The organism is Streptomyces sp. ISL-43, from assembly GCF_018614195.1.
Lineage (GTDB): Bacteria > Actinomycetota > Actinomycetes > Streptomycetales > Streptomycetaceae > Streptomyces.
In genome coordinates this window covers 1-56,387 of the sequence record NZ_JAGGOT010000075.1, presented here as the reverse complement: position 1 = coordinate 56,387, position 56,387 = coordinate 1, and the positions used below count along the sequence as shown (strand labels likewise).

The 56,387-nt window shown below is 72.6% G+C and carries 54 protein-coding genes (1 of these 54 running past the window's edge); 24 read left to right on the top strand and 30 right to left on the bottom strand.

The window, feature by feature from the left end:
- The 6 genes from J7F03_RS35520 to J7F03_RS35495 all read right to left on the bottom strand — a co-directional run.
- On the bottom strand, positions 1–225 hold the beginning of the coding sequence (locus J7F03_RS35520; protein ID WP_214956894.1) for a helix-turn-helix domain-containing protein. 1,065 nt of this gene lie to the left of the window's left edge; the window shows 225 of its 1,290 coding nt (coding positions 1–225); the start codon lies at positions 223–225; the stop codon falls past the left edge of the window.
- Positions 226–307: 82 nt separating this feature from the next.
- Complete coding sequence (locus J7F03_RS35515) at positions 308–946, bottom strand: GAF domain-containing protein (protein ID WP_251072981.1); 639 nt, start codon at positions 944–946, stop codon at positions 308–310.
- Complete coding sequence (locus tag J7F03_RS35510; RefSeq protein WP_214956892.1) at positions 943–1,758, bottom strand: S8 family serine peptidase; 816 nt, start codon at positions 1,756–1,758, stop codon at positions 943–945. The genes J7F03_RS35515 and J7F03_RS35510 overlap by 4 nt, the downstream gene beginning before the upstream one ends.
- 44 nt (positions 1,759–1,802) lie before the next feature.
- Entirely contained in the window at positions 1,803–4,754 is a 2,952-nt protein-coding gene (locus J7F03_RS35505) for an AAA family ATPase (protein ID WP_214956891.1), read from the bottom strand.
- A gap of 81 nt (positions 4,755–4,835) precedes the next feature.
- Positions 4,836–5,285: an aroma-sacti cluster domain-containing protein gene (locus J7F03_RS35500; RefSeq protein WP_214956888.1), complete on the bottom strand. Its 450-nt coding sequence runs from the start codon at positions 5,283–5,285 to the stop codon at positions 4,836–4,838.
- 13 nt (positions 5,286–5,298) lie between these two features.
- Positions 5,299–6,153 (bottom strand): hypothetical protein, encoded by an 855-nt coding sequence (locus J7F03_RS35495; protein ID WP_214956886.1) that lies wholly within the window; start codon positions 6,151–6,153, stop codon positions 5,299–5,301.
- A 298-nt stretch (positions 6,154–6,451) separates the two neighbouring features.
- On the opposite strand from J7F03_RS35495, the gene J7F03_RS35490 reads away from it, so the two are divergent.
- From J7F03_RS35490 to J7F03_RS35475, 4 genes are read left to right on the top strand one after another with little or no spacing between them, the layout of a single operon-like run.
- Positions 6,452–7,393 (top strand): ABC transporter ATP-binding protein, encoded by a 942-nt coding sequence (locus tag J7F03_RS35490; RefSeq protein ID WP_214956884.1) that lies wholly within the window; start codon positions 6,452–6,454, stop codon positions 7,391–7,393.
- A gap of 4 nt (positions 7,394–7,397) precedes the next feature.
- The gene (locus J7F03_RS35485) at positions 7,398–8,207 is read left to right on the top strand and encodes an ABC transporter permease (RefSeq protein WP_214956882.1); all 810 of its coding nucleotides are present in this window, start codon (positions 7,398–7,400) and stop codon (positions 8,205–8,207) included.
- Positions 8,117–9,403 (top strand): YcaO-like family protein, encoded by a 1,287-nt coding sequence (locus J7F03_RS35480; RefSeq protein ID WP_308380096.1) that lies wholly within the window; start codon positions 8,117–8,119, stop codon positions 9,401–9,403. Before J7F03_RS35485 ends, J7F03_RS35480 begins: the two co-directional genes overlap by 91 nt.
- Positions 9,403–10,734, top strand: coding sequence for a TfuA-like protein (locus J7F03_RS35475; RefSeq protein ID WP_214956878.1), 1,332 nt, complete (start codon positions 9,403–9,405; stop codon positions 10,732–10,734). The genes J7F03_RS35480 and J7F03_RS35475 overlap by 1 nt, the downstream gene beginning before the upstream one ends.
- A 91-nt stretch (positions 10,735–10,825) precedes the next feature.
- Here J7F03_RS35475 and J7F03_RS35470 read toward each other — a convergent pair whose 3' ends face one another.
- The 9 genes from J7F03_RS35470 to J7F03_RS35430 form a co-directional block, all read right to left on the bottom strand.
- The gene (locus tag J7F03_RS35470) at positions 10,826–12,094 is read right to left on the bottom strand and encodes a cupin domain-containing protein (RefSeq protein WP_214956876.1); all 1,269 of its coding nucleotides are present in this window, start codon (positions 12,092–12,094) and stop codon (positions 10,826–10,828) included.
- A gap of 53 nt (positions 12,095–12,147) precedes the next feature.
- Positions 12,148–13,209, bottom strand: a complete 1,062-nt coding sequence (locus J7F03_RS35465) for a PrpF domain-containing protein (RefSeq protein ID WP_214956874.1) — start codon at positions 13,207–13,209, stop codon at positions 12,148–12,150.
- Positions 13,209–13,967, bottom strand: a complete 759-nt coding sequence (locus J7F03_RS35460) for a nitroreductase family protein (protein WP_214956873.1) — start codon at positions 13,965–13,967, stop codon at positions 13,209–13,211. Before J7F03_RS35460 ends, J7F03_RS35465 begins: the two co-directional genes overlap by 1 nt.
- A gap of 179 nt (positions 13,968–14,146) precedes the next feature.
- Positions 14,147–15,391 (bottom strand): MFS transporter, encoded by a 1,245-nt coding sequence (locus J7F03_RS35455; RefSeq protein ID WP_214956872.1) that lies wholly within the window; start codon positions 15,389–15,391, stop codon positions 14,147–14,149.
- A gap of 151 nt (positions 15,392–15,542) precedes the next feature.
- Positions 15,543–15,770 carry a hypothetical protein gene (locus tag J7F03_RS35450; protein WP_214956871.1) on the bottom strand — a complete coding sequence of 76 codons (228 nt, stop codon included), beginning with the start codon at positions 15,768–15,770 and terminating at the stop codon, positions 15,543–15,545.
- Between the two features lie 16 nt (positions 15,771–15,786).
- A complete protein-coding gene (locus J7F03_RS35445) occupies positions 15,787–16,638 on the bottom strand; it encodes a hypothetical protein (protein ID WP_214956870.1) in 852 nt (283 codons plus the stop codon).
- Positions 16,635–17,534, bottom strand: coding sequence for a DUF692 family multinuclear iron-containing protein (locus tag J7F03_RS35440; protein ID WP_214956869.1), 900 nt, complete (start codon positions 17,532–17,534; stop codon positions 16,635–16,637). Before J7F03_RS35440 ends, J7F03_RS35445 begins: the two co-directional genes overlap by 4 nt.
- Positions 17,521–18,732, bottom strand: a complete 1,212-nt coding sequence (locus J7F03_RS35435) for an acyl-CoA dehydrogenase family protein (protein ID WP_214956867.1) — start codon at positions 18,730–18,732, stop codon at positions 17,521–17,523. Before J7F03_RS35435 ends, J7F03_RS35440 begins: the two co-directional genes overlap by 14 nt.
- A gap of 568 nt (positions 18,733–19,300) precedes the next feature.
- Positions 19,301–19,609 (bottom strand): hypothetical protein, encoded by a 309-nt coding sequence (locus J7F03_RS35430; RefSeq protein WP_214956865.1) that lies wholly within the window; start codon positions 19,607–19,609, stop codon positions 19,301–19,303.
- Between J7F03_RS35430 and J7F03_RS41605 the strand changes: the two genes are divergently transcribed.
- Positions 19,541–19,933 (top strand): HEAT repeat domain-containing protein, encoded by a 393-nt coding sequence (locus tag J7F03_RS41605; protein WP_214956932.1) that lies wholly within the window; start codon positions 19,541–19,543, stop codon positions 19,931–19,933. The two genes, J7F03_RS35430 and J7F03_RS41605, sit on opposite strands and share 69 nt — an antisense overlap.
- Before the next feature lie 36 nt (positions 19,934–19,969).
- Here the strand turns inward: J7F03_RS41605 and J7F03_RS42455 are convergent, their stop codons facing one another.
- Positions 19,970–21,019 carry an NUDIX hydrolase gene (locus tag J7F03_RS42455; RefSeq protein WP_214956864.1) on the bottom strand — a complete coding sequence of 350 codons (1,050 nt, stop codon included), beginning with the start codon at positions 21,017–21,019 and terminating at the stop codon, positions 19,970–19,972.
- Between the two features lie 264 nt (positions 21,020–21,283).
- Between J7F03_RS42455 and J7F03_RS35415 the strand changes: the two genes are divergently transcribed.
- Both J7F03_RS35415 and J7F03_RS35410 read left to right on the top strand, forming a co-directional pair.
- On the top strand, positions 21,284–21,436 hold the full coding sequence (locus J7F03_RS35415; protein ID WP_214956863.1) for a hypothetical protein: 153 nt from the start codon (positions 21,284–21,286) through the stop codon (positions 21,434–21,436).
- Positions 21,433–21,966 carry a universal stress protein gene (locus J7F03_RS35410; protein WP_251072980.1) on the top strand — a complete coding sequence of 178 codons (534 nt, stop codon included), beginning with the start codon at positions 21,433–21,435 and terminating at the stop codon, positions 21,964–21,966. Before J7F03_RS35415 ends, J7F03_RS35410 begins: the two co-directional genes overlap by 4 nt.
- Here the strand turns inward: J7F03_RS35410 and J7F03_RS35405 are convergent.
- Positions 21,932–22,585 carry a LysE/ArgO family amino acid transporter gene (locus J7F03_RS35405; RefSeq protein WP_214956861.1) on the bottom strand — a complete coding sequence of 218 codons (654 nt, stop codon included), beginning with the start codon at positions 22,583–22,585 and terminating at the stop codon, positions 21,932–21,934. The two genes, J7F03_RS35410 and J7F03_RS35405, sit on opposite strands and share 35 nt — an antisense overlap.
- A 70-nt stretch (positions 22,586–22,655) precedes the next feature.
- Between J7F03_RS35405 and J7F03_RS35400 the strand changes: the two genes are divergently transcribed.
- Positions 22,656–23,552 carry a LysR family transcriptional regulator ArgP gene (locus tag J7F03_RS35400; RefSeq protein WP_214956860.1) on the top strand — a complete coding sequence of 299 codons (897 nt, stop codon included), beginning with the start codon at positions 22,656–22,658 and terminating at the stop codon, positions 23,550–23,552.
- Positions 23,553–23,719: 167 nt separating this feature from the next.
- A complete protein-coding gene (locus tag J7F03_RS35395) occupies positions 23,720–24,112 on the top strand; it encodes a molybdopterin-binding protein (protein ID WP_214956857.1) in 393 nt (130 codons plus the stop codon).
- 91 nt (positions 24,113–24,203) lie between these two features.
- Here J7F03_RS35395 and J7F03_RS35390 read toward each other — a convergent pair whose 3' ends face one another.
- Positions 24,204–24,797, bottom strand: coding sequence for a hypothetical protein (locus tag J7F03_RS35390; protein WP_214956855.1), 594 nt, complete (start codon positions 24,795–24,797; stop codon positions 24,204–24,206).
- A gap of 173 nt (positions 24,798–24,970) precedes the next feature.
- Between J7F03_RS35390 and corA the strand changes: the two genes are divergently transcribed.
- Positions 24,971–26,059, top strand: coding sequence for a magnesium/cobalt transporter CorA (gene corA / locus J7F03_RS35385; RefSeq protein WP_214956853.1), 1,089 nt, complete (start codon positions 24,971–24,973; stop codon positions 26,057–26,059).
- 70 nt (positions 26,060–26,129) lie between these two features.
- Here corA and J7F03_RS35380 read toward each other — a convergent pair whose 3' ends face one another.
- From J7F03_RS35380 to J7F03_RS35370, 3 genes are read right to left on the bottom strand one after another with little or no spacing between them, the layout of a single operon-like run.
- Positions 26,130–27,422, bottom strand: coding sequence for an ABC transporter substrate-binding protein (locus tag J7F03_RS35380; protein WP_214956850.1), 1,293 nt, complete (start codon positions 27,420–27,422; stop codon positions 26,130–26,132).
- Positions 27,419–30,316 carry a branched-chain amino acid ABC transporter permease/ATP-binding protein gene (locus J7F03_RS35375; RefSeq protein WP_214956848.1) on the bottom strand — a complete coding sequence of 966 codons (2,898 nt, stop codon included), beginning with the start codon at positions 30,314–30,316 and terminating at the stop codon, positions 27,419–27,421. The genes J7F03_RS35380 and J7F03_RS35375 overlap by 4 nt, the downstream gene beginning before the upstream one ends.
- Positions 30,313–32,664, bottom strand: coding sequence for an MFS transporter (locus J7F03_RS35370; RefSeq protein WP_214956846.1), 2,352 nt, complete (start codon positions 32,662–32,664; stop codon positions 30,313–30,315). Before J7F03_RS35370 ends, J7F03_RS35375 begins: the two co-directional genes overlap by 4 nt.
- A 70-nt stretch (positions 32,665–32,734) precedes the next feature.
- On the opposite strand from J7F03_RS35370, the gene J7F03_RS35365 reads away from it, so the two are divergent.
- The 3 genes from J7F03_RS35365 to J7F03_RS35355 all read left to right on the top strand — a co-directional run bounded on the left by J7F03_RS35365 (position 32,735) and on the right by J7F03_RS35355 (position 36,325).
- Complete coding sequence (locus J7F03_RS35365; protein ID WP_214956844.1) at positions 32,735–33,328, top strand: TetR/AcrR family transcriptional regulator; 594 nt, start codon at positions 32,735–32,737, stop codon at positions 33,326–33,328.
- Between the two features lie 69 nt (positions 33,329–33,397).
- Entirely contained in the window at positions 33,398–34,081 is a 684-nt protein-coding gene (locus J7F03_RS35360; RefSeq protein WP_214956841.1) for a GNAT family N-acetyltransferase, read from the top strand.
- Between the two features lie 1,401 nt (positions 34,082–35,482).
- Positions 35,483–36,325: a chitosanase gene (locus J7F03_RS35355; protein WP_214956839.1), complete on the top strand. Its 843-nt coding sequence runs from the start codon at positions 35,483–35,485 to the stop codon at positions 36,323–36,325.
- On the opposite strand, the gene J7F03_RS35350 is transcribed toward J7F03_RS35355, so the two are convergent.
- Complete coding sequence (locus J7F03_RS35350) at positions 36,298–37,725, bottom strand: glycosyltransferase family 87 protein (protein WP_214956837.1); 1,428 nt, start codon at positions 37,723–37,725, stop codon at positions 36,298–36,300. The two genes, J7F03_RS35355 and J7F03_RS35350, sit on opposite strands and share 28 nt — an antisense overlap.
- 114 nt (positions 37,726–37,839) lie before the next feature.
- Between J7F03_RS35350 and J7F03_RS35345 the strand changes: the two genes are divergently transcribed.
- Positions 37,840–39,045 carry a molybdopterin-dependent oxidoreductase gene (locus J7F03_RS35345; protein ID WP_214956835.1) on the top strand — a complete coding sequence of 402 codons (1,206 nt, stop codon included), beginning with the start codon at positions 37,840–37,842 and terminating at the stop codon, positions 39,043–39,045.
- Complete coding sequence (locus tag J7F03_RS35340) at positions 39,042–39,485, top strand: hypothetical protein (RefSeq protein WP_214956833.1); 444 nt, start codon at positions 39,042–39,044, stop codon at positions 39,483–39,485. Before J7F03_RS35345 ends, J7F03_RS35340 begins: the two co-directional genes overlap by 4 nt.
- On the opposite strand, the gene J7F03_RS35335 is transcribed toward J7F03_RS35340, so the two are convergent.
- Entirely contained in the window at positions 39,477–40,061 is a 585-nt protein-coding gene (locus J7F03_RS35335) for a helix-turn-helix domain-containing protein (protein ID WP_214956832.1), read from the bottom strand. The genes J7F03_RS35340 and J7F03_RS35335 overlap by 9 nt on opposite strands.
- A gap of 47 nt (positions 40,062–40,108) precedes the next feature.
- On the opposite strand from J7F03_RS35335, the gene J7F03_RS35330 reads away from it, so the two are divergent.
- Positions 40,109–41,080, top strand: coding sequence for a trans-aconitate 2-methyltransferase (locus J7F03_RS35330; protein ID WP_214956831.1), 972 nt, complete (start codon positions 40,109–40,111; stop codon positions 41,078–41,080).
- Positions 41,081–41,107: 27 nt separating this feature from the next.
- On the opposite strand, the gene J7F03_RS35325 is transcribed toward J7F03_RS35330, so the two are convergent.
- Genes J7F03_RS35325 through J7F03_RS35315 form a run of 3 tightly spaced genes read right to left on the bottom strand, consistent with a single transcriptional unit; the run spans position 41,108 to position 43,271 of the window.
- Positions 41,108–41,842 carry a bifunctional 2-polyprenyl-6-hydroxyphenol methylase/3-demethylubiquinol 3-O-methyltransferase UbiG gene (locus J7F03_RS35325; RefSeq protein ID WP_214956830.1) on the bottom strand — a complete coding sequence of 245 codons (735 nt, stop codon included), beginning with the start codon at positions 41,840–41,842 and terminating at the stop codon, positions 41,108–41,110.
- Positions 41,839–42,480: a DUF2064 domain-containing protein gene (locus J7F03_RS35320; protein WP_214956829.1), complete on the bottom strand. Its 642-nt coding sequence runs from the start codon at positions 42,478–42,480 to the stop codon at positions 41,839–41,841. Before J7F03_RS35320 ends, J7F03_RS35325 begins: the two co-directional genes overlap by 4 nt.
- Positions 42,477–43,271, bottom strand: coding sequence for a glycosyltransferase family 2 protein (locus J7F03_RS35315; RefSeq protein ID WP_214956828.1), 795 nt, complete (start codon positions 43,269–43,271; stop codon positions 42,477–42,479). The genes J7F03_RS35320 and J7F03_RS35315 overlap by 4 nt, the downstream gene beginning before the upstream one ends.
- Positions 43,272–43,394: 123 nt before the next feature.
- On the opposite strand from J7F03_RS35315, the gene J7F03_RS35310 reads away from it, so the two are divergent.
- Positions 43,395–44,141, top strand: coding sequence for a response regulator transcription factor (locus tag J7F03_RS35310; protein WP_214956827.1), 747 nt, complete (start codon positions 43,395–43,397; stop codon positions 44,139–44,141).
- Entirely contained in the window at positions 44,138–45,271 is a 1,134-nt protein-coding gene (locus J7F03_RS35305; protein ID WP_214956826.1) for a sensor histidine kinase KdpD, read from the top strand. Before J7F03_RS35310 ends, J7F03_RS35305 begins: the two co-directional genes overlap by 4 nt.
- A 29-nt stretch (positions 45,272–45,300) precedes the next feature.
- Here the strand turns inward: J7F03_RS35305 and J7F03_RS35300 are convergent, their stop codons facing one another.
- Positions 45,301–46,374: an NAD(P)-dependent oxidoreductase gene (locus J7F03_RS35300; protein ID WP_214956825.1), complete on the bottom strand. Its 1,074-nt coding sequence runs from the start codon at positions 46,372–46,374 to the stop codon at positions 45,301–45,303.
- A 270-nt stretch (positions 46,375–46,644) separates the two neighbouring features.
- Between J7F03_RS35300 and J7F03_RS35295 the strand changes: the two genes are divergently transcribed.
- From J7F03_RS35295 to J7F03_RS35285, 3 genes are all read left to right on the top strand, one after another.
- Positions 46,645–46,998, top strand: a complete 354-nt coding sequence (locus J7F03_RS35295; RefSeq protein ID WP_214956824.1) for a DUF805 domain-containing protein — start codon at positions 46,645–46,647, stop codon at positions 46,996–46,998.
- A gap of 223 nt (positions 46,999–47,221) precedes the next feature.
- Positions 47,222–49,441 (top strand): NADP-dependent isocitrate dehydrogenase, encoded by a 2,220-nt coding sequence (locus J7F03_RS35290; RefSeq protein ID WP_214956822.1) that lies wholly within the window; start codon positions 47,222–47,224, stop codon positions 49,439–49,441.
- A 146-nt stretch (positions 49,442–49,587) separates the two neighbouring features.
- Positions 49,588–50,121, top strand: a complete 534-nt coding sequence (locus tag J7F03_RS35285) for a GNAT family N-acetyltransferase (protein ID WP_214956820.1) — start codon at positions 49,588–49,590, stop codon at positions 50,119–50,121.
- Positions 50,122–50,134: 13 nt separating this feature from the next.
- Here the strand turns inward: J7F03_RS35285 and J7F03_RS35280 are convergent, their stop codons facing one another.
- On the bottom strand, positions 50,135–50,605 hold the full coding sequence (locus J7F03_RS35280) for a hypothetical protein (protein WP_214956817.1): 471 nt from the start codon (positions 50,603–50,605) through the stop codon (positions 50,135–50,137).
- A gap of 383 nt (positions 50,606–50,988) precedes the next feature.
- On the opposite strand from J7F03_RS35280, the gene J7F03_RS35275 reads away from it, so the two are divergent.
- Positions 50,989–52,647, top strand: coding sequence for an endo-1,3-alpha-glucanase family glycosylhydrolase (locus J7F03_RS35275; RefSeq protein WP_308380094.1), 1,659 nt, complete (start codon positions 50,989–50,991; stop codon positions 52,645–52,647).
- A gap of 5 nt (positions 52,648–52,652) precedes the next feature.
- On the opposite strand, the gene J7F03_RS35270 is transcribed toward J7F03_RS35275, so the two are convergent.
- Complete coding sequence (locus tag J7F03_RS35270) at positions 52,653–53,021, bottom strand: nuclear transport factor 2 family protein (protein WP_214956815.1); 369 nt, start codon at positions 53,019–53,021, stop codon at positions 52,653–52,655.
- A 141-nt stretch (positions 53,022–53,162) separates the two neighbouring features.
- On the opposite strand from J7F03_RS35270, the gene J7F03_RS35265 reads away from it, so the two are divergent.
- Positions 53,163–54,083 carry a LysR family transcriptional regulator gene (locus tag J7F03_RS35265; RefSeq protein WP_214956814.1) on the top strand — a complete coding sequence of 307 codons (921 nt, stop codon included), beginning with the start codon at positions 53,163–53,165 and terminating at the stop codon, positions 54,081–54,083.
- A 44-nt stretch (positions 54,084–54,127) separates the two neighbouring features.
- Entirely contained in the window at positions 54,128–55,351 is a 1,224-nt protein-coding gene (locus J7F03_RS35260) for an aminotransferase class V-fold PLP-dependent enzyme (RefSeq protein ID WP_214956813.1), read from the top strand.
- Positions 55,352–55,409: 58 nt separating this feature from the next.
- On the opposite strand, the gene J7F03_RS35255 is transcribed toward J7F03_RS35260, so the two are convergent.
- Positions 55,410–56,387 (bottom strand): transposase (locus J7F03_RS35255; RefSeq protein ID WP_214956812.1); only part of this gene is annotated, 978 nt, incomplete at its 5' end.

Here is a 56,387-nt window from a genome sequence, read left to right as displayed (position 1 = left end):
CTTGACGAAGAGCTCCCGGGGCAGGCCCTCGAGACGCAAGGCGTCCGCGAGCAGGCGAAGGGTCTGGATCCGGGCGTTCGCCCGGCCCGACTCCAGGGCGCGGATCGTCCGCGGACTGATCGTCGACAAGTCGGCGAGCGTCCGCTGGGTGAGCCCGGCCTGAACGCGCTTGAAGCGCAGCAGCTCGGGAAACGACGACGTCTCGGCCTCGGCACTGTGGACCATGGGCCAGGAGCGTAGGCGGGGCCCGTTCCGCCCGCGTCTCCGGTTCGTCGCCCGCACGTCTGCGATCCGTCTCCGTCGGCCGTCAGCCCGCCTTCGAACTGGGGTGCGCACTGCGGTCCAGCAGGTTCAGCGAGATGCTCAGCAGCGAGAGGGCCAGCGGGTCGCAGGAGTCCATGACCGCGTGCTCCGACAGCCGTGCCACCAGATCGCCCATGCGCGGCACCGCACTCGCGGACTGCTCGCTGCGCCGCAGCAGGGCGAGGCTCAGCGCGGCCTGCGTGGCGAGCAGGCCCAGCAGTTCGATGTCGTCCAGCTCCCGGCCGGGGGCGTCCGAGTCGCGGGTATGGCGGTCCAGCACCTCGATCACGCCGATGCACTCCCCGTCCGCGATGAGCGGGGCGGCCATGATGCTCGCCGGTACGTACCCGGTCGAGGCCGCGGCGTCGCGGGCGAACCGGTCGGTCCCGGCCACGTTGTCCGTGATCAGGGGCTGGCCGCTGGCCGCCACCCAGCCGGCGATGCCCGTGCCGGGCTCGAAGCGCTTGCCCACCAGGCCCTGCTCGCCTTCGCCCGCGACCGCCGCGAAGATCAGCTCACCGGTGTCGGGACTCACCATGAACACCGACGACGCGGCGGCTCCGTAGATGTAGCGGGCCACCGAGACGACGGACTGCAGCAGTTGACGTTCGGTGGCCATGAGATCTTGTGGCCAGGGCTTCATGCTCCGCCTCCTTGGACCGATATGTTCGCGGCGCAGTGATACAGGACGCTCTTCAGCTGGAACGGCGTGAGCCACGGATGCTTGCTCAGGACGAGTGCCGCGATCCCGGCCATGTGCGGCGCCGCGAAGCTGTTCCCGGTGTTGCGGACCGTGCCGCCGCCCGGGCTCGCCACCGGTACGCGCACCCCCCGGGCGCGGAACTCGACCGGCGGTGCGGCGTTGTAGTAGAAGCGCATGCCGTCCGGCTCGGCGTGGCTGGCGACCGAGATCACCGACGCGAAGTTCCACGGGAAGCTCTCGATCGGCATGTTGTGCGCCGCCGCCACCACGACCGTCCGGCGGAAGTAGGCGCGGTCGCACAGCTCGCCCAGCCGGTCGCGGAACTCGATCCTGTTCGTCGACAGGCTCATGCTGACGACGTCGAACCCTTCCTCGATCGCGAAGGCGAGGCCGGCGATCAGCGCGGAGGCGCTGCCGGACCTCCCGTCGCCGAGGACCTTGAGCGAACTGAGCGAGACCCGCGGCGCGATCCCCCGAATGATCCCCGCGCAGGCGGTCCCGTGCCCGGCGCCGTCGAGCGGCTCGCACTCCTCCACGCGCGGAGCCCGGCCCTCGGCCGTCACCACCTGCCAGGCACGCTCGACCGGCCCGACCAGCGGATGGTTCGCTTCGACCCCGCTGTCGAGCACACAGACGCGGACGCCCTCGCCCGTCGCGCCCTCCCAGGCCCAGCGGGAGTCGATCCCGTCGAACAGGGCAGTCGGCAGGGGCTCGCCGGGACCACCGTCGGCCGGCATGCTCCAGGCGGGCATCCCGGAAGCGTGCGGCAGCCGTTCGCGCCGCCAGGGCGCGCCGCTCACATCCATTCCCGTACCGTCCCCAGGGGCTTCGTCGCGCCGACGGCGGCGTAGGCGTCGATGGCCAGCCCGGCCATGACGAGGGCACCGGACCGCTCGCCCAGGCAGCGGTGGGCCCGGGCCAGATCGAAAGAGACCTCGCCGCGCAGACACGGGTCGTCGATGTCCTCGAGCAGGGTCAGGACCTCGGCGCGCATCGGGTCGCGGCGGCCCTGCCCGGCGGCGGTCAGCACGGCGGCCGACATGCACAGGACCCGCCCCCGGACGTCCATCTCGTCGCGCCGTCCGAGGAGCTCCGCGATCCGGCCGGCGGCTTCGCCCGCCCGGCTCCGCCGCGCGCATTCGCGGGCCGCCTGCACCCGCATGGTGAGCGCGACCGGCACGTAGCCGGCCTGTTCGAGAGCGTCGGCCGCGCCGCGGAAGCGCCGTTCGGCCTCGCCGTGCTCACCGTCCAGCGAGGCCGCCAGGGCGGCCACCTGATCGACCAGGACACGGCCCAGGGTCAGCCGGAGCTGCTCCACGACGGATTCGGCCTCGGCCAGTGCCGAGCGCGCGCCGGCCCGGTCCCCGATCAGCGCCAGACAGCGCGCGCGGGCGGCCAGCGCGGGCAGCGCCAGGAACCGGTCGGCGGCGAACCGTTCGAGGAGCTCCGCGCAGCCCGACAGCTTCTCCCGCACCGGAGTCGGCGACCACTGACGGATCTCGCACAGAGCCACGAGGAGCCGGTCCTCCTCGTACGCGTCACCGATGGCCCGGGCGTGCTCGAGTGCTGCGCCCGCCGCTTCCTCGGCCGCCCCGAAGCGGCCCTGGTCCAGGTGGAGCAGCATCCGCAGCTGCTCGAACCGGCACCAGGCGAACCGGTCGGGCTCGTCGCCTTCGAGCTCGGACCGCAGCTCCTCCATGTCGGCCACGGTGACCTTGCCGAGTCGTGCCGCCAGCAGGGACCGCTGAACCTGGACCAGGCACGGCCGCCGCCTGACAGTGCCGGCGCCGGCGTCGGGGCCGTTCCACGCGCCGTCCGCGACCACCTCCAGCGCCCGCCGGGTGTCCCCGGAGAGCATGAGGGCGTCGCTGAGGCGGACGGCCGCGACCGACCGGCACTGGTCAGGCCTGCTCCGCGCCAGTACGAGCGCTCGTCCGAGCAGTCCGATCGCCGTCGGCACGTCACGCTGACGGAGCGCCACGGTGCCCTCGCCCAGCAGTGCCTCGGCCGCCTGCCGCGCCAACCGCGGCAGCTCCGTGTCGTCCGGGCGGAGACCGCTGAGGAGCCGGGTCGCGGCCTCGAGGTGGAAACCGGGACTGAAGCCGCCCTCGGCCAGGCGCCGGTGCCACGCGATGCGCTGCTCCTTCTCCAGCCGGCCGTAGGCCACCTCGTGCACCGGCTGCTGGACGAAGCGGTATCCGCCTTCCTCCCCCGTGAAGTGGAACAGCCGCTGCTCCGAGAGCGCGTCGACGCCGGCCGCCGGCGCCGCCTCGCCCAGCAGCGCGAGCTGCTCCAGGGTGAACGAAGGACCGATCACGGATGCGGCGCCCAGCAGCCGCCGGGCGGGCGCGGGCAGCCGGTCGATCATCGCGCCCACCATGGCCGTGATGGTCGGTGGCACCTCGTCGACGGTTCGTCCGTCCCGCAGCCAGTCCATCATCAGCCGGATGTACAGCGGATTGCCCGCGCTGTACAGCGCGACCCGGTCGACCAGGTCGAGGTCGTGCAGTTCCACCTCCGCGCCGCTGCCGTGCCCTGCCAGCGAGACCGCCAGCCGCGCGCTGTCGATCGGGACCAGCGCGCCGACGTCGATCACATCGTCCGGGAGCCAGGGGCCTTCGAGCCCCGCGAGCTCCGGTCTGGACACGCAGACCATCAGGAGCGGGATGTCCCGGAGGCTGTCCATCAGCTCACCGATGAGTCCCAGGAGCGACTGCCCCGCCCACGCGAGGTTGTCCCACACCACGACGAGCGGGCGGGAGGCCGCAGCGGTGAGCAGTTCGCGCGTCGCCCACGAGACCTCCTCCACGCCCGGTCCCGGGACGGAATCGGCGAGGCGGGAGAGCGAGGCGTCGCGCAGGCTGGTGAGCACCCCGGCGATGCGCTCGTCCGCGCGCAGCAACTCCGCGCTGGGCGGGGCCTGTCGGGTCAGGGCTTCCAGCACTTCGACGAGCGCCGCGTAGTTCCCGTTCGTTCCGTAGGACTGGCAGCTGCCGAACACGGCGATGGGCTTCGCCCCGGCCGCGACCAGGTCGTCCACGGTCTCCCTGACCAACCGGGTCTTGCCGATGCCCGGTGGTCCGAGCACGGTCACCAGTTCCGGCCGCCGGTCGCGGGCCACCCGGTGGTAGATCCCGCGCAGCCGCCGGCGTTCGGCGCTGCGGTCCACCATGGGTGAACCGTCGCCCGCCCGGTCGGCGGCGGCCTCGCCGGTCACCAGCAGGACGGGAACGGGTTCCGCCTTGCCCTTCAGCATCACCGGCGGCACCGCGGCCATGAGGTAGTGCGGGCGGGCCAGGTGCGCCACGGTCTCGTTGACGATGATCTCCCCGGCGACGGCCAACGACTGCAGGCGCGCGGCCAGGTTGACCACGTCGCCGACGACCCGGATGCCGGCTCGGGCCGAACGCGTCACCAGGGCCTCGCCGGCCGCGATACCGCAATGGACCTCGACCGGCGCCGCGTCGGCGGCCGGTGTGCGCAGTTCGCGTACTTCGGCCCGGATGCGCGTGGCCGCCCGCAGCGCCCGCAGCGCGTCGTCCTCCTGGGAGGTGTCCGCGCCGAAGACCGCCATGACGGCGTCCCCGATGAACTTCTCCACCACGCCGCCGTGTTCCTCCACCGCGGTCGAGCAGATCTCGTAGTACTGATCGAGGAGTTGCTGCAGCGCCTCCGGATCGACGCGCTCGGCGAGCCGCGTCCATCCGACGAGGTCGAGGAAGAGGACGACCACCAGTCTGCGGCTCATACGTGGTCCTCCTCCAAGGGCATCTGCCGTCCAGCGGGCGGCCGGCAGGGATCAGAGCAGCAGGGATCAGAGCAGCAGGGATCAGAGCAGCTTGAGGTCGTGGGCCCACACCTCGGCATCGGACCCGGCATCCGCCTGGACCAACCGGTGTTGGACCGATACGACGACCGCGGTCTCCTCCTCGGTCAGGTGCGCCAGCACGTCGCGCTGCGCGGCGCTCAGCTGGTCGACCGGAAGTCCCGCTTCGCGCAGACTGGTCAGAGGGTCGAACACGTCATCCACCCCTTTCACGGGGCCGCACGGCGGCGGCCAGATACCGATCGGCAAGATCCGGTTGACGTAGCAGTAGGCCACCAGCTCTGCCCTGTTCCTGCAGTTGAACCGGTCGAGGAGACCGCTGATCTCCTCGCCCACCGTGTGTCTGCTCAGGCGCAGCGCGCGGGCCACGCGGTCGGTCGTGTGACCCCGCGCCACCATGGCCACGAGCACCAGGCCCCGGGTGGAGATCTCAGCACCCCGTATCGCCGTCATCAGCGCGATCTCCTCACGACGTACTCCGTACGAACAACTCACGGACCATGACGGCGGCCATGAACGAGACGCCGTGCCAGCGCGCCTTGCGTTCGAACCAGAGCCAGTCGCCGTCCGGGTTGGCCTCCAGGAACACCGGTTCCCCGGTGTCGGACACGAGCAGGTCGAACGCCCCGTAGCGCAGGTTCCACGCGGCGCACAGGGTGCGCACCGCGTCCGCCGCGGGCTGCGGGCAGTCGACGCGTTTCACCGCGACACTCTCGGGATCCGTCATCAGGCTCGACGGTTCGGGCTTGCGGACCTCGAAGGCGCAGATCCCGCCGTCGAGGTGGTAGACGCGCAGCTCACGGGTGTGAGCCACGTACTCCTGGACGACGACCGGCCGCCCATCGGCCGCCGCGGTGGCCGCTCCGGGGTCCCCTGCCACCGCCTCACAGCCCACGACCGAGGGCAGGCACGCCTTCCACTTCCCCCGATCCGGCTCGAACAGCCGGAAATCCGGCGTCTTGACCACGAGGGTCCGCGCTCCCACGTCGCGCGCACCCGCCCGGACGTCGTTGGTGACGACCGTCCGCGGCGTCTTCACGCCCAGCCGGTGAGCCTCCACCAGCTGGCCCGGTCCGACGACCGTGCCGCCGGGCAGAGCGGCGGTCGCCGCAGATGCCACCTGCCCGAGGAACCCGGACCACGACTGCGCCTGCAACGGTGTCATCGAGCCCGCCGGCCGAGCCTGCGCCAGCAGCGCGCAAGCCGACGCGTGGCGCACCCAGACGACGGCCGGCCTGACCCGGCGCCCGGCGACGTCCAACAGGCCGGTGTCCACGTCGAGCGCCAGGGGCGTCGAGGAGAGTTCGTCCTGCCGGATCAATATCGTCGGTGTTTCCAGCGGTCCCGTCAATGCGTCGCGAACGACCTCCAATTCACGGCCGCCCGCGCAATTCACAAGAACCACGACGGCTTTTCCGTCACGGTCTTCGGTATGTCCTGAACGGCTCATGCTGCGAATGCTAGCCAACGGGACGGTGGTCGAGGCGGCAGAACAGAGGCAGTTCCAAGGCAGCTTGGGCAACAGCCGCTTCCGCACCGGTCGATAGGCGTAACCTCCAGCCCCAGCTACTCGATCGGCAATCCTGAAGAAACATCAATCACATTGTGGAGGGCGGACCGTGGCGAATGGTGTGGTGAACGCCGAAGAGCTGACCAAGCGTTACCGCGGGAAAGAGACGCCGGCCGTCGATCGGATCTCATTCGACATCGCCAAAGGCGAGACCATCGGGCTGCTGGGACCCAACGGTGCCGGCAAGACGACCCTGATGAAGATGATCTGCGGCGTCACCCCTCCCACCACCGGGAACATCCGGGTGTTCGGCGTGGACCCGGCCCGCGACCCGGTCGCCGCCAAGAGCGGCATCGGTGCGATGCACCAGTCCGCCCCCTACGACGAGATGCTGTCGGCCCTGGACAACCTGCTCATCGCCACGCGATTCAGGGGCCTGTCATGGCGCACCACCCGGCCCTGGGCGCTGGAGGTGGCCGAGTACCTCGGCCTGAAGGACCACCTGTCGCAGCTCGTCTTCCAGCTGTCCGGGGGACAGCGTCAGCGCCTGCAGCTCGTACGGGCGCTCCTGACCATCCCCGAACTCCTGATCCTCGACGAGCCCTCGGCCGGGCTGGACGTGGCCGGCCGGCACCAGATCGAACGGTTCGTACGTTGGCTCCGCGAGGAGAACGGCATGACCGTGATCTGGACCAGCCACATCATCGAAGAGCTGGAGCGCAACGCGCAGCGCGTCCTGGTCATCAACAAGGGCAAGGTGGTCCGCTTCGCCCAGCCGAGCGAGCTCGTAAGGGAGTTCGGCGGCGCGCACCTGATGGTGACCGTGGACGACGCGGTCGCGGCCAAGGTCGTCAAGGAGTGGGCCGCCGCGGCCGGACTGACCGCGACCGCCCAGGACACCGAGGTGCGCATCGAGAACGCGCAAGTCCGAGACGTGCTGCCACAACTGTCCAGGCACTGCCACGACTCCGGCGTCGCGATCTCGGGAATCTCCACCGTCACCGACTCGCTGGAGCAGGTCTTCCTGCGCATGACCGGGAACGAGGGCTGACCCCGTGGCCGACCTGGGATTCAAGACCACCGCACCCGTCGCGACGGGGAAACCGGCCGACTTCACCGCCGTCTTCTACCGCGAGTACGCGCTCCTCGCCCGCAACAGGGTCAACCTCATCCTCGGCCTGACGCCCATGCTCGTCTACCTGTTGCTGGTGAACACCTCGCTCGGCAACGTCGTCGGCGACATCACCTACCGGGGCGAAACGCTTCCGTTCTCGGTCTTCCTCCTCCCCATGGTGCTGGCGATGTCGGTCGTCAGCGCGTCGGGGACGACGGGCATGGCGATGTTCCAGGAGGAGATGAGCGGCGTCTCGACCCAGCTGTGGAGCTGGCCGCTGCGCCGATCGCGCTTCCTGGCCGGCAAGCTGCTGGCCGGAGTCACCCTCGTACTGGCCCAGAGTCTGCTGGCCCTGGTCGTCGCCGCGCTCATCTTCGACTACCCGTTCCAAGCGGCCCACTGGATCTGGCTGCTGCTGGCGCTGGTGCTCTCGTCCGTCGCGTTCAACGGGATCTACCTCGCCGCGGCGGTCCTCATCACCGACTACCGCACCTTCATGGTGCTCACCAGCGTGTCGGTGCCCGTCCTCGTCTTCGCCGCGCCGTCCCTGTCGACGGCGCAGCAGCTCCCCACCGTGCTGCAGTGGATCTCGACGGTGAACCCGGTGTCGTACGCGGTCACCGGGATGCGCGACGCCGCGATCTTCGGCCTGGAGAAGGCGTGGCCCTCCCTGGCGGTGCTGGCCGCCGTCGCCCTCGTCGCCAACTTCGTCGCGGGCCGCGCGCTGTTGCGGCGTACCCGGAACCTCTGACCCGCAGGGAGTCCCTCACAGTGCGGAACGAAGACTCGCCCCTGTCCTGGCTCGCCTCTCGGCAAGATCGCTCCGTGCTCTGCCTGCCGGGGACGAACAGGGCCCAACCGCCTTCGGAGACATGGGAGATGGCGACCCGCGCGGCGGCCAAGGTCGGCGTCACCCGGGTCGCCGACATCACCCGGCTCGACAGCATCGGCATCCCGACCTTCCAGGCCATCCGGCCGTTGTCCAGGACACTAGCCGTCTCCCAGGGCAAGGGGATGACGGCCGAACTGGCGAAGCTGTCGGCGGTGATGGAGTCGGTGGAGACCTGGCACGTGGAACAACCGGCGCCGCCCGCCCTGACGGCCGCTCCCCGCGACATCGGCGTGGAACTGGGCTACGAGGTCTCCGCCCTGGCGCCCTGCGTACCGAGCCTGCTGCACGACAGGCTGCCGTTGGACTGGGTGGCGGCCAGGTCGCTGGCCGACGGCGCGCGGACGTACGTCCCCGTGAACGTCGTCCGGCTGACGCTGGAGGAGCACACCGACTGGAACCCGCCGGTGTTCTTCGAGTCGACGAACGGTCTGGCCAGCGGGAACACCCGGGTGGAAGCCGCGCTCCACGCGCTCTGCGAAGTCATCGAGCGGGACGCCATGACCGCGGCGGTCGCCGCGGGCGGAGAGATGGGCGTACGCGTCGACCCGCGGACCTCGGGGTCGCCGGAGGCCGCGGAGCTGTGCGCCCTGATCGAGCGGGCGGACGTCACCCTCGAGGTCCGCTTCGTGCCGTCACCCACCGGTCTGCCGTGCTTCCTGGCCTGGGTCGCCAGCCATGAGTACCCGGCTCCGATGTTCGGGTTCGGATGTCATCTCAGCCCCGACATCGCACTCACCCGCGCCGTCTCCGAAGCGGCTCAGGCCAGGCTCGCGTACATATCGGGGGCGAGGGACGACCTCCGGGACGACTTCGGCCCCGTGGACGTCGGCCGGCTGGGGAGCGCGCCGTCCGGCTCGGGAGCCGACATCAGGGACCTGGTCGCGGAGCCCGCCCGGCACGACAGCCTGCTCGGCGATCTCGAGTACGTGGTCCGCCAGGCGGCCGCCGCCTTTTCCAACCCGCCCCTCGTCGTCGACCTGACGCGGGAGGAGATCGGGGTACCGGTCGTCAAGGTCGTGGCGCCGGGGAGTCGCGTGTGTCCGGAGGTGCTGTAGTGAGCGAGTCCAGGGTCGTTGTCTACGCGGGCCCGACGATATCCGCGGCCGATGTCCGCGCCGTGCTCCCCGAGGCGGAAGTACGCCCGCCCGCGGGCCGGGGCGATCTGCTGGCGGAGCGATGGAGTCCGGGAGACGTCGTCGTCGTCATCGACGGATACTTCCGGGAACGTCGGTCCGTCGGCCACAAGGAGATCCTCCAGGTGCTCACCGAAGGCGCGGACGTCGTCGGCGCCGCGAGCATGGGCGCGCTGCGCGCCGCGGAACTGGTCCCGTGCGGCATGCGGGGCCTCGGCGCCGTCTACGAGATGTACGCCTCGGGCGAGATCGACGGGGACGACGAGGTGGGCGTTCTGCACGGTCCGGCCGAGATGGGGTACCCGGCGCAGACCGTGGCGCTGGTGAACCTCCGCTACGGCTGCAAGGAAGGAGCCGAGACGGAGCTCGTTCCGGCGGAGGCCGGGCAGCGGATCGTGGCGGCGGCCGCGGCTCTGCCCTTCACCCACCGGGGCTGGAAGGACATCGAGCGGGCGCTGGACGATCAAGACCACGACGCCCTGCGGACGTTGGAGGAGATGATCGGCTCGGGCGTCTGGGACATCAAGCGGCTCGACGCCATGTCGGCGCTCGGTGCGGTCGCGAGCCGCGGCGCCGTGGCGCCCGGTTCCGGCACGAGCGGTGTGCCCTTCACCGGGATCAGCCGCACCCAGTCCCTGGTCCGCCGGACCCGGCGCGAGTACTCTCCCGGCCAGTGGATGTCGGACCTCGACGTCCTGGACGCGGCGCGGCTGTTCGACGAGGACTACCCCGCGCTGCACGAGGACGTGCTGACCGGGCTGCTGGAAGACCTCGCCGGCGCCAGGGGCATGACGATCGAGGCGTACGCGCAGGCCAAGCTCGGGCTCGACGACCGCTCGCCGCTGCCGGACGCCTTCGCCCGCTGGTTCACGGAGCCGGAGCTGGAGCAGCTCACCGCCGCCGACCGGATCCGGGTCCTCATGGTGCGTGTGTGGCCGGTATGGCAGTCGGTCGACTGGCGGCCGGCGGTCCTGGCCCGGCTGCGGGAATCCGAGCGCTGGGACGGGTGGTGCGACGTCGTCGCCCGCGCGGACGAGGCCGCGGAGGAGACCCGGCCCAGGCTCGTGGTCCCGCCGCCGGCGATGTGCGCGAAGCTCTTCCTGCGCCATTGGCAACGGCGGGGCACGTCACCGGATGTCGAAATGGCCCGACGCGGCTTCTCCGGCCTGGACGGACTGGGCGGGGCGGTCAAGAGGTTCTTCGCCTTCGACGTCCGGCGCGGCCGAGAACGCGGGAACGCCGCCGCACGGTGAGAGCCGGGTTCGCAGGCCGTGCCGGATCGATCCGGCACGGCCTGCGACTCGTTCGGGGGACCGGCGGGGCCGGGTGGTCCGGGGCCGTCCGTCAGTGCGCGGCGGGCGCCTGGCGGGACGTACCGGTGACCAGGCCCCGGTGGAGCAGGTCCGCGAGGAAGAGTTCGACGCGCGGCCAGGACTCCTCCGAAACGGCCTCGCGGACCTCCTCCACGGTGTGCCAAGCCCCGTCCCACAAGGTCTCCAGGGCGACACGGCGGGCCTTGCCGACCTCCCACCGGTATCCGGCCGCGGTGAACACCGGCCGCTCGTCGGTGCCGCCCTCGACGATCCGGCCCCGCGCGTACGAAAGCCGCACCGCGGCGGGCAGCCCGACGGGCTCGGCGGCCGGGACGGCCGGGGCGGAGGCCGGCGGCGCGGTGACCGCGGCGGGCAGGTTGGTGTAGATCCGGCGGTTGTCGCGCGAGGCGAGCGAGTCGAGGAAGCGGTCCGTGAGGCCGGGCCGGGCGAGCATCTCCGACAGGACGTCCTTCATCCGCCGCACGTGGGCGTCCTTGTCCGCCGCCGTGCCGCGCAGCGGCAGGTCGACCCGGAAGCACTCCTCGGCGGGCAGCGAGCGGATGAACCACCGGAAGAAGTCGACGCCGGTCGTGGGGATGACGGAGTACGTCAGGTGCAGCGAAGGAGTGCCCTCGCTCGCCGACGCGCCGTGCCACCAGCCGCGGGGGAGGTACAGTACGTCGCCCTCCTCCAGCACGACGTCGGCGTAGGGCTCACTGGTGGGACGCGGCGGGCGCACCACGTCGTGCAGCAGCGCGGCGGTGCGCGTCGGAGGGTAGTAGCGCCACCGCTTGCGCCCCGACAGCTGGACGACGATGACCTCCTGGTCGTCGAAGTGCAGCCCGAAGCCCTGGGTTTCGGTCCAGCTCCCGTACAGGTTGGTCAGTACGGTCGAGTGCAGCATGCGCTCCAGGTCGGCGGCCGTGCGCTCGGTGTCCTCGTGCAGTTCGTCGACCGAGTTCAGCACGAGGGTGGCGCCCCCGGCGAGCTGCTCGTGGAGCGCCTCGGGCACGACGTTCCTGAGGTTCTGGGAACTGGCCCGCTGGGTGGTGTAGGTCTCGTGCGGGATGGTCCCGCGGTCCTTGGCCAGTGTCAGGCGGGAGGGCTCCAACGGATGGCGGGACAGCAGGTTGTTGAGGTCGTCCCAGCCGAACAGCGCGGGCGAGGTCGCGAGGCCGCGCCAGATCCGCGGCCTGCTCTCGTCGATCTGGGCCAGCAGCTCCTCGCGCCCGATGGCATCGAGCAGGTCCGCCGTGCGTTCCGTGGCGTCCGACGTGGCCTGCGACGTGGCGTCTGACATTGGCTCTTCTCCTTGCTGATCCGTGGGACCGGTCGTCATTTCTCGTTGCTCGCTCAGAGGCCGGACGCCGCCGCCGCGACGAACCGCAGGGGCCCGAGGTAGCTGACGGTCGTGCCCCGGACGCCGACCTCGGTCAGGGCCGGCTCGGCACCGGTGGCACCGGTGGCACCGGCGATGGGTGCCGCGGTCGCGACGGGTGCGGTACGGGCGGTCACCGACGCCCAGCGTCCCGGCGTGCGGACGTGCAGCGGCTCCCCGCCGTCTACGCCGTCCCCGCCGGCCAGTCGATGGGGCAGGGAGCCGGGGACACGGGCCGCGGCAGCCAGGCAGACCGCGCCGGTCAGGGCCAGCGTGGGATGCCAGGACGGCACCGAGATGGCCCGCACGGCCAGCCGCCCGGGCGCCAGCGGCAGCAGGGCGGCGATCTTCGGGAAGACCCCGCCGGCCCAGCCGAGCGCTGCCTGCGCGGTGCGCCTGACCTCGGAGAGCGCCGCGAACAGGGCCTCGTCGGCGGCGAACAGCTCGTCGGCCCCGCGCACCCCGAAATCGGCCGCGCGGACGAAGACGTACGGGTTCCCCATGGAGGCACCCGTCACCTCGACGGTCCCGCCGCGGAAGGGCAGTTCGGTCACCGGGGAGCCGAACAGCAGCAGGTCGCGCAGCGGGATGGCCGGACTGAGCAGGAAGGACGCGCTGAGGCGCTCCCGGTCGGTGCCGGTCTCCTCCACCGAGCACTCCACGCTGTCACCGTTGTTGAGGACGTTCACCCGGATCCGCTGCCCGGCGCGGAGCGGCGGGAGCGCCCCGGACCGGCCCGCCACCGAGCAGGCGGCGAGGATGGAGTGGCCGCAGCTGCCGCGGAGTTCGAAGCCCGGTTCGGCCCCCGGCAGGATCTGTACGAAGCGGTAGTCCAGCTGGTGGCCGGGGCGTGACGAGGGACCGATCAGAGCGATCTTGGTGATCTCCCCGAGCCCGGCCCGCAGCAGGTCCTCCCGTACCAGGCCGAGCTCGGCGAGCAGCCGCTCGGGGTCCCGGGCGCCGTCGGCGAAGTCCTCGGCCGGCAGCACCAGCGTCCTGCTCGGACTGCCGTGCGCGACGGCGAGATGGCCCGTCATCACGCCGCCGGAACGGGGTCCGCGGCAGGCGACCGCCAGGCCGGGGCCCGCAGGCGGCCCAGGCTGCGCCTGCCCTTGTCGATCTGGGCCTGCCACTCCACCCGGTCGTCGGCGGTGACCTCACCGGCGGGGCTGATCAGCCCCGTTGCCGCGGGCCGGGGCGGCAGCGCGCCCGACCGGGCGTCGTAGCGGTCCCGGTGCACGACCAGCTCGGTGCGCAGCCGCGGCCGCGGGGCCGCGGGGCCGGTCGCCGGCCGGCCCAGGCACAGGCCGAACACCGGGAACACGCCGGGCGGCATGCCGAGCAGCTCGGCGGTGGCGGAGGGGTTGTTGCGGATGCCGCCCACCATCACCGTCCCCAGACCGAGGGACTCCGCCGCCAGCGTCGCGCACATCCCCGCGAGGGAGGTGTCGATGACCGAGCTGAGCAGCGCGTCCGGGTGTTCGCCGGAGACCAGCTGCTGTCCCGGCAGTTCGCACAGCTCCTCGATGCGGCCGATGTCCGCGCAGAGGACGACGAACACTGGAGCGCCGACGACGTGGCGCTGGCCGCCGGCGATCCGGGACAGGGCGGCGCGCACCTCGGGGTCGCGGACGACGACGAAGGAGTACGGCTGGAAGTTGAAGGCGGTGGGCGCGCGGACGGCGGCGCTCAGCACCTCGTCGACGAGTGAGTCCTCGAGCTGCTCGTCGGTGAAGTCACGGCAGCTGGCTCGCTCCGCCAGGAGCCGCAGGACGGTGTCGGTGCGGGTGGTCACTACCCCTCCCAGGGCTGGAAATGGACATGGGTGTGCACGGCACGGCGCGGGTGCGGCCGGACCCGGTCAGGTGTGGTCGTGCGGTCGGGTGCGGTCGGACGCGTGGGTGCCGGAGCGGGACGCCGTTGCCGGCGGTGGCGGGGGCCGGCCGGTGCTGGGATGCCGGGCGGTGGCGAGGGTCAGGCGGTGGCGGGTTCCTGCTCCTCGGCCACGGCTGCCGGGTAGAGGCGCTCGGCCTCGCGGTCCCGGCGCCACCACCAGATGCCGCCGAGCACCACCGAGGCGACGCCGGTGCAGAAACCGACGGTGCGTACGTCGGACACGACGAGCAGGCCGCCGAAGAGCGCGAGCGAGATGCGGGCCATCGCGCTGTAGGTGGTCATGTGCACGCTGGAGACCCGCCCGCGCACGGAGGCGGGCACGGTGGCCAGGAGGACGGTGGTGTCCAGCGCGATGATGATGCCGCTGGCCAGCCGCATCACGCCCAGCAGCGCGATGGCGACGACCGCGTGCCCCACGAGGAAGAAGGACCCCCAGGCGAGCCCCTGGAATATGTAGGCCGCGGCGTAGGCGGACAGGTGGTGGCGCAACGCGATCCGGGCGGCCAGGACGGTGCCGAGGATCACGGCCACGCCGTCCATGACGTACAGCGCGCCCAGGACGGTGCCGTTGCCGTCGAGGTAGCCGGTGGCGTAGGCGGCGAGCAGGATGTCGTACGCCCCGCCTATGCAGCCCCAGGCGATGCCGATCCAGACGACGGAGCGCGCCAGCGGCAGGTCGCGCAGCACGCGCAGTCCGGCGGTCAGCTCCTTGCGCAGGGGCTCCGGGGTGACGGCCTCGCGGACGGGCTCCGCGTACGCGAGGGGCTCCTTGGCCTGCAGGAGCAGCGGTACGACCGCCAGCACCTGCAGGGCGCCGGCGACGGCCATGGCGCCGGTCGGGCTCCAGCTGGACAGCACGCCACCGAGCGAGGCGCCGACGACCGTCATCGTTCCCGAGACGGAACCGAGCCTGGCGTTGGCGGTGGGCCTGCCCTCCGGCGGCACCACCCCGTACAGCCACTGCTGCCTGGCCGGCGGCCAGAGGGTGTTGCTCAGGCCCTGGAGGCCGTAGAACGCGGCGGTGATCCAGATCCCGTTGTCCAGGAAGAGCACCATGCCCAGGACGCAGACCGCCTGCGCGGCCATGGAGCCGATGGCGAGGCGACGTACGTCGAACCGGTCGGCGAGGGTTCCGGCCACCATCATGAAGGCCAGCGCGGGCACGGTGCCGATGAGCTCCACCGCCGCGAGCGCGGCGGGGGAGGAGTCACGGAGCACCTGGATGAACAGGCTGATCTGCATGACCCAGGTCGATCCGGAGGACAGCGCGCTCGCTGTCCAGAGCCTGGCGATGCTGCGATGGGGGACGGAAGGCGAGGTCACGCTGGCTCCAGGTGCGCCGCTGCGCTGCACGGCGGGGTGTGTCGCGGTTGCGGGAAAGGTGAGGGTCGGCCGGCCCGGGGGGCGCCCCCCGGGCCGGCCGAATGTGCCGGCCGCGGCCCTACTGGTGTGGGTGCCGACGGCTGACCGGGAACTACGCGGCGGCCAGTTCCGACGTCAGGAGCATCTCGAAGTCGTCGTCGGCGAAGTTGGCCTTGTTCTTGGCGACGACGGTGCTGGGGCCGAAGTCGTCGTCGGCGAAGTTGGCCTTGTTCTTGGCGACGACGGTGCTGGGGCCGAAGTCGTCGTCGGCGAAGTTGGCCTTGTTCTTGGCGACGACGGTGCTCGGGCCGAAGCCGAACTCTGAACCGATGGTGCTCATCGCATACTCCTCATAGTCATGATTCTTCCGGTTCCCCCGCCGGGCTCGCGAGGCTGTACCCCACGAGCTCGGCGGGAAGCATCAGGTGCACGATCTGGCGGTCGTGCAGGCTCTCCACGAGTTCCTTGACGAACCCGTGGGAGAGCCGGGGCAGCAGCCCGCCGGCGTCCAGCACCGTGCGGGGGCCCCTGGTCAGCTCCGCGAGGAGCGGGTGCTCGCTCAGGTCGAAGGCCCGGGAGCGCTTGGGCTGGCGCCAGTCCCGCTGGAGCAGCAGCGTGGTCGGCCGAGGCCGCGGGTCGACGCCGTAGTCGTCGTCCTCCTTCGCCAGCCGCAGCATGTCGTAGCGGAACTCGACGACGGAGTAGGGCTTGCGCAGCACCAGCGTGCTGCTGCTGCTGCGCAGCGGACCCTCCGGCCCCCGCGGAAACTCCTTCGGCGTCTCCGCGAGCTCGCAGACGTAGCTGCAGAACCGCAGGATGTCCACCAGGTGCTCCGGGAGCGACCTGTCGACGATGTAGTCGAAGGCGAAGTCGCAAAAGCGCCGGACCTCTTCCATCCGGCCGAACTGGCCGACGGACACCGTCTGGTGGTACGCCTCGAAGAAGCGGCCCCGGGGCGTGTAGCGGAACAGGGCGTTGAGGAAGAGCGCGAACTCCGCCTCCCGTCGGACGATCCGCTGCTTGATGACGAGGGTGGCGACGCCTTCGAGGTAGTCGGGCTGGATGGCCGCGAACTGCGCCTTCTCCTCATCGGTCAGGCCGAGTTCGGCGGCCGCCCGGTCCAGACCTTCCGGCCGCGTGACGGCGCGGCGGTACTCGGTGTCGCGCACCGAGCGGGTCAACAGCTGCTGCAGTCCGGCCAGACTCATCGAGCCGCCTCCTCTGTTTGCAGACGGGATCCCATCAGGTCCCGGACCCAGTCGAGGCGCTCCTTGGTGCGCTCGGGTTCCGGACGGGAAGGGGTGCCGCTGGCCTCGACTTCGAGAATGACGACCGCGGGCTGGAAGTCCTTCTCCTTGAAAAGGTTCTCCAGGGTCGAGAAATGCCACTTCTCGTTCTCCCGGAACCGGGAGTATTCCGGTTCCTTGAGTTCCTTCTCGTTGGGGATCGGTATGTGTACCTGCCAGACGCGGTCCAGCGGAATGTGCGCCAGTTCGCTGTCCCAGTCGACGGCGTGGTAATCGTCCGAGATCACGAGATTGGAGAGGCTGAGCAGAATGCCGGCGTCCGCGCCCTCCGCGATGTCGGCGACCTGCTGGCACACCGTTCGCGGGCCGATCTGGTTGAACAGCATGGGCTGGTTCTCGATGATCAGCGGGTAGGGGGACTCCTCGTTCGCCGCCCGCAGGTTGTCGATGAACACCTGCGTCTGCTCATCGGTGCCCATCGGCTGCATGAACGTTCCCGCGTACGTGTCCCGCGTGCCGACCATGCCGACGTGCTCGCCGATCCACAGGCAGTTGGACACGTCTGCCATCTGCTGCAGCCGCCCGATCGTCTCCGCCAGCGCCGATTCCACCGATCCGAGCATGTACTCGTAGCTGTGCAGCGTCGACGGGAGGCCCGCCGTACCGGCGTTGATCTCGCCGAGGAAGCCGGGGTCGGAGGCGAAGTGCGCCGCCAGGTACTCGACCATGTCGACGCGCGCGCCGATCTCCAACAGCCGCTCGAAGTACTTCTGGTGGGCCGGAACGCAGTGGTGCAGGTAGCCCGCGCCGATCGGGGCCGGTTTCCGGTGCCGTCGGTGCTGGTCAGCGCTGGTCATGGTCCGCCTCCGGCAGAGTGTCGGTGGTGAGCAGGTGGTCGGTGATGCGGTCGCGGATCAGGGAGTTGGACGGGCCCATCAGCGCGGTGGCCCGCGCGTCCCTGAGCCGGCGCTCCAGCGGGAAGGAGCCCAGGAAGCCCCGCGAGCCGACGGTGTGCAGCAGCTCCCCGGTGATCTCCTCCGCGGCCGCGGAGGCCTGCAGCTTGAACTTGCTGGAGACCACGGGGGAGGCGCCTTCCCCGCAGCCCGCCACGGCGAGCGCCGCGTAGGCGTAGCTCGTCTCGACGCGCACCAGGGTGTCGGCGAGCGACGCGCGCACCTGTTCGGCGCCGGTACGGGGCTGCGTGTCCGGCATGCGTCCGGTGACCATGAGGCAGGCGTCCTCGAACGCCCCGGCCGCCGCGCCCAGGGCGAGCAGCCCCGGGTTGAGGCAGACCTCGTGGTTGTGGCCCATCAGCCTGCGGCCGCTGCCCGGTTCGCCGACGAGGTCGGTCCGCGCGAGCTCGACCCCGTGCAGTTCCACCGAGGCGGTGCCGGACGCCCGCAGGCCGAGCAGCGGGTAGGCGGCGGAGATCCTGACGCCGGGGTCCTTGGGGTCGACCCGGACGAAGGTGGCGCCTTGCCGGCCGCCGTCCAGCTCGGTCTCCGCGAGGACGTGCACCACGCCGGCCGCGGACAGTCCGGTGCAGAAGGTCTTCTCGCCGTCGAGGATCAACCGGGAGCCGTGGGACCGCAGTCGGGTCTGGAGGTTCTCCTTGTTCTTGGTCGTCGCCTTCTCGGTCCAGGCGCTCGCGCCGATCAGCGATCCGGTGGCGAAGCCGCGCAGATCGTCGTCACGCCAGGGGTCCGCGCCGAAGGCGAGGGTCCTGCGCACGACCTGATAGTGGAACATCAGGATGGCGGCGGTGGAGGCGCAGGCCTGCGCGACCCGTTCGACCACGAGACAGGCGGCGCCGTCACCGAGACCGAGGCCCCCGTACTCCACGGGGACCTGGACCCCCAGTGCCCCGAGGTCCCCGAGCGCGGTGAGCGACCGCAGGGGCGGCTCACCGGTGGTGTCGGCCTCGACGGCTTCGGCGACGACCACACCGTTCACGACGTCGTCCAGGCGGCGGAACCAGTTCTCTGCGGTGTCGGGCAGGCCGGTCAGGCATGCCGCGACGAATTGGTCCCGATAGGTTTGATGGGAAAAATTCATGCGACCCTCTCCAGGTGCAGAAAGTCGACGAAAGAAGATCGCCTGGAACGCCGTAAGGATGCGGCGTTTCGCAGTCTCTTTGTTGTCAGTCGAGCTCGAAGCAAATCGCCTGAGGTGCTCTCGAAGGTGACTTCGGGATTCTTGCGGACGGAATCATGCGGGTTATGGAAAATAGCTGCCGCATTCCTTCCCCCCTGCAAAAAAAGTGCCTCCGGACGTTTGCGATCTGGACACTACCCCACGGTAATTCGATGATCCACTGTGTTCCAGTACACCGATTGGCCCGGTAGTGCGGCTAGTTGGGAGGCAATGTCCCTTTGCCGTTTCGTGACCTCAGTCCGTGATTCGTGTGCGGAGGGCCCGGGTGAAGTGGTGACGCTTCGCGGAGCAAGTGCAGAACGAGCCAATGGGGAGATGGATCCGGTCGTTCTCGCGCCAAAGTCGGAGATGCGGTGTGGCGCAGACGACTCTGGTCCCGCGCTGCGGGCCAAGCGGAACGCGATGCACCGCTACCCGGTGGCCGAGGTGGCGGGCTTGGGGCTTACGGGCCGCGCGCGAAGCCCGCGGGTCAGCTCGACGCGAAGGCGGACAGCAGGGTTTCCGTCCTGACGCGCAGTTCGCTGTTCGCGACTCCGGCCACGGACACCATGACCTCTTCGCCGCCGACGGCTCGCGCCAGCCGGACTTCGACCGCTTGGCCGCTGCCGACCAGGGGGTAGGAGTACCAGCCATCGGCACGCTCGTCATCGGTCTCGTCGACCGCGAGCTCCACGGTGTCCCAGTCGGTGCCGTCGAAGTCGTATCCGACATAGCCGGAGAGAAGCTCCAGGAAGGGTCGGACGTTGGCCCCCCACACCCATCCGGCGATCTCGTCCACGGCTTCCCCCTCCCCGCTTTCCCAGGCCGGCGCCATCGCGGCCGCGCGGAGGAAGACCCGCGGCCGGAGGTCAGGTTCTCGGCACTGCGCTGGTGGGTGGTGCGGGCCGGTGACGAAGAGGGAGAGGCCTTGGCAGCCGCCCGGGCCGTGGCGGAGCCGGATCCCGAGGTACGGCGCAGAGTTGTCCACATGCTCGCTCTGGGATGGCCGTCCGGTGCGCGGACCGCCGCCGTACTGCGGGATCTGGCGCTGAGGGACGAGGACGAGGAGACCAGAGCCGTCGCGGAGGATCTGCTCGTGCTCGCCGTGAACCCGGATGGGTGAGGACGGTCCGTTCCCGCCCGCCCCGGCCGGCGACGGTCAGGTGGTCGGGACCGGGCGGCCCGCGTGGAGTTCCAGGGGGCCGGTGGCCGTGGTGCGGGCCGTCAGGCTCGCCTCGATCTGGCGGCGCAGGGCGGGTTTGACGAACCGGGGGAGCTCGGCCGGGCGCACCGCCCGCCACTGCAGGAGTTCCGTCCTGGGCAGGTGGATCCGGTCAAGGGTGGCGGCGTCGAGGGTGCCGCCGTCGTAGAGGAAGCGGACGCGGGCCGGATAGCCGGGCCGGTGGGACCAGTTGACGGCGAGCAGGCGGCCCGGGGCGAGGTCCAGGCCGAGTTCCTCGAGCACCTCGCGCCGTGCGGCGGTACGCGGGATCTCGCCGAGATCGCTGTCGATGCCGCCGCCCGGCAGGTGCCAGTGGTCCGGGTTCCCGTACGCGGGCTGCACCAGGAGCACGCCGCCCCCGGTGTCGGTGAACAGCACGCTCGCCGCCGTGAGGGCCTTGGGGCGGGCGGCCCGGTGGCCGGCGGGGTCGAAGGCGCCGGAGTGTTCCAGTTCCGCCCGGCGCGCCGGGTCGAGGCCGGCGGGGGAGCCGGGCTGGGGGACACCGCCGATCAAGTGCGCGAGGGAACCGGTGTACAGGGCGGCCAGGGCGGCGCGCAGCCGGGGCGCGATCCGGGCGGGCAGGGCCTCGTGGGCCTCGTCCGGGGTGAGCCAGCGGGCCTCGGTGACCTCGCCGTCCGGGAAGGAGATCGCGGCGGCCTCGCCCGGCGTCAGCGGGCCGACGAGGTGGACGTGGACGACGAGGGAGCGGCCCAGCGGCCCCGGCGGCCGGGAGTCCACGGCGAGCAGCCGCCCCACCGGCACGCTCAGGTCCAGCTCCTCCTTGAGTTCGCGGGCCAGCCCGTCCTCCGGGGTCTCGGTGTCCTCCACGTTCCCGCCCGGCAGCTCCAGGTCCGTCTTGTACGAGGTGGTCAGTACGAGGACCCGCCCGCGCGAGTCCAGCACGATCCCGGTGGCGGCCACGAGGGGGGCGGGCTGGGCGGCGTAATAGGCGCGGACCGAGTCGGTGTAGGGGGATTGATCCGGCACGGAAAGGCTCCTGGGGGTGCGGGTCTACGGGACGTGCGGGACGTGCGGGATGTGCGGGATGTGCGGGATGTGCGGGGTCTGGGTATCGCACGGTGATCCGTACCCGCTCGGGGAGTGTCCATGGGGTGGACCTGGAGGAGGGGTGGCAGGCCAGATATGCCGGATTGGCTCTCCGTGGCAGGCCAATCGGGTTCGAGACTGGAGACCGGCACCGGAAATTGGTCTGGTGTCTGGTGTCTGGTGTCTGGCGGAAGGAGGACCACCGTGTCCAGTGACTCCACCCCCCTCGGTGACCGTGCCGAGCGCGCCCTCCAGCAGCGCCACGAGCAGCGGGCCCGCGCCGCGCTGCCGGCCCTTCCCGTACGGCGCGAATGGGTCCACGGCCTGGTCAGGTTCGTGCGGGAGCCCGGGCGATGAGCCGCGTCGTGGTCGGCGTGAGCGGCTCGCTCGGCAGCCTCGCCGCCTTGCGCGCGGGCGCCCGCGAGGCCCGGCTCGGTGGCCGGGAATTGGTGGCCGTGGTGGTCTGGTCGCCGCCCGAGGGGGAAGGTTTGTTCGCCCGGTTCCCCGACAAGGCATGGGCCGCGTTGTGGGAGGCCGAGGCCGCGGAGACCCTCGACCGGGCTTTCGGGGAGGCCTTCGGCGGGGATCCGGCGGGCGTGCCGGCCGTACGGCGGCTCGTGCTCCGGGGTGACCCCGGCCGGACCCTGCGCGCGGTCGCGGGCCGCTCCGACGACCTGCTCGTCATCGGGGGCCGGCCGCGCCGCGGTTACGGAGGCCGGGTGGGGCGCGGGCTGCGCGGGCGCGCGGTCTGCCCGGTGCTGACGGTGCCGGCACCCGTACTTCCCGGGGCCTGGCTGCGGCGGCTGCGGCGGGCCACCCCGGCGGACTTCGCGGCCGGTGGCGGCGCGGCCGTCAGGCCCGGGCGAGGAGCAGGCCGCCCATCGTGACCATGGTCGCGGCGACGAGCCCGTCCAGCACCCGCCAGGCCGAGGGCCGGGCGAGCAGGCCGCTGAGCAGCCGGGCGCCGTAGCCGAGTGAGCCGAACCAGGTCAGGCTCGCCAGGCAGGCCCCGGTGCCGAACGCCCAGCGCAGGTCGCCCCGGTCGGCGGCGAGCGAGCCGAGCAGCAGCACGGTGTCGAGGTACACGTGCGGGTTGAGCCAGGTCATGGCCAGGCAGGTCAGCACGGCGCGGCGGCCGGCGGCGGAGCCGGAGCCGGGGCCCGAGCCCGCGCCCGTACCGCCGGCCCCGGCGGTGAGTGCGGCGCCGGGGGTGGGGCGCAGCACCCGGCGGGCGGCGAGGACTCCGTAGCAGATCAGGAAGGCGCCGCCGACGAGTCCGACCACGGTGAGAGCGGGCGGCCAGGCCGTGACGAACGCGCCGACGCCCGCCACGCCGAGGGCGATGAGGGCCGCGTCCGAGAGGGCGCAGATGGCGACCACGGCGAGGACCGAGTGGCGGCGTACGCCCTGGCGCAGGACGAAGGCGTTCTGGGCGCCGATGGCGACGATGAGGGAAAGTCCGGTGCCGAAGCCCGCGAGGGCCGCCGGGATGATGCCGTGTGTCATGCCTTCGACGGTAGGCAGCGGCGGGGTGAGTAGTACAGCTAAAGATTCTTACGTAGCATTAGTGACTGTGATGGACGAGTTGCCTGTGGACCAGGTACGGACGCTGCTCGCGGTGATCGACGAGGGCACCTTCGACGCGGCGGCGGCCGCCCTGCACGTGACCCCGTCCGCCGTCAGCCAGCGCGTCAAGGCACTGGAGCAGCGGACCGGACGGGTGCTGCTGATGCGCACCAAACCGGTACGGGCGACCGAGTCGGGGGAGGTCGTCGTCCGCTTCGCGCGCCAGCTCGTCCGGCTGGAGCGCGACGCCCGGGCCGAGCTCGGCATGGCGCAGGGCCTGGGGCCGGTGCGGTTGCCGATCGCGGTCAACGCGGACTCGCTGGCCACGTGGTTCCTGCCCGCGCTGACGGGGGTGCCGCAGGATCCGCCGGTCTGTTTCGAACTGCACCGCGAGGACGAGGGGCACGCGACCGCGTTGCTGCGGGACGGGCGCGTGATGGCGGCGGTGACCTCGCAGCCGGAACCCGTGGCGGGGTGCACGGTACGGCGGCTCGGACTCGCGCGGTACCTGCCGGTGGCGAGCCCGGAGTTCGCCGCCCGGCATCTGCGGGGCACGGTGGACCGGGACTTGCGGCAGGCGCCGGTCGTCGTCTTCGACCGGCGGGACCTGATCCAGGACGGCTTCGTCCGGATCGTGACCGGGGACGCCGGCGCCGGGGCTTCGCAGGTACGTCACTACGTGCCCACGTCGGAGGGGTTCTGTGACGCGGCGGTCGCCGGGCTGGGCTGGGCGATGGTGCCGCAGGCGCAGGCCGAGCCACTGCTGGAGGCCGGGAAACTGGTGCTGATCGCGCCCGGGCGGAGCTTGGACGTACCGCTGTACTGGCAGCAGTGGAAGCTGGACTCGCCGGCACTGTCGATGGTGGCGGAGGCGGTCGCGGGGGCGGCGGCGACCGCGCTGCGCTAGCCGCCGGGCCGCCGAGTCGCCGAGTCGCCGGGCTGCCGAGCAGCCGGGCCGCCGAGCCGGCGCGCGCGGCGGGTGCGGCCCTCGAACGCGGCAAGCGAGGCGCCGCCGCCGCGCTGTCCGCCCTGCCGGCCCGCGGAATCGCCGGGACCAGGACATAGGCTGCGGTCATGGAGTCCTACACGATCGGCCAGGCGGCGCGGCTGCTCGGCGTCAGCGTCGACACGGCCCGGCGGTGGGCCGACGCGGACCGGTTCCCGACACGCCGGGAGGGCACGCGGCGGATGGTGGACGGGCCGGACCTGGCCGCCTTCTGCGTGGAAGTCGCGCAGGAGGGCGCCGAGGGCGAGGAGGCTCCCTACACCTCGGCACGCAACGCCTTCCCCGGCATCGTGACCGGCGTGAAACTGGGCACGGTCGACGCGCAGGTGGAGATCCAGGCCGGTCCGCACCGCATCGTGTCGCTGCTGACCCGCGAAGCCGTGGAGGAACTGGGCCTGGAGGTGGGCGCGCGGGCGACGGCACGGGTGAAGTCGACGAGCGTCTTCATCGACCGCGCGTGAGCGCCGGCGCGGGCCTCGGCGACTGACCCGCCTGCCCCCTCGGCCGCCTGCGATCGCCCGGCCCGCCCCGCCGGCCCGGCCCGATCGGGCATCAGCGCACGGAGGCCCTGAGGTGGTCGGCCGCCTCGCGCGCCGCGTCGACGGCCCCGGCGCGGGCGGCCTCGCGGTCGCTGTCGGCACGGGTGTAGGTGATGTTGACGACCATGTTGCTCAGCCGGAAGCAGACCTGGGCGACGGCGGGGCGTTCGGGATCGGCCGTGCGGAAGCGGATGAACGCCTCGTCGCCGATGCCGGTGACGTCCGCCGGTGGGGCCTTCTCCCAGCCCAGGGTGTTGTCGCGGTCCTCGTGGAGCTCCTCGACGGCGAGGTCCTCGGTGACGACGAAGGCCTGCAGGAAGACCCCGGTCCGTTTCGGGCCCTCCTCGCGCGGGGCGGACCAGCTGCACGAGCCCTTGCCGTCGCGGCCGCCGTGGGAGGTAGGTACCAGCCGGTGGATGGTCTGCGGGGTCACCAGCTCACAGGAGTGGGGCTCGGCGCTGAAGTCGCCCGTGTGGTTGCGCTGCCAGTGCTTCCACCCCACGAAGGACAAGCTGGTGATGACGAGCAGGCCGATCACGACGAGTGCGATCAGAGAGGCCCACTCGCGGAAGGGGCGGCGCGCGGGTCTGCCGGGGGGTGTGGTCACCGCGGCAGCATAGGGGCCGGGTCCGGGGACCGCATAAACGTTTCCGTACGAACGTCTCCGCAGGAGGCTGTGCAGGGATGGGAGGCCGTGCCCGTGCGCCGACCCGCCCGACGGAGGGCCGCGGCCGGTCCGGTGGCACACTGGCCGCTGATCAGCCGAAGGGGAGTACGTCGATGTCCATGTTCAGCAACCTGCGCCGGGCCGTGCGCCGCGGCTACCGGCGGGCCGTCGACCTCAGCCACCCGGCGCGCTCTCCGCTCGGCAGCGCCGTCGTCAACTGCGTCGTCTACCAGGGCGGCGTGCGTCAGGACGGCTGCGCCGACGCCGGAGAGGCGCTGCGCCGGGTCCGCAAGACGGGCGACGCCTTCGTCTGGATCGGCCTGCACGAGCCCTCGCAGACCGAGCTCGCCGGCCTCGCCGAGCTGTTCGGCCTGCACCCGCTGGCCGTCGAGGACGCGGTCCACGCGCACCAGCGGCCCAAGATCGAGCGCTATGACGAGACCCTCTTCGCCGTGCTCAAGACCGTGCGCTACGTGGAGCACGAGGAGCTGACCGCGACGAGCGAGGTCGTGGAGACCGGCGAGCTCATGGCCTTCGCCGGCGACGACTTCGTCATCACCATCCGGCACGGCGGCCGCGGCACCCTCGGACCGGTCCGCGAGGCCCTGGAGGCGGACCCCGACCACCTGGCCAAGGGGCCGGTCACCGTCCTGCACGCGATCGCCGACCATGTGGTCGACGAGTACGTGGCCGTCACGGACGCCGTGCAGAACGACATAGACGCCGTCGAGACCATGGTGTTCAGCGAGCACGGCGGGCGCGGCGACGCCGGCCGGATCTACCAGCTCAAGCGCGAACTGCTGGAGCTGCGGCGGGCGGTGGCCCCGCTGAGCCGGCCGCTCCAGCAGCTGAGCACGCAGCCGATACCGGTCATCCCGCCGGAGATGCGCACGTACTTCCGTGACGTCGCCGACCACCTCACCCGCGCCACCGACCAGATCGGGGCGTACGACGCCCTCCTCGACTCCATCCTCCAGGCCCATCTCGCGCAGGTGACCGTCGCCCAGAACGAGGACATGCGCAAGATCACCGCATGGGCGGCCATCGTCGCCGTTCCGACGATGGTCTGCGGTGTCTACGGCATGAACTTCGACAACATGCCCGAACTGCACTGGACTTACGGATACCCCTTCGTCGTCGGCGTGATGGCCGTCGCCTGCTTCGTGATCCACCGGGGCTTCAGGCGCAACGGCTGGCTCTGAGCACCGAGACGCGCAAGGAGCTCAAAGAGGTGGCTCAAGGGACTCAAAGGACTCAAGGAGCTCAAGGAGCTCAAGGAGCCACCGTGAAGCGGCGCGTCGTCGGATCGTAGTGCGCGATCGACAACTGCCGCTTCCCGTACGGGGACGCGGCCGAATACTCGGCCGTGCCCGCGACGCCCGGGACGTGGAACGCGCCCAGGGAGTCGCCCGCCGCCTTCAGCGTCCGGTAGTCCAGCTTCGTACCGGCCTTGGCCGCCACCGCCCGGAACAGCGCGATGTTCTGGCAGGCCGTCAGGACCGAGGTGTACAGGTCCGGCGAGCCCTGCGGCTTCGCCTCCGGGGCCAGGACCGTGCCCCGCCGGGACGGGTCGGCCCGGTAGAGGTCCTCCAGGCAGGCCAGGTACTCGGGGTCCTGGAAGTCGGAGCGGATGCCCGCCGCGGTCGCGCCGGCCAGCACCGACCAGTCGTGGGGCGCCTGGTCGGCCGCGTACAACGCGCCCGAGCCGAGGTCCGGGAAGAGGAAGCGGGGCCGCCACGGGGTCTTCTCGATCTGCGTGCCGATCGAGGTGGAGATCGGGCCGATGGCGAAGACGGTGTCCGCGCCCGCCGCCCGGAACCGCTCCACGATCACCGCCGACTGCTGGGCGACGGCGACGGTGTCGTTCGGCGCCGCGTCCAGGGTGGCCGTCTCCACCGGCGCCGAACCGGCCTGGGTCAGAGCCGACTTGGCCTTCTCCACGTCCTTCGGCGCCAGTACGCTGCCCACGACCGCGATCTTCCGGCCCTTGAGCAGTTCGCCCTGCTCGGCGAACTTCGCGACCGCCGCCGTGATCCCGTCCCCGCCGGCCGTGCTGAACCACGGGGCCTTCGCCCGCGCCCCGCCCGCCTCCGTGAAAGCCCCGCCGAAGACGGCCGTGCGCTGCGTCTCGACATAGCACAGCGGATCGTCGGAGTTGAAGAAGCCGAGCGCCGCGAACACCTTCTCGTCCTGGGCGAGTCGGGCGCACGCCTCCTGCGCGGGCGCCGGGCCGACCGGGTTGATCTTGGCGTAGACGGGGACGATCAGACGGCCGTTGATGCCGCCCTGAGCGTTGATCCGCGCGATGACCGCGTCGTACGCCGCGACGTAGTCGCCGTGGTCGATCTGGACGAACTGCCGGACGGCTTCGAGGTCGGGATAGGTGATCCCGACCTTGATGCCGTCCGCCGTGACCCCCGGTGCGACGGCGGGCATCGAGGTGTCGCCCGCCGGGCCCTGTGGGGCGGGCGCGACGCACCCGGCCACCGCCGCCAGGGTCAGGGCCAGGGACAGCGCGAGCGCCGGGCCCGCGGCCCGGCCGGTACGCAAGGGCGGTGTTCTCATCGGACCCTCCGGGAGCGTGGTGAAGGAACGGGATTAGCGGCTACAGCCGTTGACATGGAGCGAGCGGGGAGTTCGGGACCGCCTCCGAGGTAGCTCGCGATCACGGCCGGGTCCGCGCGCACGGCCTCCGGCGGGCCGGAGGCGATCACCCGGCCTTCGCCGAGGCAGTACACGCGGTCGCTGATGCCCATGACGAGCGGCATGTCGTGCTCGATGAGCAGGAGCGCGGCCCCGGACTCCCGGCAGACCCGCTGGATCAAAGGCCCGAAGGCCTCCGTCTCGCGCTGTGCCAGCCCGGCCGTCGGCTCGTCCAGGCACAGCAGCCGGGGCCGCAGCGCGAGCATGCCGGCCAGTCCCGCGACGCGCCGGGTGCCGGTGGACAGGTCGGCCACCAGCGCGTCGGCCAGCTCGCCGAGGCCGAGGAATCCGATCAGCTCGTCGGCCTCGGTGCGCAGCGCCCGCTCGGAGGGCGCGAGACCCTTGCCGGGCCGGCCCCTGACCGCGACGCACACGGCTTCGCGCACCGTCAACTCAGGGAAGAGCGAGGCATTTTGGAACGCGCGGCCGAGTCCCGCGCGAGCCCGGCGGGCGGGGGAGAGGCCGGACAGGTCCCGGCCGGCGAGGGTGACCGTGCCCTCGGCGTGGGTGAATCCGCCGATCGCGTCCATCAGTGTCGACTTGCCGGCGCCGTTGGAGCCGATGAGCCCGACGCTCTCGCCGGCCCGGACCTCCAGGCCTACCCCGTCGACGGCGGTGATCCCGCCGAAGCGGACCCGGATACCCGCCACCGCCAAGAGGGGTGGTCCGGCCGGAGCGGGGGCCGGCGCGGTGAGCCGAGCCCGCGCGGGTTCCCGTACGTCGCCCAGCGCCCCGGCGGTCCGCAGCGGCGGCCCCGGCTCCGCCGGATGCCGGCGCTCGGCCCAGCTCAGGAGGGCGTCCCGTACCCCGTGCCCCAGCTGGGCCAGGCCTCCCGGGAAGTACATCAGCAGCACCAGCAGCCCCAAGGAGCTGGTCAGCATCGGAGCCACCGCGCTGTCCGGGAACAGCGCGGGCACCCCGGTCAGCCAGGCGGCTCCCAGCACCGGGCCGGTCGGGGAGCCCAGGCCGCCGATCACCGCCACCGAGACCAGCAGCAGGGAGTCGCCGCTCAGGAAGAACCGGTCCGACCAGGGGATCGACTGCACGGCCCCGGCGAGCAGCGCCCCGCCCACGCCGGCAGTGAAACCCGCGAGCGCGAAGGCCCGCAGGGTGGTCCGCACGGGCGCCACCGCCCAGGCGGCTGCCGCGTCCGGGTTGTCGCGCACCGCGATCACGGCCCGCCCGGTGGCGGTGCGGCGCAGCCGGGCGAGGAGCCCGAGCACGAGCACCAGCACGGTCAGGACCACGTAGTAGTAGGTGCGGGGCGCGGTGATGTCGAGGCCGAGGAAGGTGGTCCGGGGCAGCGGCACCGACTGGCCGAACTCCCCGCTCAGGAAGGGCCGGCGGTACAGGTACTGCTCGGCCGCGACCGCGAAGGCGAAGGTCGCCGCGGCGGCTCCGAGGCCGCGCGAGCGGGCCGTGCCCGAGCCGACCGCCAGTGCCAGCAGGACGGAGATGACCGCTGTCGCCGTGGCCGCGAGGAGGATGGCGACCGGGAGCACCGTGCCGCGCAGCGCGAGCACCCCGAGCGGTCCGAGGTCGAGGCTGACGCCCCGGTGCAGGGTGGCGGCGGTCAGTGCCCCGATCCCGGCCAAGGCCATCTGACCGAGCGAGAGTTGACCGGCCCAGCCGGTGGTCACGGTCAGCGAGGCGGCGCAGACGGCCATGGCCAGTGCCGTCGTCCACAGCAGGATCCGCGAAGGCTGGGTGACGGCCAGCGGGAGGGTGATCCCGGCCGCGCAGAGCAGCAGCGGCCCGGCCTTCCCGAGGTGGCGCACCCACCAGAGCCGGCGCAGTGCGGGCGGTACCGGCCGCACGCGCGGGGTGTAGGAGTGCGTCCACACGGCGCCGGCCTCGCGGTCGGCGGTCCGCGAGGCCCGGCCGCCCCCGCGCAGTGAGGCGGCGAGGACGATCGCGAGCAACAGCAGGTCGGTCAGGCCTGGTTGGCCCAGGGTGTGGAAGCGGACCAGCGCCTCGCCGACCCCGATGGCCACCCCGGCGCCGAGCGCGACGGGGATCGACACCAGGCGGGCGAGGGCGGCGGCGGCCAGGGCGCGGAGCAGTGTCTGCGGGCCGATCCGCGCGAGCTCGACCGCGGAGCCCTGCTGCCCGGCGACCAGGATCATGGCGAGGGCGGCGAGGAACCCGGCCGCGGCCCAGACCAGCGTGGAGGCGAGCTTCGGGCTGATGCCGTGCAGCCGGGCCAGCTCGGGCCGGTCGGCGGCGGCGCGCACGGCCAGCCCGAAGGAGGTCCGGGTGAGCAGGGCACCGAGGCCGAGCGCGACGGGCGGCACGGCGGCGATGGCGGCCAACTGGGCCGCTCCGAGCGTGAGTCCGGGCAGCGGGGACCAGGTGCCGGTGAAGGGGAGCGGATAGCGCGGGGCGGCTCCCGCGTGGCCCCCGTCGAGCGAGGGGTAGGAGGCGGCGATCACCAGCGCGAGCTGGGCCACACCGATGGTGGCCACCAGCACGATGACCCGGGGCGCCGTGAACAGGCGCCGGATGACGGACAGTTCGACGGCGGCGCCGAAGGCCGTGCCGGCAAGCAGGGCCAGGGGGAGCGCGACAGCGTAGGGGACGTGGTAGCGGACGGTCAGCAGCGCGAGGAGGGCGGAGCCGACCAGGCCCATCGCGGCGGCGGCGAAGTTGACCACCCGAGTGGAGCGGTGGACGAGCACGACGGAGACGGCGAGCAGTCCGGTGACCAGTCCGCCGACGAGCCCGTCGAACAGCAACTGCGGCGTGGCGAAGTTCAACGGACACCCCCCTCGCGCCGCCGACCCGCGCCCGCCGGCGGGGTGGAGTCGGGGTCGGCGGACGGGGTGGAGCCGGAGTCCACCGGTGGGGTGACGCCTGGGGCCGCCCCGGGGACCGCGCCCGCGTCCGTCGCGGGGCCGGCGGCGGGGGACTCCGGGCCCGCGGCGAAGGACTCCGGGGCGTCGATGGGGGACTCCACGGCGTCGCCGAAGGGTCCGGCAGCGCTGCCGAGGAAGACCGAGCGGAGCAGGTCCTCCCGGCCGCGCAGCGACCCGGCCGGGCCGGAGAAGCGGACCCGGCCCTTCTCCAGGAACACGGCCCGGTCGGCGACCTGGAGCGCGCGGTCCACCGACTGCTCGACGATCACCATCGTGACCCCGGCGGCCTTGAGCCCCCGTACCACCTCCAGGACCTCCTGCGCGGCGGCGGGCGACAGTCCGAGCGTCAGCTCGTCCAGCAACAGCACCTCGATGTCGTGCACCAGGGCCATGGCCAGGGCCAATTGCTGCTGCAGACCGCCCGAGAGCGAGCCCGCCAGGGCATCCGGCCGGCCCGCGATCGCGGGGACATGGCCGAGGGCCCGTTCGATCCGCCGCGCCCGGTCCGCCGGGTCGGACCGGTACAGATGGGCGGCCGCCCGCAGGTTCTGGCGCACCGTCAGTCCGCCGAACACCCCCTTGCCGCCGGGCATGAGCACCACGCCGAGCCGGGAGCGCTGCTCCGGCGACGCGTAGGTGATCGTGGTCCCCGCCAGCCGGACCACCCCGCCCGACGGCGTCCCGAGCCCCGAAACCACCCTCAACAGTGAGGATTTGCCGCTCCCGTTCGTCCCCAGGAGCGCCAGCACCTCGCCGCGCCGCACCTCCAGCTCCACGTCGAACAGCACCCGCACCGGCCCGTAGCCGAACTCCACACCGCTCACCTGGAGCAGCGGTACCGACCCCGGCGCCGCCGTCTGCCGGTCCCGCTCCGCCCGCTCCTCGCGGAGCTCCGCGCCGACCCGCTCCAAGTCCTCCCGGATGTAGGCCGATCCGCGCATCAGGAGCAGTCCGCCGGCCAGCGTCGCGGGCATCGCCACCGCCAGCACCGCGACCCGCGGCCCGAAGGCGCTCTGCAGCAGCGCGGCGAGCAGAGCGCCGCCGGTCGCGCCGACGAAGAACACGTAGATCCCGCCGAGCGCCGCACCCAGCCCGCGCAGCCGGTACGGGGCCACCGACTGCAGGACGGGCGTGACCATGGTGAACGAGACGGTGACCAGCACCGCGCCCGGGATTCCGGCCACCGTGAACCAGAGCAGGCTCGGCATCGCGTACTGCACCGGCAGCAGCAGCGCGGCCGGCACCAGCAGGGCGCCGACCAGGCGCAGCGCGCGGGCGGGATCGTCCTGGTAGAGGCGGTCGTAGCGGCGGCCGACGAGCGGCAGCGCGGCGAGCGAGGCGACGGCGCCGAGAGTGGCGTACGAGCCGCGTTCCAGCGCGTCGGCGCCGTAGTGGTCGGCGGCGAAGAGGTTCATCAGCAGCGGCCCGGTGAACATTCCGAAGCCCATCGCCGCGAAGGCGAGCACCGAAGTCCGCAGGGTCCGGATGGACAGCAGCCGGGCGAAGGCGGCCTCGGTGGACACGGGCCCGGGGCGGTGGTCGGTGACGACCTCACCCAGCACCGCGGTCATCTCGTGCTGCCCGCGCGGCGGTTCGGGTAACCGGAAGGCGGCGCAGGCGGCGATCGCGGCCGGCACGGACAGCGCGAGGAAGGCCCAGCGCCAGCCGGCGTCCCCACCCGCCCAGGCGGCGATCGAACCCGCCGCGAGCGGACTGAGCACGGCGGCGGCCCGGGTGCCCATGCCCTGGGCGGCGGCGAGCCGGCCGCGCACGGAGATGGGGTAGGTGTCGGCGATGAGGGTGGAGCCGGCCGGGATGGTGCTGGAGCGGGCCACGCCGGCGCCGAAGCGGGCGAGGAAGAAGAGGAAGACGTTGCCGGCGGCCCCGGACGCCGCCACCATCCCGGCGAATCCGAGCCCGGCCCACCCCAGCAGCCTGCCCCGCCGCATCCGGTCGGCGAGCCAGCCGAGGGGAACCATGCCGAGCACGATGAACGCCCCGGCGGCGGAGCCGACGAACACCATCACCCCGTCGTCGACCCCGAAGGTGTCGCGGATGTCGGGGGCCAGGACGGCGAGGGTGGCGGACTCCAACTCGTCGAAGGCGACCAGCGCGAGGAGCACGTAGAAGACGGACCGGCCGCCGCCGGTGCGCAGTCCGCCGCTCAGCGACTGAACCCCCGGGTGCGCGGATCCCGCCTCGCGCGCCCGCTCCGCTCGCCGTGCCCGCCGTGCTGTCCGTGACGTCATCCGCCCCCCTCGGGTCCACCGGCCGCGCGAGCGTAGACGCAAAAGCCTTACATCACTAGGGTTTCGCGGGATGGACGGTGCGAACAGGAAGACCCGCGGTCCCTACGCCAAAGGCATCGCCCGGCGCGCGGAGATCCTGCGTGCCGCACTGGCGGTCTTCGCCGAACAGGGCGACCGAACGTCGTTGAAGGACATAGCCGACCGGGTCGGCCTCTCCGAGGCGGGGGTGCTGCACTATTTCGGCTCCCGCGAGGGACTGTTGCTCGCCGTCCTCGCGCAGCGCGACGAGAACTCCGTCGCGGCCGCGGTCGAACGCCATCGCGGCCACGCGCTCGGCGCGCTCGCCGAGATCGCGCGGGACAACGTGCGCGAGCCCGGACTCGTACGCCTCTACGCGAGCCTCTCGATGTCCGCGACCGACCCCGGGCACCCGCTGCAGACGCACTTCGCCGAGCGGTACGCCGCCACCCGCGAGCTCATCGCGCACAACCTCCGCACGCTCCAGGCCCAGGGGCGGGTGCGGCCGGAACTCGACGCGGTGGCGGTGGCGGCCCTCGCGATCGCCGCGCTGGACGGGCTGCAGGTCCAGTGGCTCTACGACGGGGACGTGGACATGGCGGCGGCGATGGAAATCCTGGTGGGGCTGATCGTCGACGCCGGGTAAGGTCCGCCTGTCGGTGCAGCGTTGTGGAAATTGCACGGAACACGGAACACGGGAACGGGCAGGTCAGGCATGGAGCAGGCGGCGACGGAGATGACGGCGGCGGGTACGGCGATGACCGCGGCGACCGCCGAGCTGGTCGGGAAGCGGGTACGGCTGGAGCCGCTGGAGCCCCGCCACCACGACGGGCTCTGCGAAGCGGTCCGCGACGGCAGCCTGTGGGAGCTCGCGGTGACGATGGTCCCGCACCCGGACGACGTGCGGGGCTTCATCGAAGACGCGGTCGCGGCGCGGGAGGAGGGCACGCAGATCCCGTACGCGACGGTGGACGCGGCGACGGGACGGGTCCTCGGCTCGACCCGGCTGATGGTGATCAACACCGCGAACCGGCGGCTGGAGATCGGCTGGACCTTCCTCGCGGAGTCCTCGCAGCGCAGCGGCGCCAACACGGAGGCGAAGCTGCTGATGCTGACGCACGCCTTCGAGGCGATGGGGATGAACCGGGTCGAGCTGCTGACGGACGTGCGCAACGCCAAGTCGCGGGCCGCGATCCTACGGCTGGGCGCGACCCACGAGGGCGTGCTGCGCCACCACATGGTCATGCGGGACGGCTGGATCCGGGACACGGCGGTGTACAGCATCACGCGCCCGGAATGGCCGGAGGCGAAGCGTGGCCTGGAGACCAGGCTGTCCCGCTCGGCGGATGGCTCGGCGGATCGCTTGACGAATGGCTCCGCGGATCGCTCCGCGGGCTGAACGAGGCCTTTCGTAGACGCAGTTCGACCGGCCGCAGGGCGGGGCGGGGTCGGGGGTTGGCCTGTGCTGCGGGCGGGTCGGGGGCTTTGACGGTTGGGCGGGGGTGTCGGGCTGGCCGGGCACCGAGTCGGGTGGGGCGTTGATGGGTGCCGGGGGGATCCCGGTAGTCCAGTGTCCTTCCGTGCCGGGCCGGTCCCTCAAGGGCGCTCCTTCGTCGCGTCGCTTCGCGATGGCCTTCGGCCCCCCTTGACCGACCGTCCCGTCCCGGAACAACACAAGACTTCCGGGATCCCCCCGGGGGATGGCCCGGGGGATGGACGTGGAGGGGCGGCCTTGTTGGTGTGGCCCGTCTGGGGCTTTGAGGCGCCTCAGATCGCTACACAGTTCCTCTCGGCTTAGCGTCCGGCCCCCGTCTGTGGCCCTTGCCGGATACAAGCCGCCCAGGGGCAGTATTTTGCCTCTGTCGCGACGCGACTGCGGCCTGCCTGTGGCCGTTGCCGGATATGGGCCGCCTATGACCTCTATTTGCCCCTGTGGCTACGCGACTGCGGGCCGGATCCCTCCACGACCATCAGATAGTCCCTTTTGTTCCGGGTTGGCGACCATCTGAGGGTCAAAGGATCAGTTCTCCGTCGCTATGGACGAAGGGATCGTCGCTGGACGACATCAGGCACTTTCCGAAGGGTCGGCGGCTTATGTCCAGCCCCAGACGGCCGTCGGACGCTATGCCGAGAGCGACTGTGTAGCGATCTGACGCGCCTCAACGCCCCGGATGGGGATCTGGTCGTCCATTGATGGGTGTTGGGCGGGCGGAGCACCGGGAAGGGGTGCGGCGGGCCCTGGCTGGATGGTCGGCTCGCCCCGCGCCCCCATCCCTGACCGGCTGGCCTCTCCCGACCGTCAGAACTCCGGCTGACCGGCGGAACCGGGCGTCTCGGTCTCTGATCCGGCCGTCCCTCCACGTCCATCCCCCCGGCCATCCCCCGGGGGATCCCGGAAGTCTTGTGTTGTTCCGGGACGGGACGGTCGGTCAAGGGGGGCCGAAGGCCATCGCGAAGCGACGCGACGAAGGAGCGCCCTTGAGGGGCCGGCCCGGCACGGAAGGACACTGGACTACCGGGACGCCCACCGGAAACCGTCAAAGCCCCACCCGACTCGGTGCCCCGCCAACCCGACGCCCCCGCCCAGCCATCGAAGCCACCGAGCAGCTCGCAGCGCAGGCCAACCCCAGCCCCAACCCCAGCCCCCACCCCGACCCGCCGCAACCGAACGCCGCCCGCGTCTCGCCGAACGCGGCCCCGGGTCAGAGTGGTCGGTTCCGGGGGCTTGAGGTCGTGAGATCTCTGGTAGTAAAGTTTCCTAACGAAGACGCCGGAGCAGCAACTCCCTTATGGAGGCCCAGTGTTCACCCCCCACCGCAAGCGACTCGCCGTCAGTGCCCTGCTCGGCACTGCCCTTCTCGCCGTACCGGTCACCGCCCACGCGACGGCGGCTCCCGAAGCCGCCCCCGCCGCACGGGTGTCGGCGGCCGCCGCCGTCGGGCTCGACGATCCGGTGAAGAAGGACATCGCGATGCAGATCGTCTCCAGCGCCGAGAACTCCTCGCTGAACTGGAAGGCGCAGTACAAGTACATCGAGGACATAGGCGACGGCCGCGGCTACACGGCGGGCATCATCGGCTTCTGTTCCGGCACCCACGACATGCTCGAACTCGTGCAGTACTACACGAGCGTCAAGCCGGGCAACGTGCTCGCCAAGTACCTCCCGGCGCTGAAGAAGGTCGACGGCAGTGACTCGCACGCCGGCCTCGACCCCAACTTCACCAAGGACTGGGTCAAGGCGGCCTCCGACCCCGAATTCAAGAAGGCCCAGGACCACGAGCGCGACCGCGTCTACTTCAACCCGGCCGTGGGCCAGGGCAAGTCCGACAAGGTCGGCGTGCTCGGTCAGTTCATCTACTACGACGCCATCGTCATGCACGGTGACGGCACCGACTCCACAAGCTTCCGCAACATCCGCAAGCGCGCCCTCTCCAAGGCCAAGCCCCCGTCCCAGGGCGGCAACGAGACCACCTGGCTCAACGCCTTCCTCGACGCCCGCGTCTGGGCGATGAAGCAGGAAGAGGCGCACAGCGACACCAGCCGCGTCGACACCGCGCAGCGCGTGTGGGTCAAGAAGGGCAACCTCAACCTCAACACCCCGCTGGACTGGAAGGTTTACGGGGACCCCTTCCACATCGGCTGACCGGCCCGACCGGTTTGCGGCGGCGGCCCGGGGCGAACCCCCTCCCCATCCCGGGCCGTTGCCCGCCGCCGCAGTGCCCACCCCACCAGCACCGCCGCGCCCGCCAACCCGTATGCCACCGGGATCGTCGCCCCGCCGAGCGTGCGCACCGAGACGTACGCCGCCGCCCCCGCGACCGCCACCCCCAGCCACTCCGCGCGCCCGTCCAGGGCCACCAGCGCGATCAGTAGCAGCGCGTACCAGGAGTACCCGGGAGTCATCAGCAGGAACGCCGTTCCCGTCACCGACAGGGCCGCGCTCCAAGGCCGCTCCGGATCGCCGCGCCACCACACGTACGCCACCACCGTCAGCATCCCGGCCGCGACCGCCGGCACCGACCAGGAGTCCGGGAGCACGAGGCGCAGCAGCGCGTAGCGACTGCCCGCGCCCGGATCCCCGTACCCCTCCTCCTCGGCGTAACCGCCCAGGTACCCGAAGACCGACGCGCGCGAGAGCAGCACGTACGGCAGGTACGTCAGCCCCACCACCACGGTCGCCGGCACCAGCAGCGCCGCCGCGTCCCGCCACCGCCGTACGCCGGCCAGCGCGCCCGGCAGCAGCACGGCGGGCAGCAGCTTCGCCGCCACCGCCAGCCCGAACAGGGCGCCGCCCAGGGCCCGCCGACGCACCACGACACCCAGCGCCGCCACCGAGAGCAGCACGGCGAGGACGTCGACGTGTGCGTTGTTCACCGCCTCCACCGCCACCGCCGGACACCATGCCCAGTACGCGGCCGTGCGAAGCTCCGCGCCCCGGCGCCGCTGGACCAGCAGCAGCGCCCCGGTGACGGCGAGGGCCAGCAGGGCCCCGCCGGCCTGCAGGGCCTTGTGGCGCACGCCCGACGGGGACAGGGCGTGGATCAGCCCGAAGTAGCCCTCCGCGACGGGCGGGTAGACGGTGTGGACGGCGGGCCGGTTGATCCGCGTGCACACCCCGGGCTCGACGGCGACCCGGTCGGGCCCGGCGCAGTCGGCCCCGCCGCGCGGGAACAGCCAGTCGTCGCGCAGCGCGCGCAGCGCCGGATCGGCCGGGGCGTGGTCGTACGGGGAGATCCCGGCGGCCTGCACCCGCCCGTCCCAGGCGTAGCGGAAGGAATCGGTGCTGGTCAGCGGCGGCCCGGCCAGCCCCGCCGCGCAGCAGGCCACCGCACCCGCCAGCACGAGCGGGGCCACGTACCGGCCCGGCACCCGCCGCAGCGACCAGGCGGCCGCGCCGAACAGCGTCCAGGCGGCCGCGTACCACCAGGTGAGCCGTGCCGGGTCGGCGAAGTAGCCCCCCTCGCGGACGGCCGGCAGGAGCACGGCGGTCAGCGCGGCGAGCAGCAGTACGGTGAGTGAGGTCCGGGCGCGGGGGTGGTCCATGCGGGCCAGCCTGGCAGCGAGGGGCGCCGCCGGGCCGGTGACCGGGCCCGGCGTCCGCGTTTCGTAAGGTGTCGAACCGCCCGCGCGGGGCCGTGCGGCGCTCTGATGGAAGGCATGAGATCCCCCGCTCCAGGGCCCCGGCGGCGGCCGGCCGTACCGTCGCTGCCGTCGCTGCCGTCGCTGCCGTCCCTGCCGGCCTTGCGGCCGCCCTCCTTCACCGGGCGCCTCCATGACGCCCGCACCGCCACCTCTGTCGGCCGCTGGCTCGGAGCCGCCTTCGCCGTCTGCTTCGTGACCGGCCTCATCAGCCATTACCTCCAGCATCCGCCGGGCTGGGCCGCGGACTCGCTGCCCAGCCGGCCGGTCTGGGGCTACCGGCTCAGCCAGGGTCTGCACATCGCCACCGGGCTCGCCGCGATCGTGCTGCTGCTGGTGAAGCTCTGGACGGTCTACCCGCGGCTCTTCGTGTGGCCGCCTGTGCGAGGGTTGCGCCACGCGCTGGAACGGCTCTCGGTGGCGGTCCTGGTGGCCTCCGCCGTCCTGCAGGTCTTCACCGGGCTCCTCAACATCGCCGAGTGGTATCCGTGGCCGTTCGGCTTCATCCAGACGCACTTCGCCCTCGCCTGGGTGGTGGCGGGCTCACTGCTCCTGCACATCGCCGTCAAAGCCCCCGAGATCAAGGCGCATTGGAGTCGCCGCTCGCCCGGCACGCTCCAACTGCCCGCCGGAGAAGGCCCGGACCGGCGCTCGCTGATGCTCGGAGTCGGCGCGGCCGTCGGAGCCGTGACGCTCACCACCGTCGGGCAGTCCTTCACCCCGCTGGGGCGCCTGGACCTGCTCGCGCCCCGGCACCCCGACCACGGACCGCAGGGACTGCCGGTCAACCGCACGGCCGCGGCCGCGGGCATCACCGAGCGGGCGGTACGGGACTGGCGTCTGGAGGTGCGCGGGCCGGTCCCGTACAGCCTGACGCTCGCTCAACTCAGGGCTCTGCCACGGGCGTCCGTGTGGCTGCCGATCGCCTGCGTGGAGGGCTGGAGCATGGAAGCGCGCTGGAGCGGTGTCCGGATCGGCGACCTGCTCGCCCGGGCCGGCGCCCGGCCCGGCGCCGGGCTGCGGGTCACCTCGCTGGAAACGGCAGGCTCCTACCGGGTGATGGAGATGGGCCGCGACTACGCCGAGGACCCGCTGACGCTGCTCGCGCTGGAACTGAACGGCCGGACGCTGACCGCCGACCACGGCTACCCGGCGCGCATCATCGCGCCGAACCGGCCAGGGGTCCTGCAGACCAAGTGGGTCACCCTGCTGGAGGTGCTGTGAAGGTCCTGCGGTGGCTGCTGGGCGGCTGCGGGCTGCTGTTGATCGCGGTCGGCGGGCGGCTGTTGTCGGTCCTGCCCGACCCCCTCGACGTCGTGGTGTGGCTGGGCGGCGCGCTGGTCCTGCACGACGGGGTCATCGCACCGCTCGTCCTGGCCGCCGGGATGGCCGTCGCCGCCGTGCCCGCGCGGGGCGTCGTGCGGGGAGCCCTGCTGGCGGCGGGCGCGCTCGTCCTGGTGACCCTGCCCCTGCTGCTGCGTCCGGGCCCGCCGCCGAACCCGTCGGCCCTGCCGCTGCCGTACGGGCGGAACCTGGCCCTGGTGCTCCTGGCGGTGGCGGTGGTCGCCGCGGTGGTGGTACTGGCGGGCCGGTGGCGCCGCTCCCGGCAGGGGCCGGGAGCGACGCCGGGGCCGGGGAAGCCGGCGCGGCCGGACTCAGGCTGAGGCCGAGGGGCGCAGGTGGGTGCGCTGCCCGTCGTGGTCGAGGATGCACAGGATCTCGGCGGGCCCGTCGTACGCACCGAAGGCGTGCGGGACCATCGTGGAGAACTCCGCCGCCTCGCCGGTCCTGACCAGGATGTTCCGTTCGCCCAGCAGGAGTTCGACCGTGCCCGACAGCACGGTGAACCAGTCCTTTCCGGGATGGACGCCCAGGGTGGCCGCCTCCCGGGCGGGCGCCGGCTTGGTGATCCGGATCTTCGCCACGGTGGTGCCCTGCGGCCCGCCGTCGCGGCTCAGCAGCCAGCTGGTCATGCCCCGCGCCTCGTCGTGGTGCGGCCGGATCACGACGTCGTCGTCGGTGGCGGACTCCACCAGCTGGTCGAGCGTGGCGCCCAGGGCCCGGGCGATGGGGCTCAGCTGGTCGAGGCTGATCCGCCGGTGGCCCGTCTCGATGCGGCTGAGCGTGGACGGGCTGAGGTAGCAGCGGGCGGCCAGGTCGTCGAGCGACCAGCCCTTGGCCAGGCGCAGGCCCCGGATCCGGGTGCGGACCAGGGTGTCGAGATCGCTGTCTTGCGTCATACGCAAGATTATATGCCAAGACCGCAAGGCGCTCGTAGGGTGGAGCCATGGACATTGACAACACCACGGATCAGCACCGCCACCGGCCCGAGCCCGAGCCCGAGCCCGAGCCCGAGCCCGAGCACAAGCACAAACACGAGCATCAGGGCCACACCCACGGTCAGGGGCACGGCCACGGCCACACCCACAACGGCCCGGCCGACGATTCGGCCCTCGCCGAGCTGCTGGACCTCGACGGCGAGGTCATGGACGGCTACCTCACCGAAGTCACCGGAGTGATCCGCGACCTCGTCGCCCCGGACCAGCCGGTCCGCCGGATCCTCGACGTGGGCAGCGGCACCGGAACCGGCACCTTCGCCCTCCTCCGGCGCTTCGAGCAGGCCGAGGCGACGGCCCTGGACGTCTCCGCCGGCATGCTGGAGCGCCTCGGGAGCAAGGCCCGCGCCCTCGGCTTCGCCGACCGCGTCCGCACCGTGCGCGCCGACCTGGACGCGGCCTGGCCGGCCGTCGGCCCCGCCGACCTGGTGTGGGCGTCCGTGTCCCTGCACCACATGGCGGATCCCGGCCGGGCCCTCGCCGAGGTCTTCGCCGCGCTGCGCCCGGGGGGCCTGCTCGCGGTGGCCGAGTTCGAAGGCTTCCCGCGCTTCCTCCCGGACGACATCGGCATCGGCCGCCCCGGCCTCGAAGCGCGCGTTCACGCCGCCATCGACGCAGGACGCTCCGCCGACGTGCCGCACCTCGGCTCCGACTGGGGAGCCCTGCTGACGGCCGCCGGTTTCACCGTCGAGGCCGAGTGGACCGTCACCGTCGAGCTGACGGACCCGCTGCCCGCCGCCACCGGCCGCTACGCGCGGGCCTCCCTGGGCCGCGTACGCCACCACCTCGCGGACGCGCTGGACGCCGAGGACCTGGCCACCCTCGACACCCTCCTCGACGGCGACCGCCCGGACGCCCTCCTGCACCGCACCGACCTGGGGGTCCGCGCGGAGCGCGCGCTGTGGGTGGCCCGCCGGCGGTGAGCGACCGCCGAGCCGACGGACACGGTCTTACGAAGCCTTGCCCGGGCGGGTCAGCTCGGTGAAGGCCCGCCCCGCGGCGGCCCAGCGGCCGGCCGGGGTCCAGCCCGCGGCCGCGGCGTGCCGGACCAGGGCCGCCGGGCCGACGCGGGCCCAGGGGAACGGCGCGCCGAGGCCGCCCCGGCCGTCGGCGACCCGGACCTCGCAGCGCTCGTCCACCTCGACCCCGCCCTCCGCCTGGGCGCACTCCACGATCAGCGAGCCGGTCACCGCCAGCACCTCGGCCAGCCGCCGCAACAGCGCCGCCGGATCACCGCCGATGCCGATGTTGCCGTCGATCAGCAGCGCAGTGTCCCAGCGCCCTTCGCCCGGCAGGGGGTCGAAGACCGACCGGTGCAGCGCCGTGCCACCCGCGCGAGCCGTACGGGCCACCGCCTCCGGGCTGACGTCGATGCCCAGCGCCCGGTGCCCCCGGGCGGCGAGCGCGGACACCAGCCGGCCGGGCCCGCAGCCGATGTCGAGGACGGCGCCCCGGCAGCGGCCCAGCACCGTCCGGTCCGCGCCGTCCGGAGCCTCGCACCAGCGCTCCACGTCCAGCGGGAGCAGCCATCCGTCGCCGCGCCGCAGATAGAGGGGACCCCGGCCGCTGCGCAGGGCCACGGTGTAGGGGTCGGCGGACCAGGCGGTGACGGCGGCGCCCGCCGCGTCCGTGCCCACAGCCGGGCTCGCCGCGCCCGCCGCCTTCGCGGAGGTGAGCGTGTTCATCGGCGTACCGCCCCGTCGATGTCCGCCAGCCGCGCCGCGAAGGCGCCCGCCGGGGCCTCGGCGGCGACCAGCCGGGCGTCCTCGGCGGTGTCGACGTCACGTAGGGCGGGCAGCCGGCCGGTGCGCAGCCCGGCCGCGCGCAGCCGCTCGTACTGGACGGCGCCCGTCTCGGGGACCGACATCGGTACGCCGCGCAGCAGCGCGGGGTCCGGGACGGCCAGTCCGAGGGCCCAGAATCCGCCGTCGACGGCCGGGCCGAACCACGCGTCGTACGCGGACCAGTCGACCTCCAGCAGCCGCGGTGTGACCTGCGGGGTGTCCATGCCGATCAGCAGCGCCGGCCCGGAGCAGGCGCCGAAGGCGGCGGCGAGCCGCAGGTCCAGGGTCCCGGAGTGCTGCGGGACCACCTCGAAGCCGGCGGGCAGCCACGGGCCGGGCCGGCCCTCCAGGACCAGGACCCGGCGCGCCGCGGGGGCCGTGGCCACGGCGGCGAGGGTGTCCGCGAGCGAGGCCTCGGCCAGCTCCGCCGCCTGGGCCGGGGTGTACGGCGGGGTGAGCCGCGTCTTGACCCGCCCCGGGACCGGCTCCTTCGCGATCACGAGCAGCGTGGTGCCCGCGCGGGCCGTCGTACGGTTCACCGGGCGCCCTTCCCGGGGGCCGTACCGGGGGCCGAACCGGGGCCCGCGCCGGGGGAGCCGGGGGAGCCGGGGGAGCCGGGGGGGCCGAGGGCGGGCCGGGCGGGAGGCTGGGCGGCCGGCCGGGCGGCGGGCTCGGCCAGCACCCGGCTCATGTCGCGCACCGCCTGCCAGGTGCCCCGCCAGGTGCCCGTCACCTTCGACTTCCCCGACCGGGGCAGGTACGGCACGTCCACCTCCAGGATCCGCCAGTCCGCGTCCGCCGCCCGCACCACCATCTGCAGCGGGTAGCCGGAGCGCCGGTCCGAGAGGTCCAGCGCGAGCAGGTCCTCCCGGCGGGCGGCCCGCATCGGTCCCAGGTCGCGCAGCCGCAGCCCGGTCCGCCGGCGCAGCAGCCGGGCGAGCGCCAGGTTCCCGGCCCGCGCGTGCGCCGGCCAGGCGCCGCGGCCCTGCGGCCGGCGCCGGCCGAGCACCAGATCGGCATCCCCGGCGGCGACGGCGCGCACGAAGTCGGCCAGCAGCCCGGGATCCAGTGAGGCGTCGCAGTCGCAGAAGCAGACGACGTCCGCGTCGGCGGCGAGCAGCCCGGCGTGGCAGGCGGCGCCGAAACCGCGTCGGGACTCGGTCACCACGGTCGCGCCGAGGGCCCGCGCGAGGTCGGCGGAGCCGTCGGTGGAACCGTTGTCCACGACCAGGGCCCGCCAGCCGGCCGGGATGCGGGCGAGGACCCAGGGCAGGGCCCCGGCCTCGTTCAGACAGGGGAGTACGACGTCTACCGTCACGGTTTCGCTCACGGTTTCACCGTAGGAACCACGGCCCCGCGAAAGGGCCGTGGACTCCTTACGAAACGCGGACGTCGCCCTCTCGGTCCCGGTCCGTGGTCCCGCCGCGCTCCGCTGGGTGGGAGGCTGTACGCCATGAGCGGTAGGGAAACAGCATCCGGGCGGATCCTGGTCGTCGACGACGACCCGACCGTGGCCGAGGTCGTCACCGGCTATCTGCGCAGCGCCGGCTTCACGGTGGATACGGCCGCGGACGGCCCGGCCGCCCTCGCCCTCGCCGGGCGGGTCCGGCCGGACCTGGTCGTACTGGACCTGATGCTGCCCGGACTGGACGGGCTGGAGGTGTGCCGCAGGCTGCGGGCGGACGGACCGGTACCGGTGATCATGCTGACCGCGCGGGGCGACGAGGACGACCGCATCGCGGGACTGGAGACGGGCGCCGACGACTACGTCACCAAGCCGTTCAGCCCGCGCGAGCTGGTCCTGAGGGTCGCGTCCGTGCTGCGGCGCGGCGGGTCCGACCGGTCGGCGGGGAGCCCGGTGGCCGGCGTGGGGCAGGCCCCGCTGGCGGGCGCCGGCATCACGCTCGACCCGGCCACCCACCGGGCCTCCAAGGACGGGCGCGAACTGGCCCTTACCGTACGTGAGTTCGATCTGCTCGCACACTTCCTGCGGCATCCCGGGCAGGCGCACGGACGGGAGGAGCTGATGCGCGAGGTGTGGGGCTGGGACTTCGGCGACCTGTCCACGGTGACCGTGCACGTACGCCGCCTGCGCGCCAAGGTCGAGGAGGACCCCGGCCGGCCGAGGCTGATCCAGACGGTGTGGGGCGTCGGCTACCGCTTCGAACCGGGCGGGCCGGGAGAGGTGGTTCCGGCGTGAAGGACATATTGCTCATCGCGCTGTTCGCGTTCGGCGGGGCCGCGTGCGCGGGGGCGCTGGGCGCGGTCGTGCTGCGTCTGGTGCGCCGCCGGTCGGTGGCGGTGTCCCTGACGGTGATCGCCGCCGTGGCGGTCACCGCGATGCTGGCCGGGACGCTCGCGGTGGCCCGGGCGATGTTCCTCTCCCCGCACGACCTCGGGGTGGTCACCCTGGTCGTGGCGATGGCGGCGGTGGTCTCGCTGGCCACCGCGCTGCTGCTGGGGCGGTGGGTGGTGGCCCGGAGCCGGGAACTGTCGCTGGCCGCACGGGACTTCGGCGACGGGGGCAGCTTCGCGGCGCCGCCAGTGCCGGCGACGGCGGAACTGGCCGCGCTGTCACGGGAGTTGGCGGCGACGAGCGAGAAGCTGGCCGCGTCCCGGGAGCGCGAGCGGGCCCTGGAGAAGTCGCGCCGCGAGCTGGTGGCCTGGATCTCGCACGATCTGCGGACCCCGCTGGCGGGGCTGCGGGCGATGTCCGAGGCGCTGGAGGACGGCATGGCCGCGGATCCGGCGAGGTACCACCGGCAGATCCGGACCGAGGTGGACCGGCTCAACGGCATGGTCGGGGACCTGTTCGAGCTGTCCCGCATCCACGCGGGGGCGCTGGCGCTGAGCCCGAGCCGGATGTCCGTGTACGACCTGGTCGGTGACGCACTGTCAGGGGTGGACCCGCTGGCGCGGGAGCACGGCGTACGGCTGGTCGGCGAGGCGGTCGACCGGGTGCCGGTGGAGGTGGACGGCAAGGAGATGACCCGGGTCCTGGCGAACCTGCTGGTCAATGCGATCCGGCACACGCCGGCGGACGGGACCGTCGCGATCGCCGCCGCGCGGCGGGAGGGCGCGGTCGTGGTGTCCGTGACGGACGGATGCGGGGGGATCCCGGCGGAGGACCTGCCGAGGGTCTTCGACACGGGCTGGCGGGGCACGCCGGCGCGGACGCCTCCGGCGGGGGCCGGGCCGGTGCCGCCTGCCGGGGCGGGACTCGGGCTGGCGATCGTACGGGGGATCGTCGAGGCGCACGCGGGGCGGGCGGTGGTGCGGAACGTGCCGGGTGGCTGCCGCTTCGAGGTGACCCTGCCGGACCCGGCCTGAGCGGCCTGCCTCCGGTGGGCGGGTGCGGGTCAGCTGTCGGGGGCGCCGCCCCCGGACCCCCGCGCCTGAGACGCCGGCGGGGCCGAGGCGGCCGGGCGTTGGGCGGCGTGGGCGAAATCCGTCATGCCCGCCGTGAAGTCGACCTGGGGACGCCAGCCCAGGTCCGTGCGCAGGCGGCGGGAGTCGGCGGTGATGTGGCGGACGTCGCCGAGGCGGAACTCGCCGGTGACCACCGGGAGGGGTCCGCCGTGGGCCTCCGCGAGGGCGGTGGCCATCTCCCCGACCGTGTGGGGGGTGCCGCTGCCGGTGTTGTACGGGGTGCACGCGCCGGTCGGCGTCGACGCCTCCAGCGCCAGGGCATTGGCCTCCGCGACGTCCCGTACCTCGACGAAGTCCCGCCGCTGGCCGCCGTCCTCGTACACCTGCGGGGCCTCGCCCCGCGCCAGCGAGGAGCGGAAGAAGGAGGCCACCCCCGCGTACGGGGTGTCGCGCGGCATCCCCGGGCCGTACACGTTGTGGTAGCGCAGCGACACCGCCCGGCCGTCCACGCACCGCGCCCATGACGCCGCCAGGTGCTCCTGGGCCAGCTTCGTCGTCGCGTACACGTTGCGCGGATCGGTCGGCGCGTCCTCGCCCACGAGCCCCGGGGCAAGCTCCGAGTCGCAGACGGGGCAGCGCGGTTCGAAGCGGCCGGCGGCCAGGTCCGCCACGCGGCGCGGGCCCGGGCGGACGACCCCGTGGCGGGGGCATTCGTACCGTCCCTCGCCGTAGACCACCATCGAGCCCGCCAGCACCAGGTTCCTTACCCCGGACTCCGCCATCGCGGCCAGCAGCACCGCCGTGCCGAGGTCGTTGTGGGAGACGTACGCCGGGGCGTCCGCGAAGTCCTTGCCCAGGCCGACCATCGCCGCCTGGTGGCAGACGGCGTCCGCCCCGCGCAGGGCGGCCCGTACGGCCTCGGGGTCGCGCACGTCGGCCCGTACGAACTCGCCTTCGTCCGGGGGCACGAGGTCCAGCACGAGCGGATCATGGCCGCGAAGCCGCAGAGTGGTAACGATGTGGGAGCCGATGAACCCGGCTCCTCCCGTGACGAGTACGCGCATGGCGGCGACGCTACGGATTTCTGGGGCCCGCAGGCGGCTCCCACGCCCACCGTAAGACTTCCGTCAGCTCATTTCGGCACGATTGGTGACCGCTTGCGACCCGTGGGTCCCAAGTTACGCCCGGTACCGGTGTGTTTAGGCCGCCGAGCGACGAAAAGTAACCCTTCTGGTGCCTTGCCAACTGGCTTGACCGCGCCGTAAGCGGGGCATAAGTTCTGCCCCGGCTTGCTCCATCAGGACGGGCCGACGAACCGTCCTCTGGGGGGACCCATGAACTACTACACCGACGTACTGAAGAAGTACGCCACCTTCTCCGGCCGCGCGCGCCGCCAGGAGTTCTGGATGTTCTTCCTCATCAACGTCGCCGTCGCGATCGTCGTCGCGATCATCGACGCCGTCATCGGCGCGAACAGCATCCTCTCCATCGTGTACGCGGTCGCCGTCCTGGTGCCCGGCCTGGCCGTCACGGTCCGCCGACTGCACGACATCGGCAAGTCCGGCTGGTGGTTCTTCATCTACTTCGTGCCCCTCATCGGCTGGATCTGGCTGATCGTTCTCCTCGCCACCGAGGGCCAGCCGAACCCGAACCAGTACGGCCCGAGCCCCAAGGCCGTCCACGCCTGAGCAGGTCCGTGACCGGTAGTGCGTGAGCGCCGCCCCTGGCTGGAAACAGCCGGTGGCGGCGCTTTCGGCGTTTCCGGCGGTTCCGGCGCTCCCGGACACCGTGCGTGACACGCGTCTCGTCCGCGCTTGCGCCGGGGGCTGTCCAGACCGGCCCGTTCACGAGATATCTTGATGTCGAGCAATGTTGCAGACGAGAGACGCAGACTGTGGAGCGGAGCATCCGGTGACTGACTCGACCATCATCTACACGCACACTGACGAGGCCCCGGCCCTCGCGACGTATTCGTTCCTGCCTGTGATCCAGGCATACGCGTCGACGGCCGGTGTGAATGTCGAGACCCGTGACATCTCCCTGGCAGGCCGCATCATCGCCAGCTTCCCCGAGTACCTGGAAGAGGGCCAGCGGATCGCGGACGCCCTCGCCGAGCTCGGCGAACTGGCGAAGACGCCCGAGGCCAACATCATCAAGCTGCCCAACGTCTCGGCCTCGATCCCGCAGCTGAAGGCCGCGGTCGCCGAGCTCCAGGGCCAGGGCTACGCGCTCCCGGACTACCCGGACGACCCGAAGAGCGACGAGGAGCGCGAGAACCGCGCCCGCTACGACAAGATCAAGGGCAGCGCCGTCAACCCGGTCCTGCGCGAGGGCAACTCCGACCGCCGCGCTCCCGCCTCGGTCAAGAACTACGCCAAGGCGCACCCGCACCGCATGGGCGCCTGGGTCCCCGAGTCGAAGACGAACGTCGCCACCATGGGCGCCGACGACTTCCGCTCCACCGAGAAGTCCGCCGTGATCGCCGAGGCCGGCACGCTCCGCATCGAGCACGTCGACGCCGACGGCGCCGTCACGGTGCTGCGCGACTCCGTACCGGTACTCGCCGGCGAGGTCGTGGACGCGTCCGTCCTGCACGTCGACGCGCTGCGCACCTTCCTGAACGACCAGATCGAGCGCGCCAAGGCCGAGGACGTCCTGTTCTCCGTGCACCTCAAGGCCACGATGATGAAGGTCTCCGACCCGATCATCTTCGGCCACGTGGTCCGCGCCTTCTTCCCGAAGACCTTCGCCCGCTACGGCGAGACCCTGGCCGCCGCCGGCCTGTCCCCGAACGACGGCCTCGGCACCATCCTGAACGGCCTGGGCGCGCTGCCCGACGCCGCCGCGATCAAGGCGTCCTTCGACGCCGAGATCGCCGAGGGCCCGGCCCTCGCGATGGTCGACTCGGACAAGGGCATCACCAACCTGCACGTCCCGTCCGACGTCATCGTCGACGCCTCGATGCCGGCCATGATCCGCACCTCCGGCCACATGTGGGGCCCGGACGGCGCCGAGGCCGACACCCTCGCCGTCCTCCCGGACAGCAGCTACGCCGGCGTCTACCAGGTCGTCCTCGACGACTGCCGCGCGCACGGCGCGTACGACCCGTCCACGATGGGCTCGGTGCCGAACGTCGGCCTCATGGCCCAGAAGGCCGAGGAGTACGGCAGCCACGACAAGACCTTCGAGCTGGCCACCGCCGGCACCGTCCGCGTCGTCGACGCCTCGGGCGCCACGGTCCTGGAGCAGGAGGTCGCCGCCGGTGACATCTTCCGCGCCTGCCAGACCAAGGACGCTCCGATCCAGGACTGGGTCAAGCTCGCCGTCACCCGCGCCCGCGCCACCGGCGTCCCGGCCGTCTTCTGGCTCGACGAGGGCCGCGCGCACGACGCGCAGCTGATCGCCAAGGTCAAGACGTACCTCGCCGAGCACGACACCGAGGGTCTGACCATCGAGATCCTCTCCCCGGTCGAGGCCACCGCCTACTCCCTGGAGCGCATCCGCCGCGGCGAGGACACCATCTCGGTGACCGGCAACGTGCTCCGCGACTACCTGACCGACCTCTTCCCGATCCTGGAGCTGGGCACCAGCGCCAAGATGCTGTCGGTCGTCCCGCTCATGAACGGCGGCGGCCTCTTCGAGACCGGCGCCGGCGGCTCCGCCCCCAAGCACGTGCAGCAGCTCGTCAAGGAGAACTACCTGCGCTGGGACTCGCTCGGCGAGTTCCTCGCGCTGGCCGTCTCCTTCGAGCACCTCGCCACCACCACGGGCAACGCCCGCGCCCAGGTCCTCGCGGACACCCTGGACCGCGCGACCGGCACCTTCCTCAACGAGGACAAGTCGCCGAGCCGCAAGCTGGGCGGCATCGACAACCGCGGCAGCCACTTCTACCTCGCCCTGTACTGGGCGCAGGAGCTGGCCGGCCAGACCGACGACGCCGAGCTCGCCGCCTCCTTCGATGCGCTCGCCAAGACCCTGGGTGAGCAGGAGCAGACCATCGTCGCCGAGCTCATCGCGGTGCAGGGCTCGCCGGCCTACATCGGCGGCTACTACCAGCCCGACGCCGCCAAGGCCTCGGCGATCATGCGGCCGTCCGCGACGCTGAACCAGGCGCTCGCGATCCTCGGCTGAGGTCCGCCGCTCCACCGCTCCACCGTTTCACCGCTTCACGGGTCCGCCCCGGTCGGCAGTCGCCGGCCGGGGCGGACCCGTTCGCGCGTGCGGCGGACGCGGAAAACCTGTTGTGGACCGGACCCCGCGAAGGCTAGTAAGGCCGCATGATCCAAGGAGAACTGGCCGGGCTGCGCGCCCGGCACGCGGATGACGTGGCCGTGCTCCACGCCGAGTTGTACGAGGACGTGCCGACGCGTGCGCGCGCCGACACCCGGCCGTGGCGGCCGGTGGGCGCGGAGAGCGGACACTCGCCGTACGCGCCGGGCGAGCCCTCCGACGACGTCGCGGTCTTCTCCGTGGTGGAGCGGGCCACCGGCGAACTGGCGGGCGAGGCCCTGCTGTGGGCCATAGACCCGCACAACCGCTCCGCGCACCTGGGCATCTCCCTGCGCCCCGGCTGCCGCGGACGCGGACTGGGCGCCGAGGTCGTGCGGCTGCTGTGCGGATACGGGTTCTCCGTGCGCGGGCTGCACCGGCTCCAGGTGGACACCCTGGCGGACAACACCGCGATGATCCGCGCCGCGAGCGCGGCCGGCTTCGCCTTGGAGGGGACCCTGCACGGGGCGGCCTGGGTGTGCGGGGAGTTCCTGGACGAGGTCGTCATGGGCCTGCGGGCCGAGGAGTGGCGGGCCGAGTAGCCCGCGGCCCCGCTCAGAGCCGGTGCACGCGTTCCCGTGCGAAGGCCAGCGGGTGGCGTCCGGCGGCGAGGATGCGCAGCCCGGGGGCGACGGCGAGCAGGTCGCGCAGCCAGGCCAGCGCCTCGGCCGCGAGGTGGTCGGAGCCGTCGAGGACGAGCAGCATGTCGCACTCGGCCAGCCACGACGCGGCGTTCGAGGTCCCGCACGGCAGGAAGGGCATGCCCGGTACGCAGCCCAGTGCGGCCGTCAGATCGCGGACCCCGAAGCGGTGGTCCATGACGACCACGGCCACCCCGTCGAAGAAGTTGGACGCGAGCCGTTGCCCGATCTCCCGCACCAAGAGGCTGCGGGGCTCCCGGAACCCTCCGGTGACGGTGAGTATCCTGCCCCGCCGTACGGCGGTGAGCAGGCGGGACAGCTCGGCGGACGTGGCCGGAAGCGTACCGGCATCGGCGGATTCCCCCATCGGCACGATGCCCCCCATGCATGCGTGACCATACGCGGCAAGAGCGTTCTTCAAGCCGCATGGAGACGATTATCCGCCAGTATCTCCGTAAGGCCAGGGGAATTTCCTATTCCGGTGAAAGGCCCGTGGCGCCCGGTGATCGCCGCAGATGTACACGCGACATGCCTTTGTCCATTCACCCGGCGAAGAGGCGGAATCCGCTCTCCGCATCGCCGCCGCCTGCCCGCGGCCCTGCCCCGACGCCGCGCAGGTGATACGTGCCGAGGCCCGTCCCCAGGAGAACAGTTGTCCGGGGGGCGGGAATCGGATGTACTGCGGTGCGGCCCGAAGTGCGGGCGCATGCGGGGAGGGGCACCACCATGGACGCGGACCAGCGGCCGGCCGGGCTGAGGAAGAGACCCGTGTCGCACCGGCGCCGTCCGGGCTTCCGGGGCCGCAGACCCTTGTCGGTCCTCTTCCTGTCCGCCTTCCTCCTCGTCGGCGTCTGCGCCGCGACCGGCATCGCCTGGGACCCCCTGACGGTCGCCGACCGGCTCGACCGCCCGAACTCCGGCCTCGCCGACGGCCCGTCCGACGGCTCCGGCGCCACGCCCGGAGCCACCGGCCAGGGCGCCCCCACCTCCGGCCCGCCGAGCCCGGACGCCACGGGGAAGCCCGTGGCCACCCCGAAGCCCGGTACGGACGACGGAGCGCGCCCCGCCGGCGCCCTGCCCTTCGACCTGCCGCAGCCGGCCGCCCTGCGCTCCGGCGCCGCCGCCAAGAAGCTGGTCTTCGCCCACTACTTCACGCCGTACCCGCTCTCCCTCGACAACGCGAGCGCCGACGCCGACTACTACACCCGCAACTACCTGAACCCGGCCGGCGAGAGCGGCAAGCACCAGCGGTACGGCGGCCTGCTGCGCGACCGGCCGCTCCCCGTCCTGCCCAAGGGCGGCGACTGGGAGCTCGCCAACCTCCAGCAGGAGGTGCGCACCGCCCGCGCCGCAGGCATCGACGGATTCACCCTCGACCTGCTCTCCCTCTCGGGCAGGAACTGGGAACGCTCCAAGCTCCTGATGGAGGCGGCCCGTTCGGTGGACCCCGCCTTCAAGGTCATGCTGATGCCGGACATGACCTCCGTGAAGACCGACGACCCGGGCGTGCTCGCCGACGCCCTCGCGGACCTCGCCCACGCCCCGGCCGCGCACCGGCTCCCCGACGGGCGGCTGGTCGTCTCGCCGTTCAAGGCGGAGGCGAAGAGCGCGGCCTGGTGGACCGAGGTCATCGGGATCCTCGAGTCCAGGCACGGCGTCCGCACCGCCCTCGTCCCACTCTTCCTCGACTTCGGCGCGAACGGCGAACGGTTCGCGCCGATCAGCTACGGGTTCTCCGAGTGGGGCAGCCGCAGCTACGTCGGCCAGGAGGGCACCACGGGCGAGGTCAAGAAGGCGCACGGCATGGGCAAGATCTGGATGCAGCCCGTGTCCGTCCAGGACGCCCGCCCCAACCAGGGCATCTACGACGAGGCCGGCAACACAGCGACCCTGCGCACCACTTGGACCCGGGCCATCGAGGACGGCGCCGACTGGGTCCAGCTCACGACCTGGAACGACTACAGCGAGGGCAGCCAGTTCGCACCCTCCCAGCACAACGGGCACGCCTACCTGGACCTGTCCTCGTACTACCTCGCCAAGTTCAAGACGGGCAGCTGGCCGAAGATCGTCCGGGACACGCTGTACCTGACCTCGCGCACCCAGTTCGCCGCCGCCGACCCGACCGGCGACCAGTCCCTCGTGATGTCGCTGCGCAAGGGCAGCGCCGCTTCCCGGGACACGGTGGAGGTGCTCAGCTTCCTGACGGCGCCCGCGACCGTCCTGCGAACGGCAGGGTCGGCCAAGGGCACGTACGAGGCTCCGGCCGGGGTCCACGCCGAACTGCTGCCGCTGAACGCGGGGACCAGCTCGGCGACCGTGCTGCGCGACGGCAAGGCCGGGGCCGGGGTGCGGCTGCTCTACCCCGTGGACCGCAAGGTGGAGGTCCAGGACCTCCAGTACTACGCCGCCACCAGCGGCCGGCAGTAGCCGGCCTAGGACCGGGCGAACTCGGGCTGGTCCAGCAGCCGGAGCCAGCTGCCGTCGCTCTGGCGGCGGACCACCTGGGCGCGCGCGCCCGTGCCGTCGCTCGGCGGGGTGGAGGTGAGGGCGATCCCGTCGCTGACCAGCGTCGGCAGCGGCGGCTCCGGCTCGAACCGGGGCCGGTGCTCCAGCACCTTCTCCCACAGTGCGCGGATGGCCTCCCGCCCCACCGTCAGCTCGCCGGGCGGGAAGGCCATCACCGCGTCCTCCTCGTAGAGCGCGGCGACCCCGGCCGCGTCACCGGCGTTGGACCGCTCGACGAACAGGCGGGTGATGTCCTCGGGTCGAAGGGCCTTCTCGTACGACGCGTAGTCCGACATCGCTTCCTCCTGGGTTCGATCGGCTCCGGAGCGCTTCCCGCCGTGTGCGCCGGTGCGTGCTTCCGGTGAGTGCTTCCAGCTTCCCGGGCCCGTCATCAGAAGTCCAACAGCTTGTTCGGCTGGGAACTAGAATCACCAGTCATGGAACTGAGGCAGCTCGAATACTTCGTCGCCGTCGCCGAGGAGCAGAACTTCACCCGCGCGGCCGAGCGCGTCCACATCAGCCAGTCCGGGGTCAGCGCCCAGATCCGGCAGCTCGAACGGGAACTGGGCGCCGAGCTCTTCGACCGGTCCGGCCGCACCGCCACCCTCACCGTCGCAGGGAAGGCAGCCCTCGAACACGCCCGCACCGCCCTGGCCGCCGCCGGGGCCGTCGCCCAGGCGGTGGGCGAGGTGACCGACCTGATCCGCGGCCGCCTCACGGTCGGCATGGTCGTCGGCTGCACCGTCACCCCGCTCTTCGACGCGCTGGCCGCCTTCCACCGGGCCCACCCCGGCGTGGAGATCGCACTGCTGGAGGACAACTCCGACCGGCTGGTCCAAGCGGTGCGCACCGGCGCCGTCGACCTCGCCCTCGTCGGAACGGCCGCCACCGCCCCCGACGGACTGGAAGCGCTGACCATCGTCAGCGAGCGCCTGGTCGCGGCGGTCCCGCCCGAGCACCCCCTGGCCGGGGCGGACCGGGTCGCCCTCCGTGACCTGGGCGGCCACCCCGTCATCTGCATGCCCCCGGGCACCGGGCTGCGTACGGTCTTCGACCGGGCCTGCGCCGCCCAGGGCCTGCACCCCGCGATCGCCCTGGAGGCCGGAGCCTCCGACGCCATGGCCGACCTCGCCGCGCGCGGACTCGGGGTCGCCGTACTCAGCGCCTCCATGGCCGAGTCCTACCGCGACCGGCTGGTCGCCCGGACCATCGCCGACGTGGAGATCCCGGCCCTGCTCTCCCTGGTATGGCGCGACGCGCGCGGACCCGCCGTACGGGAGCTGCTCCTGCACTGCCGCCGCGCCTTCGCGGCCCCGCCACGGGGAGGGGGTGCCGCCGAGGGCGGCGCCGGGGCATGATCGGGCCGACGACAGCCGCGCCGCAACCACGGAGGTCCACATACATGAACGACGCAGTCCAGGCCGCCGAGCCATCCGCGTCAGGCGAGCCGTCCCCGTCCGGCGGGACCGGCCGGGCACAGAAGTCCGCCGGGGCCATACGGCCCGCCGAATTCCCCTGCGGACGGGACCTGTTCAGGCTTGACCCGGCGGTCAGCCACCTCAACCACGGGTCCTTCGGAGCGGTGCCGCTCCCCGTGCAGGAGACGCACGCGGCCCTGCGGTCGCAGGCGCACGGCGACCCCGACGCCTTCTTCATCGGCGCCCCCGAGCGGCTCGCCGAGGCGCGGCGCCGGATCGCCGGCAGGCTCGGCGCCGACCCCGAGGGGCTCGCCTTCATCTCCAACGCCACCGAAGGCGCCAACCTCGCACTCGACGCCCTGCGGCTCGCCGACGGCGACGAGATCCTGGTCACCGACCACGGGTACGGCACCGTCGTCGCGGCCGCCGCCCGCCGGGCCCCGCTCACCACCGTGGCCTTGGACCCGCACCTCCCCGACGAGGACGCCGTACGGGAAACCGTGCTCGCCGGGATCACCCCGCGGACCCGGGTCGCCGTACTCGACCACATCAGCTCGCCCACCGCCCGGCTCATCGCCTCGCGCCGGCTGCTCGCCGACCTGGCGGACCGGGGCATCACCACCATCGTGGACGGCGCCCACGCCCCGGGCATGGTCGCCGATCCCCTCGGCGGGGGCGCCGACTTCTGGTTCGGCAACCTCCACAAATGGGCCTACGCCCCGTCCGGCACCGCGCTCCTCGCCGTCGCCCCGGACCACCGCAACCGGATCCGGCCGCTGGTGCCCTCCTGGGAGGACCACCACGGCTTCCCGCGCTCGGTCGAGAACCGCGCCACCGTCGACTACACGGGCTGGCTCGCGGCCCCGGAGGGGCTCGACCTGCTGGAGGAGCTCGACGCCGCCAAGGTCCGGGCACACAACAGCGCACTGGCCGCCCACGGCGCGGCCCTGCTCGCGGAGATCCCCGGGCTCACCCCGCTCCCGTACACCGAGGGGCTCGCCATGCGCGCGCTACGGCTGCCCCCGGGCGTGGCCGAGACCCCGGACGCCGCCCGCGTACTGCGCGAGCGGATCGCGGCGCAGCAGCGGATCCGGGTGCTGATCTGGCCGTGGCCGGGCGGCGGCGGGATCCGGGTGTGCGGGCAGATCTACAACCGGGCCGAGGAGTACGAGCGGCTCGCCGAGGTGCTGCCCCGCTACCTCGCCTAGAAGACTGATGAAGATCTTGTTGGGGGCTGTCCGGCCGCAGGCCGGGTGGCCCCTGGGTCTATGTGGTGGTGGGGGTGAGTGTCCAGGTGCCGCCTGTGTGGGTGAGGCCGAGGATGATGAGGCGGCGGAGGTTGAGGGCGGCTGCCCGGTTGTGGAGCCAGGTGTTGTTCTTGAGGACGCCTCGGTAGGGGACGCGGCGGTTGCCTTTGGCGACGAGCCAGGCGATGGCGCGTTCGACGGGTGGTCGCCAGCGGCGGTATTCGTCCTGCCATTCCTGGCTGGTGGCGGCCTGGTCCCGGGCGGCTTTGAGGAGGTCGTACTGGGGATGGACGCTGAAGACGCGTCCGGTCTTGGATCTGGTGCAGCGCTCGCGCAAAGGGCAATCGAGGCAGAGTTTCTTGAACTGGGCCTGGCGGTTGCCGCCCGAGAGGGGGCGGCCGAGGGCTTTGGTGCGGCCGGCCGGGCAGGTGACGTGACCGGCCTGGGTGTCGACGTGGAAGTCGTCGGTCGTGAAGCCGCCGGGGATGGCCTGCCGCAGGGGTGGCGGCTTGAGCACGAGGGTGTGGCCGTCGGCTTGGAGGGCTTCGCGGAGTTCGCCGGTTCCGTGGGCGGTGTCGCCGAGGACGGTCAGGTCCTGGCCCTCGTCGGCGAGGAGGTCCCGGGCGACGGCGGCCTCGTGGTTGTCGGCTCCGCTGCCGGTGGTGAGCGCGACCTCGGTGAACAGTCCCGCCTCGGGCTCGAACGCGGCATGCGCGCGAAAGCCCTCCTGGTGGCGGGTCCGGTTCTTGTGGATGTGCCGGGCCTCGGGATCGACCGTGGAAACCACGCGGTCGGGTGCGGTCCCCTGGGTGATGCGCCAGCGTCCGTCACGGCCGTCGGACTCCTGGGCCGGCTCGACGTCCTGGCCCGCGACCAGAGCCAGCAGGCCGGCCGCGTTCGCGGCCTTCTCACCGAGTTCCTGTTCGGGCAGGTGGCCCAGCAGCCGCAGCGCGTCACCAACGAGGGCGTCCACCAAGTCCGCCCTGGCCTGCTGGTC

Coding starts and splice junctions, on each gene's coding strand:
- J7F03_RS35515 (WP_251072981.1), bottom strand. CDS start 946: ATGAAGCCCTGGCCACAAGATCTCATGGCCACCGAACGTCAACTGCTG.
- J7F03_RS35510 (WP_214956892.1), bottom strand. CDS start 1,758: ATGCCCGCCTGGAGCATGCCGGCCGACGGTGGTCCCGGCGAGCCCCTG.
- J7F03_RS35505 (WP_214956891.1), bottom strand. CDS start 4,754: ATGAGCCGCAGACTGGTGGTCGTCCTCTTCCTCGACCTCGTCGGATGG.
- J7F03_RS35500 (WP_214956888.1), bottom strand. CDS start 5,285: ATGACGGCGATACGGGGTGCTGAGATCTCCACCCGGGGCCTGGTGCTC.
- J7F03_RS35470 (WP_214956876.1), bottom strand. CDS start 12,094: ATGTCAGACGCCACGTCGCAGGCCACGTCGGACGCCACGGAACGCACG.
- J7F03_RS35465 (WP_214956874.1), bottom strand. CDS start 13,209: ATGACGGGCCATCTCGCCGTCGCGCACGGCAGTCCGAGCAGGACGCTG.
- J7F03_RS35450 (WP_214956871.1), bottom strand. CDS start 15,770: ATGAGCACCATCGGTTCAGAGTTCGGCTTCGGCCCGAGCACCGTCGTC.
- J7F03_RS35445 (WP_214956870.1), bottom strand. CDS start 16,638: ATGAGTCTGGCCGGACTGCAGCAGCTGTTGACCCGCTCGGTGCGCGAC.
- J7F03_RS35440 (WP_214956869.1), bottom strand. CDS start 17,534: ATGACCAGCGCTGACCAGCACCGACGGCACCGGAAACCGGCCCCGATC.
- J7F03_RS35435 (WP_214956867.1), bottom strand. CDS start 18,732: ATGAATTTTTCCCATCAAACCTATCGGGACCAATTCGTCGCGGCATGC.
- J7F03_RS35410 (WP_251072980.1), top strand. CDS start 21,433: ATGAGCCGCGTCGTGGTCGGCGTGAGCGGCTCGCTCGGCAGCCTCGCC.
- J7F03_RS35405 (WP_214956861.1), bottom strand. CDS start 22,585: ATGACACACGGCATCATCCCGGCGGCCCTCGCGGGCTTCGGCACCGGA.
- J7F03_RS35400 (WP_214956860.1), top strand. CDS start 22,656: ATGGACGAGTTGCCTGTGGACCAGGTACGGACGCTGCTCGCGGTGATC.
- J7F03_RS35395 (WP_214956857.1), top strand. CDS start 23,720: ATGGAGTCCTACACGATCGGCCAGGCGGCGCGGCTGCTCGGCGTCAGC.
- corA (WP_214956853.1), top strand. CDS start 24,971: ATGTCCATGTTCAGCAACCTGCGCCGGGCCGTGCGCCGCGGCTACCGG.
- J7F03_RS35380 (WP_214956850.1), bottom strand. CDS start 27,422: ATGAGAACACCGCCCTTGCGTACCGGCCGGGCCGCGGGCCCGGCGCTC.
- J7F03_RS35370 (WP_214956846.1), bottom strand. CDS start 32,664: ATGACGTCACGGACAGCACGGCGGGCACGGCGAGCGGAGCGGGCGCGC.
- J7F03_RS35365 (WP_214956844.1), top strand. CDS start 32,735: ATGGACGGTGCGAACAGGAAGACCCGCGGTCCCTACGCCAAAGGCATC.
- J7F03_RS35360 (WP_214956841.1), top strand. CDS start 33,398: ATGGAGCAGGCGGCGACGGAGATGACGGCGGCGGGTACGGCGATGACC.
- J7F03_RS35350 (WP_214956837.1), bottom strand. CDS start 37,725: ATGGACCACCCCCGCGCCCGGACCTCACTCACCGTACTGCTGCTCGCC.
- J7F03_RS35345 (WP_214956835.1), top strand. CDS start 37,840: ATGAGATCCCCCGCTCCAGGGCCCCGGCGGCGGCCGGCCGTACCGTCG.
- J7F03_RS35335 (WP_214956832.1), bottom strand. CDS start 40,061: ATGACGCAAGACAGCGATCTCGACACCCTGGTCCGCACCCGGATCCGG.
- J7F03_RS35330 (WP_214956831.1), top strand. CDS start 40,109: ATGGACATTGACAACACCACGGATCAGCACCGCCACCGGCCCGAGCCC.
- J7F03_RS35325 (WP_214956830.1), bottom strand. CDS start 41,842: ATGAACACGCTCACCTCCGCGAAGGCGGCGGGCGCGGCGAGCCCGGCT.
- J7F03_RS35310 (WP_214956827.1), top strand. CDS start 43,395: ATGAGCGGTAGGGAAACAGCATCCGGGCGGATCCTGGTCGTCGACGAC.
- J7F03_RS35300 (WP_214956825.1), bottom strand. CDS start 46,374: ATGCGCGTACTCGTCACGGGAGGAGCCGGGTTCATCGGCTCCCACATC.
- J7F03_RS35295 (WP_214956824.1), top strand. CDS start 46,645: ATGAACTACTACACCGACGTACTGAAGAAGTACGCCACCTTCTCCGGC.
- J7F03_RS35285 (WP_214956820.1), top strand. CDS start 49,588: ATGATCCAAGGAGAACTGGCCGGGCTGCGCGCCCGGCACGCGGATGAC.
- J7F03_RS35280 (WP_214956817.1), bottom strand. CDS start 50,605: ATGGGGGGCATCGTGCCGATGGGGGAATCCGCCGATGCCGGTACGCTT.
- J7F03_RS35270 (WP_214956815.1), bottom strand. CDS start 53,021: ATGTCGGACTACGCGTCGTACGAGAAGGCCCTTCGACCCGAGGACATC.
- J7F03_RS35265 (WP_214956814.1), top strand. CDS start 53,163: ATGGAACTGAGGCAGCTCGAATACTTCGTCGCCGTCGCCGAGGAGCAG.
- J7F03_RS35260 (WP_214956813.1), top strand. CDS start 54,128: ATGAACGACGCAGTCCAGGCCGCCGAGCCATCCGCGTCAGGCGAGCCG.